The sequence below is a fragment of the Streptomyces sp. SID13031 genome (genome assembly GCF_010548305.1).
Taxonomy (GTDB): domain Bacteria; phylum Actinomycetota; class Actinomycetes; order Propionibacteriales; family Kribbellaceae; genus Kribbella.
The window spans coordinates 56,512-114,182 of sequence record NZ_JAAGLV010000009.1 but is presented as its reverse complement, the minus strand read 5'-3'; the positions used below and the strand labels follow the sequence as shown (position 1 = coordinate 114,182).

Sequence of the window (57,671 nt, the reverse complement as noted above, 5' to 3'; positions counted from 1 at the left end):
TGTACTCCGGTGCGCCTGCGGTCGAGGCCGTCGCGTCGGTCGTCCGCGCCATCGCTGCAGCGGCTCCCGATTCCAGGCTCAACATCTTGCTCACGGATGGCGAGCAAATCGTCGCGACCACCTGGACTCACTCGCTCTGGTTCCGCCGAACCACCGACTCCGTGACCGTCAGCTCCGAGCCGTGGACCACCGAAGGCTGGGAAGAGGTCGCTGACCATTCCTTGCTGTTAGCAACGAAAAGCACGCTGGCCGTCACCCCCATGCTGGAAGGACGATAGTGACTTCGATCGACATCCACCTGACCCCGGACTACGCCGCCCGTGCCCTGCGGGAGGATGCCCGGGACGGCCTGACGGCCGAGTCGAAGTGGCTCGCGCCGAAATGGTTCTATGACGCCCGCGGCAGCGAGCTGTTCGAGGAGATCACCCGGCTGCCGGAGTACTACCCGACCCGCGCGGAGCGGGAGATCCTCGACGCGCGATCCGGCGAGATCGCGAAGCTGACCGGCGCGCACACGCTGGTCGAGCTCGGCTCGGGCTCCTCCGAGAAGACCCGGTTGCTGCTCGACGGGTTGCGCGACCACGGCACGCTGACCACCTTCGTACCGCTGGACGTCTCGGAGTCGGCGCTGCGCGAGGCGGCGGCCGCTATCAATGCCGACTACCCGGCGCTCACCGTGCACGGGGTCGTCGGCGACTTCACCGAGCACCTCGACAAGCTTCCCGGCGAGGCTCCGCGGGTGGTCGCCTTCCTCGGCGGGACGATCGGCAACCTGCTCCCCGAGGAGCGGGCCGACTTCTACCAGTCCGTCCGCGAGGTGCTGGAGCCAGGCGAATGGCTACTGCTCGGCACGGATCTGGTGAAGGACCCGGCCACTCTTGTCGCGGCGTACGACGACAGCGCGGGCGTGACGGCCGAGTTCAACCGGAACGTCCTGCGGGTGCTGAACCGCCAGCTCGGCGCGGACTTCGACGTCGAGGGGTTCAGCCACCGCGCGATCTGGGATCCCGAGAACGAGTGGATCGAGATGCACCTGCGCGCAGACCGCGCGATGCGCGTCCTGATCCCGGAGATCGGCCTCGAGGTCGACTTCGCCGAGGGTGAGGAGCTCAGCACCGAGATCTCGGCCAAGTTCCACCGCCACGGCGTAGAAGCAGAACTGGACAAGGCCGGCTTCACCTCCGGCGCCTGGTGGACAGACTCCGAGGACCGCTTCGCCCTCTCGCTCTGGCAGGCAGTCTGATCCTGAGCGAACGAAGGGCCCGCCGGAGGAAGCTCCCTTTCCTCCGGCGGGCCCGACCTTTCAAGAACTGCAACTGCAAGACAGCAACTGTCAGCCCTGCGACTTGATCAGCTCGTTGATCTTGCCGACGTAGGCCTGCAGATCGGAGACGGGCTTCTTGCCGGTGAGGATCGGCTGGTACATCGCCGTCGTGAGGTCACCGACCTGCGATGCCCACTGCGTCGTGAACCGCACGCCGACAGTCTTCTCGGCCGACAGATCCGCCTTGACCGTGTCGACGACGGTGTTTTGTCCCGCCTTGGTCAAAGCGCTGAAGTAACTCTCCTGCGCGGGCGTGTAGGCCGGCGGCGCAACGGGCGAGGCCGGCAGGACGGCGTCCCACACCTTCGTGTTGATGTACTCGAGCACCTTGTACGTCGCGTCCTCGTTCGCCGTGTACTGCGGGGTGCAGATCCCGACCGAGTCGTAGAGCGTCGCCGGCGTGCTGACCTGCGGGAACGGCGCGAACCCGTACTTGATCTTCGGCTTGTCGGTCTGGAACCCGGCAGCCAGCCACTGGCCGCCGAACATCATCGGCACCTTGCCGCCGGAGAACAGCGCCGGCACGTTCGACGCGTCGTACCCGGGCGGCGCCACCGCACCCGACTTGATCGCCGCCGCGAGCTTCTCCACGCCTTCGGTGAACTTGGCGTCGACCTCGGCCTTGGTCGGGTGGTTCACGTCGTCGGTGAACGGTGCGCCACCAGCTGACACCGAGTACATCGACATCGTGAACGGCGAGTCCAGCGAGGTGAGCTGATCCGCGACCAGCCCGTACTTCGCCCCGCCCTTGTTCGCGAGCCGGCCGGCGGCGGCGTACATCTCGTCCCAGCTCCAGCCGGCCTTCGGTTCCGGCAGGCCGGCTGCCTTGAAGGCATCCGCGTTGTACCAGACGCCGTAGGTGTTCATCAGCGACGGCAGACCACCCATCTGCCCGTCGCCCGTCTTCCAGTTCTTCATCGCCGAGCCGACGAACTTGTCCGCCTTGAAGTCGCCCTCGCCGCCGTCGATCCTCTTCGACCAGTCGACCAGCAGGCCCTGTGATGTGTACTGCTGCTCGGTGTCGTTCCCGCACCAGAACAGGTCGGGCAGCTTCTTCGCCTGGGTCAGCGACGCGAGCTTGTCGCCGTACCCGCCGCTCGGGGTGTCGACCAGTTGCACTTTGATGTTGTCGTCCTTGAACCCTTCGAGCGCCTTCTTGATGGCGGTGTTCGTCTCGGGCGTCTCCCACGTCATCACGGTCACGGTGACCGGGCCGCCGGACTCGCCGCCGGAGTCCGATCCGCCGCAGGCAGCCGTTGCCGTCAGCAACCCGGCGCAGGCCAGGGTGGTACCGATGATCCTTTTCACTGTTGTGCTCCTCAGGGGTGAGTCACTTCTGCGTCGTGCTGCCCAGCGAGCCGAGGCCCTGGATGAAGTAGCGCTGCGCGGCGAAGAAGAGGATCAGCGGCGGCAGCATGTAGAGCAGGTTGGTGGCCATGTAGTAGCTCCAGTTCGGCGTCTGCCCGGCGAACGGGGAGACGAACTGCGCCATCCCGACCGACAACGGCCATTTGCCGGCGGAGTACAGGTAGACCAGTGGGTTGAGGAAGTCGTTCCAGGACGCCTGGAAGGCGAGGATCGCCATCGTGATCCAGGCCGGCCGGGTCAGCGGCAGCATCACGCTGACGAAGATCCGCAGGTGCCCGGCGCCGTCGATCTTGGCCGCCTCGTCGATCGAGTACGGGATGGCCAGGAAGTACTGCCGGGCCAGGAAGATGAACAGCGGGTTGCCGCCGAAGAAGGCCGGCACGATCAGCGGCAGCCAGGTGTCGTACCAGCCGATGCTCTTGTACAGCTGGAACAACGGGATCAGCCCGACCACGCCGGGCAGCAGCATGCTGCCGACGAACAGGTAGAACCACAGCTTCCGGCCCGGGAACCGCAACCGGGCCAGCGCGTAGCCCGCCATCATCGCGGTCATCACGCCGCCGAGCACGCTCAGCACGGTGATGATGGTGGAGTTGAGCAGCAACCGCGGGAAGTGGATCGCCTGCGGGCCGTCGATGAAGTTGCGCCAGTTGAACTCGTGCGGCAGCAACCGCGGCGGCACCTCGAAGACGGCGTTGCGGCTCTTCAGGCCGATCGTGATCATCCACAACAGCGGGACGACCATCACCGCGCAGATGAACAACGCGGTCGCGTACCACGTGGTCGTACGCACCGGGCGTTTGCCCGTATTACGCCGTGGCCGGTCGACGGTGCGCGTCAGCGCGGGGGCGACGGTCTCGGCGGGGTCAGTCGGGAGTGTTGTCACTGAAGGTCCAGAGCGAGGAGAACTTCGCGGTCAGGGCGATCACGGCGATGATGACGACGAACAGCACCCAGACCTGCGCGGAGGCGTAGCCGAGCTGCGGAATCCTGCCCAGGTTGGAGAATCCGTTGTTGTAGATCGACAGCATCAACACGTTGGTGCTGAAGCCGGGGCCGCCGCCGGTCAGGATCTTGGGTTGGTTGAAGGTCTGAAGCGCGGCCGTGGTCTGCAGGATCACCTGGAGCAACATGATCGGGCTGATCATCGGCAGCGTGATCCGGAAGAACACCGCGTACGGCCCGGCGCCGTCGACGCGGGCGGCTTCGTAGAGCTCGGTCGGTACCGCCTGCAGCGCGGCGAGGAAGATGATCATCGTGCCGCCGACGCCCCACAGCATCACGATCACGATCGACGGCATCGACATCGCCGGACTCTGCAGCCAGGAACTGGTCGGCAGGTGCAGCTTGTCCAGGATCGTGTTCGCCAGCCCCACCTGGGGATTGAGGATGAACTTCCACAGCGTGATGGTGGCGACGGCGGGCAGTACCACCGGCAGATACGCCAGTGTCCGGACTATCCGCACGCCGGCGAAGCGCTGGTTGCAGAACACCGCGAGGGCGAGCCCGAGAGCCAGTGACAGCGGCACGTAGAGGACCACCAGGTACCCCGTTGCCCGCAGCGACGGCCAGAACGCCGGATCGACGGTGAACAGCCGGCGGAAGTTCGCCAGACCCACGAAGACCGGATCGGTCAGGCCGTTGTATTTCGTCAAGGCTAGATAAAAGGAACGGATCAACGGATAAACCACGAAGACGGTGAAGCCGATGATGGCCGGCGCGATGAACAGATAGGCGGCTCCGATATCCGATCCGGCGTTGCGGCTGAGGCCGCCGCCGGGTCGCCGGCCGGGCCGACCCGGTCCGTCACGATTCATCCTGCCTCCTGGATGGGAACGTTTCCAACGTCTACTGTGAGGTGACGATGCCGTGCCCTGAGAGGGAAGTCAACCCTGTGTCCGAAACGTTTCCAAGGCAGTCCGAGTCCGCTCGGCCGACGATGATCGACGTGGCCAAGCGGGCCGGCGTGGGGTTGGGCACGGTGTCGCGAGTGGTGAACGGCGGGGCCGGGGTGCGGGACGAGACCGCGAGCCGGGTCCGCGTCGCGATCGACGAGCTGGGCTTCCAGCGCAACGAGGTGGCCCGCGCGCTGCGGCCGGGCAAGAAGTCGTCGAGCCTCGCGCTGGTACTGGGTGACCTGACCAACCCGTTCTACGCGACGATCGCCAAGGCGTCGCTCGAGGTCGCCGGGCAGGACGGGTTCGCTGTCGTACTGGGCTCGGTCGACGAGGATCCGGAGGGGGAGCGGCGGGCGATCCAGGAGTTGGTCGGGCGCCAGGTCGCGGGGTTGATGATCGTGCCCGACCAGGGTGACCACTCGTTCCTGGCCAGCGCCGGCGTACCGGTGGTGTTCGTGGACCGGCCGGCGCACGGGATCGAGGCCGACATCGTGATGGTCGACAACGAGGGTGGTGGCAAGCTCGCCACGGATCACCTTCTGCGGCAGGGACATGAGCGGATCGCGATCCTGCTCGCGCCGTCGTACTACACGACCGGGCGGCGCCTGCGCGGGTACCGGCGATCCTGCCGGGCGGCCGGGGTCGAGGTCGACGAGAGCCTCGTCATCCAGCTGCCGGAGGGCACGGCCGAGGCCGCGGAGAAGGCGACCCGCGAGCTGATGCACCGCCCTGATCCGCCCACGGCGTTGTTTGCCTCCACCAACTTCCTCACCGAAGGCGTACTACGTGCGCTCCGCGAGGTCGACGCTGAGCCCGCAGTCGTGGGCTTCGACGATTTCCGGCTGGCCGACATGCTGCCGACCCCGGTCACGGTCGTTGCCTCCGACATCGCCGAGCTCGGCCGGATCGCCGCCCGTCTGCTCCTCGACCGCGCGTCGAAAACCGACACCCGGCCACCGCAGCGCATCGTCCTGCCGTGCCAGCTGATCCAGCGCGGCTCCGGCGAACGTTCTGCCACCGGCGATCAATAGGTCCGGCGTCACGGTTGCTCGATCGGCCGCCTCCCGAGCGACGCCTGAAACCGAAGGAGATACCCGTCCGGGTCGGTGACGAGGAACTGCTCGACGCCGGCCTCGCCGATGTCAGTCCGGTACCACTTCGTTTCCGGTGGCATGAACAGCGGCCAGCCCGCCTCGCGCAGCGATGAGCAGAGGGGCCCGATCGCCGGAACGGTGATCTGGAAGTTGATACCGCGCCCGAGCGGCCGGTCGAGGGGCCCGGTCAGCCAGTTCCGTCCGGCACCGATCTGCTCGAGCATCAGGTGCGCGCTGCCCTGGGCGATGTACGCGAACCCCTCCTCCGGCCGGTCGTACAGCAGCTCGAACTGGCACAACCGGCACCAGAAGTCGAGGCTGCCGGCAACCGATTCCACCAACAGTTCCGGAACGAGCGCAGGATTCACTCCTCCATGATCCCAGCGGTTCTGCCGGGAAGAGAAGTAGCGCGGTCCGCCCCACCGGCCGGCACGGATGGAGAAGCACCCAGGCGCTTGAGGGGCGGGCGCGCCTGGGTGCTTCGGCCGATCAGTCCCCGTGCCTAGGGCTGATCGGGGATCAGAAGTTGGGCCAGGCCCAGCCGAGGTAGCTGCTGAAGTACGGCAGCTTGGCGAGGCCGATCTTGCCGTTGACGCTGGTGGCCCAGAAGTAGCCGTCGCCGCGGGCGACGCCGACGTGGCCGTAGGGGGCGGCGAGATCCCAGAAGATCAGCGCTCCCTTGGGTGGGTTGAGGTCACCGCGGTGGGCGACACCGCGTGCCACCGCGTCGTTCCAGTCGGCCTTGGCCGAGGCCCAGATACCGGTCTTGCCATAGGAGTTCTCGGCCGCCATCTCGCAGTACCCCTGGAACGCGGTGGAGCCGTTGCGGGAGGAGTACCAGGCGATCGCCTTGTCGGCGCGCGGGTTGCTCGTGCACAGCGGGGCGACCAGGCCGCCGCTGCCGGTGTTGACGTAGGAGTCGGAGATGAAGCCCTTGCCGGGGACGTGGTCCCAGACCAGGCTGCGGCCGAACTTGCCGGTCACCGGCTCGCCGTAGAGCTGGCAGTCGATCTCGACCGCTCCGTTCGGCTGGGTGCCGACCGACCCGAAACTGGTGGCGTTGCCGGAACGGATCGTCACCCCGGATCCGGAGTCGGTCACGACGGTACCGGTGGCGGCGTGCGCGGGAAGGGTTGCGCCGCCGATCACGGCGACTCCGCCGAGCAGTGCGGTGGCGGTGATCCTGGAGACAGTACGGAGGAGGGCGGTCCGCATGAGGTGTTCCCTTCTGGAAGAAGTGCAACACTGGCAGGGAATCAAAACGTGATCGGGTTGTCGCAGTGGGCAACGGACCGCCCGGCCCGGGTGGCGCCGGGCGGTCACCGGACTCAGAAGTTCGGTTGCGCCCAGCCCAGGTAGCTGGAGAAGTACGGCAGCCGTGCCTTGCCGATCCGGCCGTTCACGCTGGTGGCCCAGAAGTTGCCGTCCCCGGTGGCCAGGCCGACGTGCCCGTACGGCGCGCCGATGTCCCAGAAGACGAGGGCGCCCTTCGGCGGGTTCAGGTCGCCGCGGTGTGCGGCGCCGCGGCGGACCGCGTCGTTCCAGTTGGCCTTGGCCGAGGCGTAGATCCCGGTCCGGCCATAGGAGTTCTCGACGGCCTTCTCGCAGTAACCCTGGTAGGCGGTCGAACCGTTGCGGGACGAGAACCACGCGATCGCGGTGTCGGCCCTGGCCTGTGGCGCGGTGGTGATGGTGCCGACCGGCGCGGGTGCGGCGGTGGCGGGCAGGCCGGTACCGACGAGAGCGGCACCGCCCAGCAGTGCGGTGATGGTGACGCGGGCGAGGAAAGATCTCATGATGGTTGCCTTTCGCTGCGGCGGGAGGGGCATATCGCTTGGCGAATTCGCTGTCACCCGCAGACAATCAGAGGGTGATCGGGTTGTCGCAGCAGGCAACCGGAAAATGAATAACCATCACTTGATAATATGCGTAGATTACTAACCGTGAGGGCGGGAGTGCCCCGTGCGACCAGCTCAGGCTCGCTTCGTGATCGGCTGCCGAATGCGGGAACTGCGGGAGGCATCAGGTGTGCCGTTGACCAAGGCGGCCACCCTGTCCGGCTGGGACAAGGGGCACCTGTCCCGGGTCGAGCGCGGCCACACCAAACCGAGTCGCGAGCTGATCGAGTGGTACGACGACTCCTTCGGCGCCGGTAGCGCGCTGGTGAACCAGTCGATGGAGCTCGACGCCGCCGTCCGGGCCGGCAAGGACATGTCGATGCGGGACGTGCGCCGCCGCGACTCGCTGCCGCACCCGACGCTGCTGGGCGGTTCGGTGCCGGCCGACCATCATCCGGAGGACCGCGCCGAGCTGGTGGGGGAGACCGTGCCGGACGGCACCCGGGTGTGCCGCGACGAGGAGTTCGAGAAGACCTGGCAGATCCGCAACAGCGGGGAGAGCAGCTGGCGCGACCGCTGGCTGACCAGACAAGGAGCAGCCGGTACGCCGGGGTGGCTGCGGTCGCCGTTGCGCGCCCGCCTGCCGGACGGCGTACCGGGTGAGGTCGTCACGGTCCGGATGAAGCTGCAGGCGCCGTCTCAGGCGGGAGCGTCCACGGCTTATTTCAAGGTGACCGACGAAGCCGGGCGGCTCTACTATCCGGGGCTGGAGTCCCCGCCGGTCTACTGCACGATCTTCACCGTTTACGAGTTGTAGGCGACTGTTTGCCCTTGACGTGGAGCGATGTTGGGCGAATGGGTGTCGCTGAGGGTCGGCGGCCGTTTACGTTGCGGGTTCCTGTCCGCCTGAACACAGGGAGAGCTCAGCGTGCCAAGCCCCCGCAAGATCGCCGCGGCCGTCGCCGTGGCACTGGTAGTCCCGTTGCTGACTGCCGCGACGACCGCCACTACGGCCTCCGCCGCCGGCCCGAAGGACCCGCCGGTGCCTTCCATCCCGCAGCGCTACCTCGACCAGCCGATCACCTGGTCGGTCTGCTCGTTCGACGCCGCGGTCAAGCGCCTCTACCCGCAGGCGCCGACCACGAACTGCGCCAAGGTCAACGTGCCGATGGACTGGGCCAACCCGGACGCGCACCCCGACATCCAGGTCGCCATCGCGTACAGCAAGGCCACCGGTACGTCGAAGGGCCTGATGAGCACCAACCCGGGTGGCCCGGGTGGTGCCGGTCTGTCGCTGTCGGCCTCGCTGGCCACCAAGAAGACCCAGCTCTTCAGTGACTTCGACCTGGTCGGGTTCGACCCGCGCGGGTTCGGCGCGAGCACTCCGCTGCAGTGCATCACCACCGCCGAGGCGCTGAACGCGCTGCCGGTGACGCCGGACTACAAGGAGCGCACCAAGCTCACCCACAAGGTCGAGGCGGCCGAGGCGAAGCTGCAGGCCGATGCCTGCGCGGCGACCGAGTTCGGTCAGTTCGTCAGCAGCCAGCAGACCGTGTACGACATGGACTTCATTCGCGCCTTGTTCAAAGCCCGGCAGCTGAACTTCATCGGCTACAGCTACGGCACCTGGCTCGGTGGCTGGTACGCCGACACCTACCCGTCGAAGGTCGGCCGGTTCGTGCTCGACTCGAACATGGACTGGACCCACACCCAGTGGGACAACGTGAACTTCGACCCGTTCTCGGGCCAGCGCCGCCGCGACAGCCAGTTGTTCCCGTGGATCGCCCGGCACGCCGACCAGATCACCGGACTCGGCGCGACGCCGGCCCAGGTGACCGCGAAGTACAACGGGATCCGCGCCTCGCTGACCACGCTGGTCAAGGCCGGTGAGAGCTCGGTCCGCGGTGACGACCTGGACGGCAAGATCTACAGCGCGATCTACGGCAACACCCGGTTCATCCGGGCGACGCTGGACATCCTGGTCGCCGACGAGTTCGCCAAGGCGCCGTCCGCGTCGGGTGCGGTCGATGTCGGTCAGGTCGACCGCGCGTGGGCCCGGCTCGCTCCGAACCTGCAGGCCTTCGACACGCTCGCCGCGCTCCGCGCCCGGTACGGCGTGACCGCGGCCGCGTCGGCGGATCTGGAGGCCTCGACCCAGGTCACCACGCTGAAGGACGTCATCGCGGACGCCCGGGCCGAGGCGGCCGAGGCGACCTCGGCTGACCAGCCGGTGAACCTCGGTGCGATCGGCACCACCGTGCGCTGCAACGACACGGCGTGGAACAAGGACCCGAACTTCTACACCAAGGAAGCCGACAAGATGGCGAAGAAGTACGACTTCTTCGGCTACATGAATGGCGTCCCGATGTGCGCGTTCTGGAAGTACGCCCCGCAGGATCGCAAGCTCGACCTCAAGGGCTCGCCGCGGCTGCTGATCGTGCAGGGCGAGCTGGACCCGGCGACGGCGTACGAGGGTTCGCTGCGGACCCACGACGACACGAAGGCCGTCACGCGTTTCGTGGCGATCGACGACGAGGGTCAGCACGGTCAGTACATCGGCTCGGCGTCGTCGTGCGCGGAGGCGATCGGTGACAAGTTCGTGTTCACCGGCGAGCTGCCCGGCAAGGACCAGGTCTGCGGTACGACGCCGCTGCCCGCGGAACTGTCGGTCTACCCGGTCAAGGGCCCGGTGGACGGCAAGGCGGTGCACCTGCCGAAGTCGAAGGCTGCGGACACCAAGGTGAACCCGCTGCTCCAGCAGGTGCTGGACACGGTCGCATCTAGCGCATTGCGCTGACTCAGGCTGGGGGTGGCCGGCGCGTGGCCGGCCACCCTTGCGGTATCTCGGTCAAAGGCCGAGATCGAGGGCCTGCTCCGTCAGACGCGAACGCGAACACTGAACGAAGTCGCGAATCAACAGCTCGTCTTACGCGCTGAGGCGTTGCACAGCGATCTCGTGGTGCCCTCCGGGGTGCGGCGGGTGACGATCCGGGCGATCGGGCGGCGGGTGCGGCTGATCGGGGAGCCGACCGTCACCGCCCGCATGTGATTAAGCGGGACGGGGACACCCTCGCGATCAACAGCGAGGCAACATCGGGCAGGCCCGCTGCGTGAGCCGCGAATACGCGATGACCTGTCCGTGCAGGCCACAAGTTTGTCAGGCTGCGTTGGCGGTGGCGAGGCCTTGGACGATGAGTTCGTTGCGGGCGTTCTGTCCGAAGGGGACCGTGGTGTGGACGCCTTCGGACAGACACTGGGGCAGTAGGGATGGTTTGGCCGCCAGGTACTCGGCCCAGCCGACGATGCGCAGGTTCGGATACTTCTTCTGGGCGTCGTAGAGCTGGAGGTTGACCCAGCCGCTGTTGCGCTGGTCCGCGACCTGGACCGGGACGGGCTGGCCGGTCCGTGCGACCTGTGTGTTGACCCAGACCACGGTACGGGTCGGGCCGGCGATCCGCATGGTGCGATCCACCTGGGCGGCGAGGACCGGCGGGTTAAAGATGTCGTTGGTTCCGGTGGCCATCAGGATCCGTCGTGGCAAGCGGTACTTGAGCGCCCAGTTCTCGAGCGCGTCGACGGCAAAGAGCGTGGGGCGCCCCGACCAGTTGTGCATCGCCAGCGGGGAGCCCGTTCGCGCCTTCAGCCGGATCGTCAGCTCTCTGCCGTCCTGGACCGCGATGCTGTCACCGAACATGTACACACCGTCGTTGTCGCGCGCGTAGGCGATCGTGGCTGCGCTGGAGATCTCCCGGCTGAGAGTGGTCCAGTCTGTCAGTTGACCGGATCCGTAGAGATCGGCAGCGGAGGACTTTTCGGCGACTACGACGCCCCCGACCGCCGCCACCGCCCCCGCTAACAAGATCTGCCGTCGATTTGGTTTGAAATTGCTCAAGCTGATCCCCACGGAGGGAAACTGTGCGGCATCGCAACCACTTTGCACAAGTCAATCGTCTTGCAGCATTGAGGATTGCAGCTTGTTGCAACAGGCAGCATGCGAGATCAGCTGACAGCCAGGATCTTGTTCGCGGTGAACGCCTGCGCGTGTTCCGCGCCGGCTGGGAACCAGACGCGGTAAGCGATCGTGCCACGCAGGCTGGGCTTGATTCCGAGCGCGTACGCCCCCGAGCTGCTCAGCTTCACGGAGGCGATCGACTTCCAGGCCTTGTTCGAGTACTGCTGCAGGTACACCAGCTGGCCGTAATAAGCCGGTGCGACGTAGCCGCTGAGCCTCGTCACTTGACCCAGCCGGATCGTCGGTGGTGACAAGGCCGCCGAGATGGTGGGGGCCACCTGCACGGTGAGATCAGCGCTCCGTGTTCCCATCAGGTCACCGTTGCCGGGGAACGTCATCATGAACACCGACGACACGGCCGGCTTGTATGCGTAGCTGACGGCGCCGGTCGACGTCGTTTTCAAAGCCGCCAGCAGCTTGAATGTCGACGAGTTCTTCGGCCGGACGTACAGGTTGACCGGCAACCCGGCGTACGCCTTGTTATCGATCCGCAGCGTGCTCCCGCGCAGTGTGATCGTCCCGCCGTAGTTGATCAGCGTCGAGGTACTGCCGATGGTGGTCTTCATCCCGAGCAACTGGGTGACAGCCGTCGGACTGATGTTGCCAGTTCGGTCCTTGACCCAGGCGCCGTAGGTGTAGGTGGCTCCTTGCGCAAGGCCGGTGTTCTTGACCGCGGATGCAGTACCCGTGTACACCACCGTGCCAGTGGTCAATGTCGGTACGTGACTGCCGGCGTTGCGTCTGACGATCACCTGGTCGAAGTCGGGCAGGGCCGGGAGCTGCCAGGTCAAGTTCGCAGCGAGGTAGGCGCCGGTGGCGTCGAATGTCAGCTTCTGGGGTGCCAGATCGAGCGTCGAGAACACACTGGTGAACGGAGCAAGCGCCGTGCCGTCTGCCTCTTGGACGCCACTGACCACGATCCTGTACGGAGTGTTGTCCAGCAGCGGCGTGGTCGGGGTGATGACGGCCTGCTTGTTGCCGGGGTCGTACGCGATGGTGCTGTCCGTTGTCGTACCGGTCTTGCCGTGCACCAACCGGACCGTGCCGGCGGTAACGCTGTCCGCAACGACCTCCCGCGCAAATGTCACCGTCGGGAGGCTGCCAAGCGGCTGGCCGCTCCCCAGGTCGGGCGGCGACACGTCGCGCACGGGATAGCTGGTGGCTGGGCTGGAACCACCCGTGCCGTCCTCCTCGATGGTCAGGGTGTAGGGCCGGGTGTCTCGTGAGCCGTTGTTGTTGCGGACGGCAATGTAGGTGCTGCCTGCGGCCACGCTGACGTCGGTCGCGGCCGTCAATGGTCCCCACTTCGGGCCACCGGCCACTGGGTCCAGTTCCGTTGGGAACGGGGTGACGGCGTGTGCCAGTGACCTCAGATCGGCGTTGTAGATGTCGATCCGAGGACCGAAGTTCGCCGAGTAGTTGTCACCGTTGAACTCCGGTCCGGTCAGCGACACCCTGAGGTTGCGGGCGCCGGCCGACGAGACTTCGTACCAGTCGATCTCGCCTTCGGTGCTGATCGTTGTGCTGATCGAACTGGACAGCGGGATGGCCCGCTCCGGCTGGTCGTTGAGGTCGATCGAATGGGCCGGGAGATCTGCGGCCCACCGTCCTCCAAGGGCCGCATACGCGTCCAGAATTCCGGCTCCGTAGTATGGGTCGGTTCCCCGGGGACCCGCATCACGGGCAAGGGTCTTGAGCCGGGTCTCGACCTGCGCGGGCGTCAACGTCGGCCACTTGTTCTTCACCAAGGCAACGACACCGGCGACGATCGATGCCGAACACGAAGTACCGGTGCAGAACCAGTACGGGACACCCTGGCGCATATTCCGAACCCCGGTGCTGAGGACGTCCCACCCCGGAGCGGCGATGTCGACCCACTCACCGTAGGAGCTGAAGTCGGTCAGAACTCCGCCGGCGTTCGTTGCTCCGACGGCGATCACTTCGGGGTAGGCGGCGGGGTACTGCAGCACCGAACTGCCGTCGTTCCCGGCGGCTGCCACTACGACGACACCTTTGGCGACGGCACGCTTGATCGCGTCGTGTACGACCGGATTGTCGCCCGGATTGCCGAACGGCATGTTGATGACCTTGGCGCCGTGAGCGACCGCCCACTCGAGGCCCTCGACGATGTCGAGATCGTTGGCGACACCGTTGGCGCCGGCGACCTTGACGGGCATGGCCTTGGCGTTCCAGCCGACACCGGCCACGCCAATGCTGTTGTTGGCGGTGGCGGCGATGATGCCCAGTGTCATCGTGCCGTGGCCGTTGTCGTCGATCGGGTTCGGCCGTGTGCTCGAGACCGCGTTGTAGCCGGTGACCAGTCGACCTACCAGGTCCGGGTGACCGGCGTCCACGCCTGTGTCGAGGACTGCGACGATCTGGCTTCCGGTCGACTTTGAGACGTCCCAAGCCTGCGGAACCCGGACAGTGTTCAGGTATGCGGCCTGACCAGTATTGCCGACCACCGGATAGAACTCATCGTTCGGCACAGACGAGACCTGGCGCCGGTAGTTGAGGGAGGCCAACTCGACAGCCGGGTCAGCCTTCACCTTCTTGAGTAGCTCGGTAGCCGACATGTCACTCTTCAGCTTCACCACCCGCGAGGTCGCGGCATCCTCAGCGATGGCGCTGACTTTCGACATCGCGGACTTGCGGGCCGAAGTCGTTGCTCTGCTCTTGAACTTCACCATCACCGCGTTCGGTTCGAAGTCCGGCTTCGCGGCATTGTGACGCGCCGCAAAAGCAGGCCGGTGAGGGCCGGGCTCGGCCGCCGAACTCGGCGAAGAACCGGTCAGAACGACCAACGAGCCCGCAACCAGGGCTGCAGGCAGGCCAAAGCCCAACAGTCGGACAGGACGGACGGGCACAGGGCCCTCCAAGCTCTCAAAGTGACAGTCGCCGGGAGTATGTCAGAGGTCCGTTCCGGATCCCTCGTCAGAAGATGGCAATAGCTGCATGGCTCACACCGAACTCATCACCGAGACACGACGATGCGCCCTGACGTTGTCAGGCTGTCTTGGCGGCGGCAAGGGCTTGGACGGTGAGTTCGTTGCGGGAGTCTTGGCCGGCCGGGACGCTGGTGTAGAGGCCTCCGCGGAGGTACAAGCGCACCCGGTCCGGTTTGGCGGCCAGATATTCGGCCCAGCGGACGATGCGCAGGTTGGGATGGCGCTTCTGGGCGTCGGCGAGTTGGAGGTTGACCCAGACACTGTTGCGTTGATCGGCGAGTTGGGTGGCGGCGGGTTTGCCATCGCTGGTGGTGCGGGCGATGTGGACGTTGACCCAGATCACGACCCGGTCGGGACCCGCGATGCTCATGGTGCGGTCGACCTGGGCGGCGAAAATGGGTGGGTTGAAGATGTCGTACGTGCCGGTGGCCATCAGGATCCGGCGCGGCAGACCGTAGATCTCCGCCCACTTCTGGAGTGCGTCGACAGCGGGCACGGTGGGGCGCCCGGACCAATTGTGGACAGCGAGCGCGTCGCCGGTCCGCCCGGCTAGGCGGATGGCGAGGGATTTGCCGTCTTGGACGGCGATGCTGTCGCCGAACATGAACACGCCGTCTTTGGCTAGGACGTTGCGGATGATCGCTTCGCCCGACTCGGCTTTGGTGAGGGTCTGCCAGCTACCCAGGTCGCCGGAGCCGTAGGGGCCAGTGCCCGCGGCGGCGGCCTCGGCGGCAGCGACGGTTGACACGGCGGCGACCGTTCCGGCCAGGAAGATCTGGCGGCGGCTGGGCCTCAAACCACTCAAGCGTTTCCTCACGAGCAGGCACTGTGAGGGCCTCCGGGCGTGGAAAGCAAGTTGATGTCTCAATTTCTGCAGCTTGTTGCAACTTGCTGCAATCGGCGTAACGCCGGATGTTCCGCGAGCGATGAAGCGGTTGCCTCACCCACCGGTGACTGTCCGTAGTCGCCGGTGCCGTCCCGGTGAGGCAAGGGGAGTGAACTGTGTTTGTCCTGGATCGTTCGCAGCGCGCCCGCGTGCAGAAGTTTCCGCGGGGGGTGGCGGCAGCGGTGTCACTCGCGCTGCTGGTCAGTGCGCTGAACGCAAATATGACCGCCGAGGCGGCGCCGTCGATGGAATCGGAATCTCCGCCAGCGGTGGTCAAGGTGCAGTCGCAGCCGGATGTTGTTTCGGCGGTGGTGTCGGCGCGCTCGCAGGGCTCCAAGGTCGAGGTGGAGTCGATGCGCACCGACAGGGCCACGACCTGGGCGAATCCTGACGGGACGATGACCACGGAAGCCCACGCCGCGCCAATTCGGTTCAAGACAGCAAAAGGTGCCTGGCAGGCGATCAATCTGACGCTGCAGAAGGGCAAAGACGGGTCTATCGCTCCGCGCGGTCACAAGCTTGGTCTGCGGCTGGGGAAGCGAAACGCTGCGTCTGGGCAAGTGTTCGCCGAGGCCTCGGCAGGCACGGGCCAGCAGGTTGAGTGGGTCGCGCCTTGGAAGCTTCCGGAGCCTTCGCTGGATGGCACGAAGGCGACGTACGCCGAGGTGCAGCCTGGCGTGGATATGACGATGGACGCGCGTCGCTCGGGGTTCGAGGCCGACTTTGTCGTCAAGCAGCGCCCGGTTGTCGCGCCGGTATGGCGGATCCCGCTTCGCACGAAAGGCCTGACCCCGAAGGCGCTGCCGGACGGATCGATCGAATTCGTCGATGCGAAGAACACGGTTCGTTCGACGATCCCGGTCAGCTACATGTGGGATTCGGTCACTGACCCGGCCACAGGAGTATCGGCGAACAAGACGATCGTAAGAGTCACCGTTGAGCAGGTTTCGGCGGGCAAGGCGACGCTGGTGATCGCCCCGGACGCGAGGTGGTTTCTCGATCCCGCCCGGGTCTTCCCAGTCACGGTCGACCCGACGTATGCGAACACGCCCTTTTATTCGACTTTCGACACGTTCGTGCAGAGCGGTTGGCCGTCTGACCTGTCGACGACAGTGGACCTTCGGGTAGGCAAGAACGGGACCACGACGGAGCGGTCGTTCCTGAACTTCGCCGGCTCGACGTTCCAGGGCAAGGACATCACGGCGGCGAATCTGTTCATCTACCAGTACGGCGGCACGACTTGCACGGCGACACAAATGAACCTGCACGCCGCGCTGCCGGCGTCAACGTCGACCCGGTGGACATCCCAGCCGGTGACCAGTCAGCAAGTCTGGGGTTCAGTGTCCGCAGCGAAGGGGTTCTCCGCGGCGTGTCCAGGTGGGCGGATCGCCGTGCCGATGACCGCGCTGGCGCAGCACTGGTCGGGCACTACCGACACGACCGTAGGGGTGATGCTGAAAGCAGCCAACGAGGCGGACGCGAACGCATGGAAACGGATAGTGTCCAGCGAGGGTGACGCCGACCCCTACGTCTCGCTGACCTGGAACCGGGCTCCAGGCAAACCGGACGCCCCGATCTACACCGAGGCGGTCGCCTACGCAGCGCCTGGGGCAACGGCTTCCTCGCTGTACTCGCCGACCCTGAAGCCGTACGTCAAATCCAAGGCCAGCGATCCTGACCTCAACACGGTCAAGTACATCTACGAGTTCCACACCACCCCCATCGGCCCCGACAGCCTCAAGGGCACTTGCGGAAGTCTTACGTTGGCCTCCGGCTCGACTGCCGGATGCCGCCCGAGCGACCTGCCCGATAACACCCCGCTGTATGTCCGGGTGAAAGCCAACGATGGCCGCATCGATGGTGTCTGGTCGAACTTCGTTCGCGTTATCACCGGTACGCAGACTCCGGCAGCGCCGGTCGTGTCGTGCCCAGCGCCTTATGCCGATGGTGCGTGGCAAGACACGGCGCCGACCGCCGATGTCACGTGCACGATTACTGCGGTTGGCACCAGCTATTCTGCCCCTGGCTACCTCCGCATCACAGTCCCGAGCACCGCGTACAAGGCAACCAGTGCTGGTACGACGACGACGGGAAGCCCGACCACGACGACGAGGGTCAAGATCACACCGTCAAGCGATCCCTCCATCGCCAAGGCGACGCTGACCTTCGATAAGGATATGCTTGGTCTTCACCAAATCACCGTGCAGGCTGAAACGCCGGCGGGCAAGCTGTCCGTGAGTAGCGCTTACAGCTTCGGCTGGGGTGGTACCTCGATGACGACACCCACAGCGGAATCCCGCACTGTCACAACGGGAACGGTCAAGATCGCCGCGGCTGGCCCACCCAAGGGGCAATCAGCAACGCCAACGGCGAAGGTGCGCTGGCGGGTCTCGGGCTACGGCAGTGCGGAGGAAACGGTCGGCTGGAACGAGGACACTACTGCGGCGTTGACCGTTACCGATAAGGGCGCCGGTGGCATAACAGTGGAGGGTTCTTGGGACAGCAAGGAAGCGAAGATCGACGCCTTCCTCGACGCTGACCCGGCCACTGCCGGTATTCAGCCAACGACCTTGAGCCCGCAGGCTCCTGTGTTGCTCGATGTCCAGGTCTGCTTCACCTACGGCAGCGCGACCCAGTGCACCTGGTCGCAGGCACCTAACACGACGATCCAGCGCATCCCGCACGCCTTCGACGATAAATTCCCTGTCGAAGACGCCGGCCCCGGGCAGGTAGCCCTTTGGACCGGCGAGTTCAACATGGAAGCAACTGACGTTTCGGTCCCCGGCTATACAGGCGACCTGTCGATCTCGCGGTCGCACTCGACCTATACCGACGAGACCGATGCCGTCAACGAGGTCTTCGGTCCGGGTTGGATCGCACAGTTCGACGGTGCAGACGTCGGCGGTGGCGGACTGCGGGTCATCGATTCGACCCGCCTCGATGGCACCTTGGCACTGGTCAGCGGTGACGGCACGAGGCTGGTCTGGAAGTCACCCACAGGTACCCGGCGCAACTCAGCCAACTTCGCTTCCGGACCGTGGGTGCCGGCAAACGACGAAACCGAGGCCAGTGGTGCCTCATTGGTGATGTCCGGCAGCGGCGCCCTTACGACCCTTGCGTATACCGACGACGACGGAGTCGTGACGACATATCAGCCTGCTTCTGCGCCTTTGCAGACGGTCGTGGCCCGGTTCAGGCCGGTCGGGATCGCGGAACCTGGTGTGGTGACGAAGACCACTTACTCCTATGACGGATCCGGACGCGTTGCCCGGATCCTGGCGCCTACACCTCCTGGTGTGACATGCGCCGCCACAGGCACACTCAATCCGGGCTGCCGAGCTCTACGCTTCGACTACGGCACCACAGGATCCGCGGCGGGTCGCCTCGTCGGCGCATGGCTCGACATCTACAACCCCGCTAAGAGCGGTGGGGCAGGGATGGACTCGATCAAGGTTGCCGTCTATACCTACGACGGGAGCGGTCGCCTCGCCTCAGAATCCGATCCTCGCTCGAACCTGACGACCGAGTACTCCTACAACGGATTGAACCAGATCACCTCAGTCAAGCCAGCAGGCCAGTTGCCGTACGTGCTGAACTACATCACCGCTGAGGGGCGGACCAAGCTCGACAGCGTGACCAGGTCCCGCCCGGTCGGCGACCCCGCAGGCGGCATTGCAACGCTGGCCAAGTTCGTCTACGGGGTGCCATTGTCTGGGACCGGGCTGCCTGACCTGACTGGAACATCTGTTGCTCTGTGGAGCCAGAAATCGGCTCCGGCAATGGGCTATGCCGTCTTCGGTGCAGATCATCCCCTGAGCGGCACGCCGTCGGAAGACGATTGGCAGCACGCGACCTTGCAGTACGCCGATGCCAGCGGGAGCGTCGTCAATACTGCCGATTACGGCGCCGGCGCATGGCAAATGACCGCCTCCGACTACAACGACCAAGGCAACATCGCACGCGAGCTCGACGAGCGAGCGCTCCGGCTGCTCTCGGATCACGACATGCCGACCGGCGCGGCAGACCAGTTGGCCACAGTCACGACATATAACAGCGACATCACCAACGCTGCAGGAAACGAAGTAGTGACTTCTGCCGGCACATTGGTGACGGACGTATACAGCCCGGCGCATTGGGCGGTGTTGAAGGACGGCACCAAACAGTGGGTGCGCAAGCACGTGCACACCTCCTACGACCAAAACGCTCCGGATCAGGGCATCGACCCCGACACCACGACCCCGTACCGGTTGCCCACGACTGAAACTACGTCGACGGCTGACGCGGGAACTGGTCTTGATGTCGAGACGATCTCCCAGAACCTCAACGACTACGGTCCCTCGACAGATAACACACTTTGGAAGCTCGGCCAGCCTGGTCGAACCATTACCGATGTGAACTTGAACGGCACCGCCGACAGCGGCACTGACATCATTACGGTGACTCGCTACGATGCAGAGGGGCGAATCGTCGAGGTCAGGCAGCCGGCGTCGAACGGTGCGGATGCGGGGACGTTCAAGACGACCTATTACGTCGCGGGTGTCGCGACCCCGGCGGCTTGCGGAGGGAAACCGCAGTGGGCGGGACTCGTCTGTCAGACGGCCCCGGCCGCCGCTCCAACGTCCGGCTCGACATTGCCGACCACAACGACCACCGCCTACGACTACCTGCTGTCTCCCACCGTCATCGTGGAGTCGTCCGGGACGGTCACCCGGACCAAGACCCTCGCTTATCAGCCAGATGGCAGGGCCAAGAGCACCAACACTCTCGTATCCGGCTTGACCGGATCTACTCCCAACACCGACAAAGAGATGTTCTACGACCCGGCGTTGGGTCTACAAACCAAGACGACTGCTAAACGTGCTGACGGAACAACCAGCAGCATCACCACTGGCTATGACGGCTGGGGACGCAAGACCACTTACCAGCCTGACGGCCAAGCCGCCACAACAACCACGTACAACGCCGCAGGCGACGTCGCCACCGTGACCGATGACAACGGATCGACGCAGTACTCCTACGACGGTACGGACGCTTTGGGCCGCATCGAACGGAGAGGTCTCGTCACAAAGGTCGACGTGACCGTCGCCGGGGTCACCTTCACATCCACCGGCGCGTACGACCCCGCCGACGACTTGACGATCCAAAAGCTGCCCGGGGGCATCACCCAAACCACCGAACGAGACAACGTCGGCGAACTGACTGGTCTGCAGTACAGCGGCAAAGTCACCACCACAAACAGCGACGGCAGCACTGCCATTGATCCCAACGGTGGATGGCTGTCGTGGTCTGCCGACCACGACACCGTCGGCCGCGTCAGCGAGGAGTGGACACCTGACGGAGCGCAGTACGCGACTGGTGCGACGCCTTACGACCGCGCTTACTCCTACGACAACGCTGACCGTCTGGTCCAGACTCTCGACCGCACCGCACCAGCCGGCACCGACCCCACTGCTCTCGAGGCGGCTCCTTGCCAGACCAGGACCTACCAATACGACGCAAACAGCAACCGGCAAAAGAAAACCACCGCTGACGTAGCAAACGGTTCCTGTGCGACCAGCGGAGGCGCCGACCAAACCCGTGCTTTCGATACCGCCGATCGACCGAGCGCTCACACCTACGACCAACTTGGACGTACGACCACCATCACAGCTGGCGATTCGCCCAAGCCCGCCAATGGCGCAACGGCCTTGGCGTACTACGACAACGACGCCCTCCGCAGAGTCGCCCAAGGTCCGATCGCGACCACCTACGACCTCGATGCTGCAGACCGTCGCGCTAAAGAGACAACGACCATCAGCGGCGGGCCGACCACCGAAACCACTAGCTATTACAACGACGAGTCCGACAACCCCAGTTGGGTCGTCCAGGCAGGAAAGCCCCGCCGCTACGCTGAACTCGTTGGCACAGATCTTGGCCTGACCATTGACAGCGACAGTGTCGACCTCACCATCACCAACCCACACGGCGACATCGTCAGCACCGTCGCCGTTCCTCCAACATCTATCCCTGCAGAACAACTCGGTGGATGGAACAACTTCGACGAGTACGGCAACGCAGCTCTTACAAACACCGCTTCGACCGGTCCCGCCAACTACGGATGGCTTGGAGCTGACCAGCGAGCTAGCACCCCCACCGGCCTTCAACTCATGGGTGCCCGCGTCTATAATCCCACCACCGGAACCTTCAGCTCCACCGACCCGATCCGCGGCGGAAACGCCAACTCCTACACGTATCCGGGCGATCCGATCAATCGCTTTGATATTTCAGGGAAGAAGGCTAAGTCTGAACGTGGAGCAAAACGACTCACTAATAGGCAGATCAAGAGATACAAGCGACTGATCCGCAAGTACGGCAAAACATATCGATCGTTCCGGCAGAAGGTGAAAAAAGCCAAACGCGCCGGCCGCAAAATCCCCTGGGGCTGCAAATGGGCGATCCTAGCCGCGGGCGGTTTGCTTTTCGGTGCAGCCTTGGCGGGGTTTGCGTGGGCGCTGATTCCGATCGTCGCGGCGCTCGGGTTTGCGATCTACGAAGTGTTACAGCATTGTGGCAGACTGCCCAAGCCGAATACTGGCGGTAAAGACTAGAGGAGTTTCGTTGGTCATCATGGGCCTAGTATTTCGTGTTATGCCGATCGTCTTTGGCGCAGTGGCGGTTGCTGCTGGGCTCGTGGCCAGAGAATGGGTCGGAGTTGCAGTGGGAATCGGCCTAATAGGATTGGGGATTCTCCTGTGGACTCGAAAAGGTGACTCCGCCGCGCGATCGAAGCCAAGTTTCTTGGTGGTAATTGCTATATGTTTCGTAGTTACCGCTTCTGTGATCGGTTGGGCCGCCCTTGCTGCATCGGATTCGCTTACCAGGATCGTCGCCCTAGTAGTGCTTGCGACTATTTTCGCTGGTGGGATCTATTTCACTCTTTCTGTGAGATCGTCGAAGAAGCCTGTCCTGCCAAGCTCGTAGTAGGCGTCGGCTAGAGGGACGAAGCAGCCCCATTGTCTAAAGCTTGCAGCCGTTCAGCGGGCCCAGTGCAGTCAAAACAGCCTGGGCTCGTTGAGCGGTCTCGGCCAACTGGATCGATTGATATCGTCGATCAGCTGAGCCGTTGTACGACCAATTTGGCCGTACAGCGAGCATCGCAGCGGGCGATTCGCCCAAATCCACCGATGGCGCAACGGCCTTTGCCTATCAGGACAACGACGCCGTCCGCAGCACTACTCAAGGTCCGATTGCCAGCCTAAACAGCCGGGCCTGATCGAGTACAAGTGTGCCGGTAGCCGGATCAGGTTGTGAGTCCCATTCGTCTGGCGAGTTGTCGTACCGGGGGTGCTGATCGCTGGCCCCGGTGGAGGAGGTCCATTACTAGTTGGCAGGCCATGGGGCGGTTGTGGACGTGGGCTGAGGCGAGGCGTTCGGCGGTGAGGAGCAGGCGGGAACAAGGCCGGCAGCGGAGCGTTGTTGCTCCAACTGACACACAGCGGTGATCTCAACGCGCTCGTCACCCTCGTCGACCGCCACGATGGGGTGGGCGACTCGTTCGGTGCCGAGGAGCTGCTTAAGGCGCAATCTGCGCGGGGTCCGAGAGGCAACCCGAATGCTGTTCTGGCGGCTGGAGAATTCTGGGCGACGTCAGGAGGCGCATGAACTCGGGCGAGCAGCTGCGGCCGGGGGCTACATCGAACTGCTGTTCCAGTTGATGCTTCGCCACGAGGAAGCCGGGAATGCGGCTGCGGTAGACCGGTTGATTCGCGAGATTACGGACTACGGGTTTGCCCGCACTCTTCTGGACCATGCGCAGTCTCCGGCAGGAGACAAGGCCGGGGGGCCACAGATCGAAACGATCCTGAGAGCACTTGCCGACGAGTAGCAGTCTCTGATCGCCGAACAGTTTCTGCTCCGTGACTGCTCCGTGAGACGTTGGCAAATGGTGGTGATGGACGCGTGGCGGTGAGCGTTCCGGTCTTGTTTGACAGGCGGACCCGGTTGCGGTGGCCGACAAGATGGCGAAGAAGTACGACTTCTTCGGCTACATGAACGGCGTCCCGATGTGCGCGTTCTGGAAGTACGCCCCGCAGGATCGCAAGCTCGACCTCAAGGGCTCGCCGCGGCTGCTGATTGTGCAGGGCGAGCTGGACCCGGCGACGGCGTACGAGGGTTCGTTGCGGACTCACGACGACACCAAGGCCGTCACGCGTTTCGTGGCGATCGACGACGAGGGGCAGCACGGTCAGTACATCGGCTCGGCGTCGTCGTGCGCCGAGGCGATCGGTGACAAGTTCGTCTTCACCGGCGAACTGCCTGGCAAGGATCAGGTCTGCGGTACGACGCCGCTGCCGGCGGAACTGTCGGTCTACCCGGTCAAGGGGCCGGTGGACGGCAAGGCGGTGCACCTGCCGAAGTCGAAGGCTGCGGACACCAAGGTGAACCCGCTGCTCCAGCAGGTGCTGGACACGGTCGCAGCCACCTCGCTGCGCTGACGCTCGCGGGTGGCCGGCCCTCCACCGGCCACCCGCAGTACGCCGTACCGGCTGTCGGCCACCCGCGGTGCGCCGTACCGGCTGTCGGCCACCCGCGGTGCGCCGTACCGGCTGCGGGGCACCCGCAGTGCGCCGTACCGGCTGCCGGGCCGCTGGCGGTGCTTAGTACAAGGCTTGGATCTAGTTGTTGTCTTCGGCTTCGAGCTTGGCGTCGATCTCGGCCTTGCGCTTCACCCAGCGCTCGCTCAGGCCGTCGACCTCTTCCTGGATGAACTCGACGAAACCGATCGTCGCCCGGATCCGGCGGTTCGCCGCGGTCGCCGTCCCGGTGGCGGGCAGCATCTGCCGGAGGATGTCCTCCCAGCGGCTGAGCCCCCGGTCCTGGCTCATCATCGACTGGTGCCAGAAGTCCTCCTGGACCACGTACACGTCGCGCCGGCTGCCGGGCTCCCGCTCCCGGCTGGCCAGCCGGAGCTGCAGCAGATAGTTCACTGCGCCGGAGATCGCGGCGGGGCTCGCCTTGAGCCGCTCCGAGAGCTCGGCAGCGGTCAGCCGGCCCTCCTCGCTCGCGAGGATGGCGGCGAACGCTCGGGCGGACATCCGCGGCCAGCCCTGCTCGGCCAGCGTGTTGCCGAACTGTTCGGCGTACCGCTGGACCGCCTCTTCGTCTCGTCGCATGGCCGCACTCACCGATCGTCCGATAGCAAGATTCACAAACTTCTGAATGAAGTGTACGTTATGAATCATGACATCAGCCATCGTGGTCTCCGGACTGCACAAGTCGTACGGGAGTACGCACGCCCTCGACGGTCTCGACCTGGACGTCGCGACCGGTGAGGTGCACGGCTTCCTCGGCCCGAACGGATCCGGGAAGTCCACCGCCATCAGAGTTCTGCTCGGCCTGCTGAAGGCTGACGAGGGAGACGTGTCGCTGCTCGGCGGCGACCCGTGGCATGACGCGGCGAAGCTGCACCGGCGGCTCGCGTACGTCCCTGGTGACGTGAACCTGTGGCCGAATCTGACCGGTGGCGAGGTCATCGACCTGCTCGGCCGGCTGCGCGGCGGGCTCGACCCGAAGAAGCGTGCCGACTTACTTCGCCGCTTTGATCTAGACCCGACGAAAAAGGGCCGTAGCTACTCCAAGGGCAACCGGCAGAAGGTCGCGCTGGTCGCCGCGCTCGCCTCCGACGTCGAGCTGCTGATCCTGGACGAGCCCACCTCCGGCCTCGACCCGCTGATGGAAGAGGTCTTCCGGCAGTGCATCGAGGAGGAGCGCCAGCGCGATCGCACCGTGCTGCTGTCGAGCCACATCCTGTCCGAGGTCGAGGCGCTCTGCGACCGGATCAGCATCATCCGCCGCGGCAAGGTCGTCGAGACCGGCACGCTGGGCGACCTGCGGCACCTCACCCGTACGTCGATCCAGGCGGAGCTGGCTTCCTCGCCCAATGGGCTCGCCCAGCTCCCCGGCGTACACGGCTTGGATATCGAGGGAAATCGGGTGCGCTGCGAAGTCGACACCGCCCAGCTCGACGGCCTGATGAAGCAGCTCGCGGCGAGCGGCATCAAGAGTCTGGTCGCCCAGCCGCCGACGCTGGAGGAGCTCTTCCTGCGGCACTACGAGGACGACGCTGTACCGGCCACGGTGGCGGCGTCGCGATGAACGACTTCGCTGGTACCGCGACCTTGGTACGGCTCGCATTGCGGCGGGACCGGGTGATCCTGCCGGTGTGGATCGTGGTCTTCGTCGCGATGGCCGCGGGCTCCGCCAAGGCCTCGATCGACCTCTACCCAGACGTGGCGTCGCGAGTGTCGGCCGCCAACACGTCGAACTCGTCGCCGGCCCTGGTCTCCTTGTACGGAAGGATCTTCGACCCCACCTCGCTGGGCGAGGTATCGCTCTTCAAGCTGACCGCCTTCGGTTCGCTGCTGGTCGGACTGCTCGCTGCGATGCTGGTGGTCCGGCACACGCGCGCCGAGGAGGAGAGCGGCCGGCTCGAGCTGCTCAGCGCCGGAGTGCTCGGCCGGTACGCCGCCCTCACGGCCGCCCTGATCGTGTCGGTAAGCACGGTGATCGTGCTCGGCCTGCTGACCGCCGTGAGCCTGATCGGTGTGGGCCTGGCCACCGCCGGCTCCTTCGCCTTCGGCCTGACCTGGATCGCTGCCGGCCTCGCCTTCGCCGGCGTGGGCGCGTTGGCAGCCCAGTTGTCCGAAGGTGCCCGGGCGGCCAACGGCATCACCGCGATCGTGCTGGGCGTCAGCTACATCCTCCGCGCGGTGGGCGACTCGGCCACCGACGGTGGAACGCGATGGGTCTCCTGGCTGTCGCCGATCGGCTGGGCGCAACAGATCCGCGCCTACGCCGGTGACCGCTGGCTGGTCGCACTGGCCCCGCTCGCCCTGCTGTGCCTGCTGGTCGCGGCCGCGCTCGCGCTACTCCGCAGGCGGGACGTCGGTGCGGGGCTGGTCCGGCCGCGGCCAGGTCCCGCGACGGCCGCCGCGTCGCTGCGCTCGCCCCTCGCGCTCGCGTGGCGGCTGCATCGCGGTTCGCTGATCGCCTGGGGATCGGCATTCCTGCTACTCGGGTTCGTCGTCGGTAACATCGCCTCGAACGTGGACGGTTTCGTCGCCAGCGACGGCGCCAGGGACCTGGTGGAGAAGCTCGGCGGCGTCAGCGGCATCACCGACGCCTTCCTCTCGACCGAGATGGGTGTCCTCGGCCTGCTCGCCTCCGCCTTCGGGATCCAGGCAGCACTCCGGCTCCGCTCCGAAGAGACCGCTCTGCGCGCGGAGCCCTTACTGGCAACGGGGGTCACCCGCTACCAGTGGCTGGCGAGCCATGTGCTGATGGCGCTGCTCGGCACCACGGCACTGCTCTTCGTCGGCGGCCTCGGCTCGGGCATCTCGAGCGGCGCATCGCTGGGCAACATGGGCCGTCAGATCCCGCGCATGCTGGCCGCGGCCGCCGTCCAGCTGCCGGCGATCTGGGTGGTGACCGCCTTGGTCGTGATCCTCTTCGGCCTGGCCCCGAAGCTGATCACCGGAGCCTGGGTCCTGTTCGGCGCCTTCCTCCTGATCGGCCAGTTCGGCCGCCTCTTCAACCTCCCCCAAGGCCTGATGGACATCTCCCCGTACGCCCACACCCCCCACCTCCCCGGCGGCGATTTCTCCGTCACCCCGGTGATAGTCCTCACCGCCGTCGCGGCCGCCCTCCTACTAGCCGGCGCAACCACCTTCCGCCGCCGAGACATCGGCTGACCCACCACCCCTCTGCAACAAGCTGCAGTTCGGTCCTGCCCAGCCCCCGAGCGCCGCTACGCTCCCCGCGCTCGGAAGGTGGGCAAGAGGGGCTGGCGGTGTCTGCCGGGACGTGGTCCGCCGGCCTGTACGCGTACCAGTGGTACTCCGGAGGCGTTGCTGTTGCCGGTGGCACCAAGACGAGCCTGCTGCTCACTGCTGAGATGGGGAAGAAGACTGTGTTCGCCGCGGAGAGCTGTGCGCGGACCGGGCACGCCACTGGGCGGGCAGTGACCAAGACCTACACGGTCCCTGAGTGGGGGCGTCTACGATCGCGGGGTGGAACTGCGCCTGAGTGAACGGTCCGGGTCGTTCGTGGACTTCTGGACCGAGCGGCATCTGTGTGTACTGAGCACGGTGCGCCCGGACGGGACCGTGCACGCCACGCCTGTCGGAGTGACGGTGGATCTGAAGACGGGGATCGCGCGGGTGATCTGCTCGGGTACGTCGCACAAGGCACGGCAGATCCGCGCGGCCGGGGCGGAAGGTGCCGCGGTCGCGGTGACCCAGGTGGACGGGCGGCGCTGGTCGACACTGGAGGGCCGGGCGGTGGTGAGCGACGACGCCGAGCGAATCGCCGACGCCGTCCGCCGGTACGCCGAGCGCTACCGCCAGCCGCGGGTCAACCCAGAACGCGTAGTCGTGGAAATCACCGTCACCAAGGTCCTCGGCAATGCCTGACCCCCTCACCGTCGTCGGCATCGGCGCCGACGGCTGGCCCGGCCTCTCGCTAGCCGCCCGGCAAACCATCACCACCGCCGAAGTCCTCCTCGGCAGCACCCGCCAACTAGCCCTGATTCCCGCCGACCCCACCGAGTGCCCCGACCCGCACTCTCTCCCCGCGAAGGGCGTCGATGGAGTTGCGAGTGGTGAGCAGGTACGGGTTGCTTGGAGTTCGCCGTTGTCTGAGTCCTTGCCGGGGTTGCTGGCGACTCATCGGGGGCGGCGGATCTGTGTGCTGGCCAGTGGGGATCCGACGTTCCATGGGATCGGGACCACGTTGACCAGGTTGCTGGGAGCAGAGGCGGTACGGGTGATTCCGCATCCGTCGAGTGTTTCGCTGGCTTGTGCCCGGTTGGGGTGGCCGCAGGATCAGGTGCAGGTGGTGAGCCTGGTCGGGCATCCGCTCGAACTCGTCCAGCCGCATATCCAGCCGGGCCGGCGGCTCGTCATCCTGAGTTGGGGCGCCCAGACGCCGGCCGAGGTCGCGGAGTTGCTGGTCTCGCGCGGGTACGGCGGAAGCGCATTCGCTGTGCTCGAGCAACTGGGGTCGGCGGCTGAGCGGGTTCGCAGTACGAGGGCTGACAAGTGGGATCACGAGGTCGACGCGCTCAACGTGATCGGCGTGGAGTGCAGGGCGGACCTCGGCGTCGAGTTGTTGTCGACGACGCCGGGGCTGCCCGATTCGGCGTACGAGAGTGATGGGCAGCTGACCAAGCGCGAGGTCCGCGCGGTGACGATGTCGCGGCTGGCGCCGGTACCGGGGCAGTTGCTGTGGGATGTCGGCGGCGGCGCGGGCAGCATCGCGATCGAATGGCTCCGGCACCATCCGAGCTGCCGCGCGGTCGCGATCGAGCAGGATCCGGATCGCATCAAGCGACTCGAGCGCAACGCCGTGACGCTCGGAGTCGCCGTCCGCACGGTCGTCGGCTCCGCACCCGCCGCGCTCGAAGGCCTGGAGAGGCCCGACGCCGTATTCGTCGGCGGCGGCGCGACGGTCCCCGGCGTGATCGAGACCTGCTGGGACGCGCTGCGACCCGGCGGCCGACTCGTCGTCAACGGCGTGACGCTGGAGACCGAGGCCGTGATCGCCCGCTGGTACGCCGAACTGGGCGGCGACCTCGTCCGCCTGGCAGTCCAACGAGCATCCGCAGTCGGCACCATGACCGGCTGGCGCCCAGCCATGCCCGTAACCATCTGGAGCCTGACCAAGTGACCGTGCATTTCATCGGCGCCGGGCCCGGTGCGGCCGACCTGATCACCGTCCGCGGCCGGGACCTGATCGCCGCCTCGCCTGTCTGCCTGTACGCCGGTGCGCTGGTCCCGCTCGAACTCCTCGACAACTGCCCGGCCGGCGCCCGCAAGATCGACACCGCCGCATTGAACCTCGACCAGATCCTGGCAGAGCTGATCGCCGCCCACGAGTCCGGCATCGACGTGGCTCGCCTCCACTCCGGCGACCCCTCCGTCTTCAGCGCCATGGCCGAGCAGATGCGCCGGCTCGACGCTTTGGAGATCCCGTACGACGTGACGCCTGGCGTACCGGCGTACGCAGCCGCCGCCGCCTCCCTCAAGCGCGAACTGACCGTCCCCGAGGTCGGCCAGACGGTCATCCTGACCCGTCTCGGCGGTCGCGCCACCGCGATGCCGCCCGGCGAGGATCTCGCGACGCTCGGCACCAGCCAGGCCACCCTGGTCCTGCACCTCGCCGTCCAGCTGATCGACCGGGTGGTGGAGGAGCTGATCCCCAACTACGGCGCCGACTGCGCGGTCGCCGTGGTCGCCCGCGCCTCCCGTGACGATGAGCTGATCCTCCGCGGCACCCTCACCGATATCGCCGACCAGGTCCGCGCCGCCGGCATCCGCCGCACCGCGGTCATCATCGTCGGCAAGATCCTCGCCGCCGAGACCTTCCCCGACAGCCACCTCTACTCAACCGCCCGCCCCCGTGGCTGACCGCTCCCCGAGCCGACCCCAACGCGCCGGATCGCTGTCGTCTCGTTGCCCAGGTGACCTAAGTGGTAACTAACTTGCACCCAGCGACAAAAAGTTTCCACTCAGTTGCCAACGGCCCCGCGCCGGCCCTGACAGTCTGGGCTCCCGGCGAGTTGGTGGCTGCGTGAAGATCCTGCTGCTCGGTGGTACGGGTGAAGCGCGGCGGCTGGCGGGGGAGTTGTCTCCCGAGTACGACGTGGTGTCGTCGCTGGCTGGGCGAACCGATGACGCGCGACTGCCGGTGGGCGAGGTGCGGCAGGGTGGCTTTGGTGGAGTGGAGGGGCTCACCGCTTGGCTTGTCGAGCAGGCGATCGAGGCGGTGGTCGATGCGACGCACCCCTTCGCCGCCACGATGACTGCGCACGCAGTAGCCGCCTGCGCCGCTCTGGACCTCCCCTTGCTCGTACTACGCCGTCCCGGTTGGCAGGAGCAACCCGGTGATGACTGGCACTGGGCCGCTGACCCTGCGGCCGCGGCGGCTCTCCTGCCTCGGCTGGGGCGCCGCGTCTTCCTCACCATCGGCAGGCAAGGGCTGGGCGCCTTCGCGGAGACCGGACTGTGGACCCTGGCGCGCTGTGTGGATCCGCCCTCTCCATTGCCGTCCTGGTGCGAGCTGTTGCTGGATCGCGGGCCGTACGAGCTGGCGGCGGAGCGGGAGTTGCTGCGGACGCGGCGGATCGACGTACTGGTCACCAAGAACAGTGGTGGCGAGATGACCGCGGCCAAGCTGACGGCGGCTCGCGAGCTGGGTATCCCGGTCGTCCTGGTCGAGCGACCGCCGCTGCCGAGCGGGGTGACAGCAGTACAGTCGGCTGGCGACGTACTGGCCTGGCTTCAGGGTCACTCAACCGGCTGATCCGGCGACGCTAGAATCCCAGTTCTTATGGGAATTCAGATCGCACCGAGCATCCTGTCCGCTGACTTCGCCAAGCTGGCCGAGGAGGCGGCGGCGGTGTCGAACGCCGACTGGTTGCACGTCGACGTGATGGACAACCACTTCGTCCCGAACCTCACCCTCGGCCTGCCCATCGTCGAGTCGCTGGCCAAGGCCGCCGCCCAGCCGCTCGACTGCCACCTGATGATCGAGGACCCGGACCGCTGGGCCCCCGGCTACGTCGAGGCGGGCGCGTCGAGCGTGACCTTCCACGTCGAGGCCTGCCGCGCCCCGATCCGCACCGCCCGCGAGATCCGCGCCAAGGGCGGCCGGGCGGCGATGGCGCTCAAGCCCGCGACCCCGATCGAGCCCTACGAGGACATCCTGTCGGAGTTCGACATGATCCTGATCATGACGGTCGAGCCGGGCTTCGGCGGCCAGAAGTTCCTCGACGTCTGCGTCCCCAAGATCCGCCGCACCCGCGATCTGATCAGCAAGCACGGCCTCGACCTGTGGATCGAGATCGACGGCGGCATCTCCACCGAGACCATCGAACAATGCGCCGAGGCGGGCGCCGACGTCTTCGTCGCCGGCTCAGCCGTCTACAACGCCGACGACCCCAACACCATGGTCGAAAAACTCCGCAGCCTCGCCACCGACGTCACCACCCACTGAGAGCGCCTCGTCTACGATGCGGAAGTAGTTGGCTGCGTCTAGCTGAGGAGTGCCTTGATGAGTGAGCACAAGCCGGTGGAGAGCTGGCTGACCGATATGGACGGCGTGCTCGTGCACGAGGAGCGGGCGATTCCGGGGGCTAGCGAGTTCATCGGTTCGTTGCAGGCCTCGGGCAAGAAGTTCCTGGTGCTGACGAACAACTCGATCTTCACGCCGCGGGATCTGCGCGCCCGGTTGCTTGCCGGTGGCATCGATGTGCCGGAGCAGGCGATCTGGACGTCGGCGCTGGCGACCGCACAGTTCCTGGATGATCAGCGCCCGGGCGGTACGGCGTACGTGATCGGCGAGGCCGGTCTGACGACGGCGCTGCACGAGGTCGGGTACGTGCTGACCGAGCGGGCGCCCGACTACGTGGTGCTGGGGGAGACGCGGACGTACTCCTTCGAGGCGATCACGCGGGCGATCCGGCTGATCGCCGACGGCGCGCGATTCATCGCCACCAACCCCGATCCGACCGGGCCGTCCACCGAGGGCCCGTTGCCGGCCACCGGGTCGGTCGCCGCGCTGATCACCCGCGCGACCGGCGTCGCCCCGTACTTCGTCGGCAAGCCGAATCCGCTGATGATGCGCAGCGCGCTGAACCGGATCGAGGCCCACTCCGAGACGTCGGTGATGATCGGCGACCGGATGGACACCGACATCGTCAGCGGCCTCGAAGCGGGCCTGCGCAGCATCCTGGTGCTGTCCGGCTCCACCGGCGAGCACGAGGTCGAGCGGTTCCCCTACCGCCCGACCCGCATCGTCGAGTCCATCGCCGACGTCGTACCACTCATCGAAGCGATGTCCTAGAGCACCTGCGAGAGGAACTGCTGCAGCCGTGGTGACTCCGCCGCGGTGAAGAGTTTCTCCGGTACGCCGGACTCGACCACGACACCACGATCCATGAAGGCGACCTGGTCGGCGACCTGGCGGGCGAAGCCCATCTCGTGGGTGACGACGATCATCGTCATCCCGGCGCCGGCGAGGTCGGCCATCAACGCGAGAACTCCCTTGACCAACTCGGGGTCCAGCGCCGAGGTGGCCTCGTCGAAGAGCATCACCTCGGGCTTCATCGCCAGCGCCCGGGCGATCGCGACTCGTTGCTGCTGGCCACCGGAAAGGTTGCCCGGTCGCGCCGACTCCTTCTCCTTCAGGCCGACCAGGTCGAGCTGAACCCGGGCCGCCTCGACCGCGCCCTCGGTGGTCAGCTTCTTGATCTTGCGCAGCGGCAGGGTGATGTTCTCCAGCACGGTCTTGTGCGGGAACAGGTTGAAGTGCTGGAACACCATCCCGATCCGCCGCCGCAGCTCGTCCGGGTTGCTCCGCAGGACCGACTCGCCGCCGAGCTTGATGTCGCCCGCGGCCGGTTCGAGCAACCGGTTGGTGGCCCGCAGCAACGTCGACTTGCCGGACCCGGACGGCCCGATCACGCACGCGGTCTTGCCCGCCGGTACGGCGAGGTCGACGCCACGCAGCACCTTGTTCTTGCCGAAGGCAAGCTCGATCCCGGTGAGCTCCAGGCTCGCCGCGGCCTCAACGAATGTCGGCATTGCTGAGCTCCTCGACCTCGGGTTCGGCGGGACGGCCCTCGCGCAGCCGCTTGTCGAAGTAGTTGACCAGGTGCGTCAACGGCACGGTGATGATCAGGTAGAAGATGCCCGCGAGCAGCAGCGGCGACAGGTTGCCGTTCGTCGCCGCGGCGTCCTGCCCGATCCGGAACAGCTCCCGCTGACTGGCCAGCAAACCGAGGAAGTAGACCAGGCTCGACTCCTTGATCAGGGCGATGAACTGGTTCACCAGCGCGGGCAGCACCCGGCGGACGCCCTGCGGGATGACGACCAGCCACATGCCGGAGCTGTGGCTGAAGCCGAGCGCCCGCGCCGCCTCGAGCTGGCCCTTCTCGACGCTCTGGATGCCGGAGCGGAAGATCTCCCCGATGTACGCCGCCGCGATCAGCGACAACGCCAGAATCCCCAGCGGGTAAGGGTTCGGGCCCCACCACTGCCGGGTGATCGGCGACAGCCCCTGGCCGATCAGCAGGATCGTCAGGATCGCCGGAAGGCCGCGGAAGATATCCGTGTAGATCTTCGCCGGCCACCGCAGCCACCACCTGCGGGACAGCCCCATCACCGCCACGATCATGCCGAGCACAGTGCCCAGCGCGACCGAGGCGGCGGCGAAGATGAGGGTGTTGACCAGCCCGACCTTCAGCATCTCGGGCAGGACTGCCTTCATCGACTCCCAGTCGAGGAAGGTGTCGTTCAGGGTGGACCAGACGTCCATCAGCCGGCTACGGGGGTGCCGCTGGCCTTGGGCGCCACGAACTTCACGGAGCCGCTACCCGGCTTGAAGGTCGCCGGTACCGGGCGGCCCGGGTAGTACTGCTCGACGAGCTTGGTCCAGGTGCCGTCGGCAATGACCTCGTCGAGTGCCTTGTTGACGGCCTCGCGCAGCTTGTCGTTGCTCTTGGCCACGGCGAACGCCGTCGGTGCGGAGCTGAGCTCCTTGGCGGCCAGGATGACCACGCCGCCGCCCTGCTCCTTGGCCATCTTCTCGCCGATCTCGGCGGGGGAGATCCAGGCGTCCGCAGTACCGGCCTTGAGCTGGCCGAGGGCGGCGTTGTAGTTCGGGACGCGGACCGGGTTGAGGTTCTTCTGGGTCGCGTAGTCGTCCTGCACGGTGCCCTGGACGACCACGACGCGCTTGCCGTCGAGCTGGTCGAACTTCGCGATGCCGGAGTTCTTGGTGGTGTTCAGGCCGAGGTAGCCGAAGTCGTAGCCATTGCTGAAGGCAACCGTCTTCTTGCGCGCCTCGGTGATCGTGATGGACGAGCTGCCGAGGTCGTACTGGCCGCCGTTGACCTGGGAGAGCAGGGCGGAGAAGTCGGTGCCGACGAACTCGGGCTTCAGGTTCAGCTTCGCTGCGACCGCGGTGATCAGGTCGTTGTCGAAGCCGGTGAACTTGCCGTCCTTGAGGTACACGTTCGGCGGCGCGTCAGTGAGCGTGCCGATCCGCAGGGTGCCCGACTGGATCAGGCCGAGATCGGGGCCCGAGGCATCGGATTTGTCGTCACTGCCGCAGGCCGCGAGCGCGACGGCCAGGGTGACGGCGGTACCGAGGGCAGCGAGGCGGCGGAAGGCGCTGATGGCGCGCACAGGTGTCTCCTTAAACAGGCGATTCGGGGAACGGGTGGGGTTGGCCCACCGTTGGACGCTAACGCCACTGGCGACCGGCGAATTCCGCCAGGACACCGGATGAGACGGGTCCGGAATGTCTAGCTGAGTCATGGTATATGTGTCACTCAGCTCAGGCGGTGACGGCTCCCTTGCGGTAGGCAACTACCGTCGCGGCAGTGCGCGAAATCACACCTGGCTTGGCGACGAGCGAAGCGTTCGCATCTTGGAGCGGGCGCCGCAGCTGTTCATCGAGCACCATCGGCGCCGGTGGCCGCGGCTGGTGTCGACGAAGAGCAGGGTGCAGGCGGGATCCTCGCACTCGCGGATCGATGACGCATCCGGCCCGGTCAGCAGGTCGACGCCATCGCGCGCGACAGCAGCTAGTACTGCCGAAGCGGTCGGCCCGGGATCGGCTCGCTCCAGTCCACCCGAGCGGATCACGAGCGCCGGCGCGGGGGTTTTTCGGGCAGCCCAGGCGTTGACCAACTCCACGTCTGCGGACGCCGCTGAGCCCACGTCTGTGGACCTGATCGACCCGGCATCGGCGGGCCGCGCCACGCCTCTCCCGAGAACCGTCATCGTCAACCGGTACAAGGCTTCCCGTAGTACTCGGGCGTCTTCCAGATCCGCCGCATCGGCCGCGATCGACCCCAGGCCCGCCAGTTCCGCCCAGTGGGTGAGGTCTTCGGGCGTACGGATCCGTTCCAGCTTCTCCGTACTGCGTTTGCCGAGCGTGCCGGCGAGGTTGAGTGCTGTGCGTCCGCCGATGAAGGGGAACGCGAGGAGGTCGACGGCCATCAGCCGAGCCGGCTGCGCACGCTCGCCAGTTCGTACAGCATCGTGTTGAGCGGCGTCGGCGTACCGGTCTCCAGTCCGAGCCTGACAACGGCCCCGCTCCACGCCTCCAGCTCGGACGGCTTCCCGTCGTTGATGTCGCGTTGCAGCGAGGTCGTCCCCTCGGCCGGCAGGCTGTCGAGGAACGCGAGCGTCTTGTCCATCGCGTCGGCGGGCAACTCGACGCCGGTCGCCTTCGCGACCTGCCTGATCTCGTTCATGCTGTCGACGATGAGTTGCCGGGTGCCCGGGCGGCTGCGCAGTACGCCGTACGGGGCGTTGGCCAGCGTCGAGATCGCGCCGAACGACCCGAGCGCGAGGAACTTGCTCCAGAGCGCGACCCAGACATCGGCCGGTACCACCGCTGTCAGCTTCGATCCGTCGAGCGCGTCTCGCAGCCGGTCGACGCGCTCGCTCGCCCGGTTGTCCCACTCGCCGAACGTGAGCTTCCCGAGCCCGCCGAGATGCCGCACCCGCCCCGGCCCGTCGAGAAACGCGATCACCTCGACGGCGCCCGGCAGCACCGCGTCCTGCCCGACGGCTGCCGCCACCTGCTGAGGTGCCTCCACGCCGTTCTGCGTAGTCACGACCGCAGTGCCTTCACCAACCAGCGGCCCGAGCGACGCGATCGCAGCCTCCAGCTGCCAGGTCTTCACCCCCAGCAACACGTAGTCGACCTCGCCGACCTCCGCAGGATCATCAGTCGCCACCACCGAATCAAGCACGAAATCCCCGGCAACGCTCTCGACGGTCAGCCCGCCCCGCCGCAACGCAGCCAGGTGCTCACCACGCGCGACAAACCGAACATCATGCCCAGCCGAAGCGAGCCGCCCCCCGAAGTACCCGCCAACCCCACCCGCACCCAGCACCGCGATCTTGATCGTCATACCGGAGATGTTACCTGTCAAACCGGTAACCGGCGCATACCATCACCCGTACTCGCGGCCCGGGCCGGCGCGTGGTGCCCACCCGAACCGCAGTTGTTGTGGCCGAGATGCGTACTGGACTCAGCTTAGGTACTTGGCGGCAACCGCACTCCCAGCCGACATGGATGCCTAAAACAGGCGCCTAATCCACCGCTGCCGGGACAGGCTGTAACCAGCTCCCGGCGCTACCAGCCGGCGAGTAGCACGCTGTGTCAGTACTACCTGGACTTGACCTGCGAAACACGCGGTCGCCCAGGAGCCTCTACGTCTAATGCAACTTCCGTGCTTCGACTGGAACTGGTACCGCCGGATGTTGGAGTAACGGGAGTTGCCACCGCTGCGGGCCTGCCCGTGATGTCCGAGGGGCGGCTCTTTCGGTGGAGTCGTAGCCTCGTTCCTCATGACGGAGCCAACTCAGGTAGTCCGCATTCGAGATGCAGCGCCTGGCGATGCGCTTGCCGAGCTGCATGCCCGGTCGCGGGCTGTGTGCTACGGCGCAGGCGGCCATGACATGGCAGCGGTTCCTGACGAGGAGTACCGGGAGACGTGGCGCAAAGATGGTGGTGGATTCTCGACTCGCCGTCCTGGTAGCTGTCTTGGGCGATGACATCGTCGGTGTGATCACGTTGGATGCCAACGGAGTGTTTCCGACCGATGCGCCTCACGAGACGCGGGTCCGGCTCGTCGGGATCTTCGTCGAGCCAGGCCGGTGGTCGAGCGGCGTTGGTAGCGCCCTGATGGGACGCTTCGTCTCCATCGCACGCCAGGCTGATGCTGTAGGCGAGGTGGATGTCTGGGAGCGGAACTCTCGTGCCATCCGGTTCTACGAGCGACACGGCTGGACCCGGGACAGAACTTCGCTTCCGGGGCCAACTGGGGTGGACTACGTCGGCTTCGTACACCTGCCATGACCCGTGACGCCAGGGTCCATCGATGACCTAGGTGCTCGCTCCCCTGCCACGCGAACAATTAGATTCAGAGCGTGTCCCCCACCGGCACCTTCCGTCGGAGTTCGTCGTTGAGGACCTGTCCATCCGGAATGTTCAGGCGCGGATACTCCCAGCGCAGTACCGCGGCGTCGGTGACACCGAGCGTGACCCGCTGAACGTGCGCCGGGCCGTGACCGGCGATCGCTTGGCGCATCCAGGACAGCCTCGCGAACGGTACGTCGTGGACGAGCGCTTTCGGCGCGAAACGAAAGGCGTTCTGCTGAAAGATCAGCAGGCGGTGCGACGTCAACGCGATGATGGCGTGCTGCGGCATCCGCAGTTCCGTGCCATAGATCTCTCCGACATCGCCCTGGCCGGCGAACAGCAAGCGGCCGAGGAGGCTGGGCCGAGAGTTGCTGTGGGCGCCGCCCACGGCGTAGACGGGGACGGCGTGGGTGACCTGCTCCCCCGGCAACCGGTTCTCGCCGAGGAAGGTGTCTACTTTCGCCGGTAGCGTCTCGTGCATAGATTGATTGTCGCAGTGGATCCGGGAGCAGGGTGGAGGTTGGACGGTTCCTGCCAACCGCTGCCCCGCGTTCGGAGTACTGATATCAGTCGAGGGCTTCGGTGATCAGAAGCGCTGATTCCACCGACAGATATGGAACTCTCGATAGTTAACTGGTGCCGGCGGGCGTTGGAGTGACGGGAGCAGGTTCCAGGCATTGGGTTCCCAGTCGCCACTCATCATGTCGAGCGGGAACCCGGAGTCTCGAGGCCAGATGGGGGCGAGAAGCTCTTCGACAGCCGTGATGGAGGGGACGGCTGATCCCTTGGCCACGTTCCACATCACCACGAGGGCCCCGCCCGGTCGCAGGACTCGTGCGATCTCCGTCAACGCGGGTTCGTTGTCGAACCAGTGGAAGGCCTGGGCCACGAAGACCGCGTCGACCGCGTCGTCCGCGAGCGGAATCTGTTCCGCAGTGCCGTCGATCGCCTCGACGCCTGGACAACCCGCAACGAGCAGGCGGCGCATGCCAGGGTCCGGCTCGACGGCCACCACGTGCGCGATCCTCGAGACCAGCTGACGGGTGAACTTGCCCGTCCCTGCAGCAAGTTCCAGCGCCGTCGCCGACGGCGCGAGCTCGGCGAGATCAACGACCTGCTCCGGGTAGCCGGGCCGGCCACGCTCGTAATCCTCGTACCAGTGCCTGGGCATGTCGTCTGTCGCCATGGATCCATGCTGGCTGGATGACGTCGATATCCACAGCGAATATCGCGCGGCCGAAGCGAACGCACGTTCCTCGCAACGTTTAACGCCGATAACCTGCCCTAAGTCCGTTGACGCCTCAGCAACGGACATACTCACTTAGCTCGGACATAGCCGATCGCCTCAGACAGATCAGCACCGGTGAGGTTGACCCCAGAGAGGTCGACGCCGGAAAGGTTGGCCTTCTTCAATCTCGCCTTCGACATGTTGGTCCAGGGCCTGTTCGGATCGTCATGCTTCGTTCTGGCGTTCGTTAGATCAGCGGACTCTAGGAACGCAGACGTCAGCGAAGCCCCGGCGAGATCTGCGTCCCGCAGGTTCGCACTATCGAAGCTCGCGAACTCGAAGTCGCTGCCGGCCAGGACGGCCTTGGATAGGTTGGCCTTTGAGAAGGCGGCTCTCTTCATGACGCCTCCGCCGAGAACTGCCGCTGTCAGGTTTGCCCGTTCGAAGAGCGCCCCGCGTCCGTCCGTGCCATGGAGGTTCGCACCAGAGAGATTGGCACCCTCCATGCGAACCCACTTAAGGTTTGAGTAGCTCAAGTCAGCACCGGACAGATTCGCGTTCCTCAAGTGGGTGAAGCTGAGGTCAGCGTGGACCATCGACACTCCCCGGAGGTCGAGGCCCGGCATCACGGCACCCTTAAGGTTGGCGCCCGAAAGCTTGGCGCCCAAAAGGTTGGCGCCGGTGAGATTAGCGTAGGAGAGGTCGGTATTCTCCAGGTTGGCTAGCCTCAGGTCAGCGCTAGCCAAGTTAGCTCTGGCAAGGCACAACCCGTCGAGCTTGAGGCGTGGAAGGTCCGGTGTGGGAAGTCTCCGGCCGATGACCGCTACTGCCTCCTCGATGTCCGGCTGGACGGACTTCGGATCGGAGGCCTTGTTAATGCCACCGATCAGTTCACACTTGGGGGTCTTCGCGCCATGTATACGCACGAAAGTGGCGAGCACTTGCATGATGGATGTTCTGTCCTGGGCGGAGTCCCGCGCGAGGCGCTCCAGGGAGTGGATGCCACCCAGTCGCACGTCCAGGCTGGCTGAACCGAGCTGGTCGATCGCCCGCCCGAACCGTTCGGTGAACTGGCCCTGTTCAGTCAACCGGTACTGAACGTCGAACTGACGCTCGGTGCTCCGCAGGGACTGTCCCGTGTACCACAAGGCACCAATCGCCGCGACCGTGACGGTGATGGAGGCAACCCTCGTCCAGCCGACCCATTGCACGACGGTCCTCAGCCGCGTCTGAGGACCGGCCGTGTCCGCGAGATCCTCACCTGCTTCCGCCTGAGCGTCACGCCGCTTGGACGCATTACGTCGAAACCTGCCGGCCGCGGTCGCCATGGCTGCCTCCCCCTCGGAATCGTCTCAGCTTCGACGCCAGTTGGCATCCTTTGGTGCCGGCGCTGTCTGGAGAACCTCGGCTTATGCCTGGGATGCGTCAACCTCCGCGCAGAGACGGTGGAGTGCTGCCCGCGGCCATACAGAGACTGGTAGCGCCGGTTGTTGGAGTACCGGGAGTTGCCGCTGTGAGAGCTCCCGGCGGCCCGGGTAGTAGGCGTCGATGACTGGTTTTACCGGGATCTGCGGGTGGAAGTGCAGTGGTACTTGGAGGCGCGCGGCGGTTGCGTAGAGGTCGTCGTGCTCCGGTGCGTCGGCCGGCTTGCAGTCGCGTCACCGTCTCAGCCGGAGACATGGTGTGGAACGTCGTTGCGGCGCACGGTCGCGTGCTAGCGTCCCTCGCCGTGGGTGGGTGGCGCGGATGGCAATTCGGTGCGTGTCGCCGGCGTTCGTGGTGTGCGGGGATGCCCGGTTGAGCACGCGAGAGGAGCGGTGGGTGGTTGACGCGCCCGTTCACATCCGACAGCTCGTCTCCGATCGCGGGTTCACCCGGTTGCGGCCCGCCGGCGGCGGGGTGGAGTTTCAGGTGTTCGCGGCCGAAGCCTCGGATGGCGCTGCGGTCGTGCTACGCACTCCGGTCCAGGGCCGGTTCCAGTTCGACCCCAACGACGGACACGTCGACACCAGGTCGCTGCTGCGCTGGGAGTACGTGGTCACTCGGCACCTGGGCCGGCTCGGCTTCCCGGTGGCCACACCGCACGAACTGTGCCTCGGCGAGGCCGACGTGCTCGTGTCCGAGTTTCTCCCGGACGACGGCCGCGGCGCCGATCAGGTCGCGCTCGGCGTGCATCACGCACCGCTGCCACCGATGGCTCCGGTCGCCGCGCATGGCCTACCACCCGCCCAATTGCTGGCCCAGCGGATGGCAGAGCGCTTCGCCGCCTTGGCCCGCTACGGCGTGAACGTGCCGCCCGGGCCACCGGTCGAGCAGGTGATCGAGGTCCTTGCGGCGCGGCCGGGCGGGCGGCTGCTGCACCTGGATGTGCGCGCGTCGAACCTGCGGTCCGCCGACGGGCATGTCCTCGGCGTACTCGACTGGTCGAATGCGCTGGTCGGCGATCCCGCAATGGAACTGGGCCGACTGGCCGAGTACGCCCTCGTGCCCGACAACGGAGTCGACTACGAGCAAGTGCTGGCCGGCTATGGGGAAGGGCTCGACCTCGACTCGCCCGCGTTCTGGATCTACCGGCTCGACACCGCGGTCATGCTCGCCTTGCTGTTCAGCTCGAACGCAGCTCATACCGGCCTCGGGCCGCCGGCGGTCGACCGGCTGCTGGCGGTCCACGAACGCGTGCGCCGAGCGTTGGCAGACTGAACTGGGCGCGTCCGCGTGACCGCCACAGACGACGTGTGCGTCAGCGGGCGTGCGCCTCGGCGCGCACAAGCAACCGCACCGCGTGCTCGACGCCGATCGGGCCGCGGTCGGAGCCGGGACGCTCCGCGGACCGTTCCTACGCGATAGACGTATGAGCTACGCCAACAACCCGGGCCTGACCTGCACAGATTCCGAAATCACGCAGAGGTGGGAGTTTCTGCATTAGATGCAACTCCCGTGAGGGCATTGCCGATAACAGATCTTATGTCAGGTGCTAAGTAGAGGAATGCACCTGACGTGGACAGGTCGCTTGTCCGTTCTCAGTGAAGCTGTCACTTTCTCAGTGAAGGTGGCATTGTCCCGTCTCAGTTGAGTCGTCGCAGTCTCACTGAACCCGACGCATTCGAGGATCGTCACCGACGGCTACTACCCCACCGGCGGCCAAGATCCCCTTCGGCACCACCTCAACACCAGAGTCCCCGCCCTACGGGTGCTACCCCGCCCGGTCCAACTCCTCGATGAGAGCGCGAGAATCTGACTCAGGCTGCGAGGTGCTCCGCATGAGGATCGACAATCGACGAGGGGGGCTCCGTAGCGACTGCCCACGTCTGCCCGACAATCGGTACGACCGCGCTCTGAGCGCGGCATGGTCTGGAGCATCAGAGCGTCAACATCGCGTGCCAGCTACGGCGTCGCGGTAGTCGTGTCGCTGGAGTGGGTGCGCAGGCCGCTGCGCGGGCGACTGCTGGCGAGTGCGATCGCGGTGACCCAGACGCCGAATGCCAGGCTGGTGGTTTCCGGCCCGAACCTGTCGAGCAGCACTCCGGCGGTGGCGGCGCCGAGGGGGAAGCTGCTCCAGGCGATGAGCTTGAACGCGGAGCCGACGCGGCTCTGCAGGTCGTCGGGGGTGATGGACAGCTGGTAGCTCAAGGCGTTGATTCCGAAGATCGCGGCGGTGGCCACAAACACGGCCAGTAGGAACGCGGTCATGACGATGACGTGGGAGAACAGCCCGATCAGGACCCACAGAGCGGCTTGGGCCCACATGACGCCGATGATGGTTCGGCCGAAGCCGAACCTGGCTTTGAGCCGCGACGCGGCGACGGACCCGGCAACGCCGCCGACGCCGATCCCGGAGAGCACGAGACCGATCACCCCTGCGGATGCGTGTGCTTGTTGGGCGGCGACGATGACGACCAACTGGGCGCCGGCCATGGCGAGCTGGAGACCGGCCGCCGCGGTGGCGATGGTGCGGATGACCGGGTGATACCAGAGCCAGCGCAGCCCGGCTGCGATGTCTGATCGCAGCGTGGTTGCAGGTCGCTCCTGCGGTTGCTGGAATTCGATTCGAACCGCGGATAGGGCGATCGCCGATGCCAGGTAGGAGACCGCGTCGGCGAGGAACGGCAGGCCACGGAACAGCTGGAAGAGGGTCCCTCCCAGCGGCGGGGCGAGCATGGCGGTCGCGGAGCTGCTTACTTGAAGCGCTGCCACGGCGGTGGTGATCTGGTCTTTCTCGACGACGTTCGGTACGGCGCCGGCATCTGCGGCGCTGAACAGCACGTAGAGCACACCGCCGACGAATGCGGTCACGTACAGGTGTGTCGGGGTGACGTGCCACAGCCACATGGTCAGCGGGATCGACGCCATGTTGATTGCCCGGAAGGTGTCGCAGATGACCATCACGCGCTTCCGGTTCCAGCGGTCGGCGAGCGCGCCCGCGATGAGACCGAGCAAGAGGTACGGGAGCGAGGACACCGCCGAGACCGCACCGGCCTGGACCGGCGACTGGGTCAGAGCCAGCATCAGGAGTGGGTAGGCCAGTGTGGTGATGCCCGTGCCCAGGTCGGACAGCGTCTGCGCCCCCCAGAGGAGTCGGAAGGCACCGTTGCGCCAGATCGAGGTCCGAGGTCGCGCCCGGGTGGTTTCGGTGCCGGCGGTGTCGTCAGGTTCGCTGGTGTTCGCCACGATCCGCACCCGTGAACTAGTACGATCTCGGCTGTTTCGACCGATCGAGACGCTCTTGTAGGTACTCGATGCTCACCCCGGCTGCGGCCGCGATCAGTGTCCAGTCGCTGCCTTGTTCGCGCAGGCGTCTCACGGCGTTGACGATCTGGTCCTCGACGAGGTCCGCACGCCGGACGAGCCCACCGAGGCGCGCCATGGCGACCTCGATCGTGGGGTCGAAGTACGCCGCGCGGCTCTGTGCGGACTCTTCCGGGCCGGACTGGGCGATGAGCTTCGCAGACGACTCGACGCACTCGTCGCAGATGAACACCCCGCCCGGTCCGGCCACGAGTCGTTGCGCAGCGGGCTCGGACTTGGCGCAGAACGAGCACTGCACGACCGTCTCGGGGGTCGGGCTGTGAACAGATGACACGCGGTCCTCCAGCTGAGATCGGATTCTCCGCAGAGCCGTCGCGTAGGGCTGACCGGTCGAGGCCGCCAGAGACCTGGCTCGCCGCTTGAGGTGCTTGTTTGTGGTCATGACCGTTCCATACTCCGACCTGCGCCCCAGCGCGCGTGCGGAATCAGAAGCGGACATCGACCGAGGACACCTATCCCCTTTGCCCCAGATGCCGGCCTGCTGGGAACACCGACGGGGGAGGCGCGGAACTCGCCTGAGCTTGATGTTGCCCGCCCGATCGGCCGTAGTCAACCAAACTCGCTGTGAGCCACCACCAAAGACCTGGTGGAGCGCCCGACACTCGGCAGGTGAGGGCGGATCGTCTACGCCCATGGGCGGTGATTCGACCCGCTCCGCATACGACCCGACGGCCACCGGCTTAGTCGGCGCCTAACGGCGCGACACGTCCCACAAGGCGAACCTCATGCGGACTCCCTGCCGGTCGCAACGTCAGTGGTCGACTCGCGTTCCGCATGACCCGTCCGGGTCCAATCACTGCAGCGGGCCCTATGCGGCGACATCGACCGCGTAGCCGCGCGATCGCGGCGTCGCGCTGGCCACGTCTGGTCCACTTGGTTGAAGAGTTGCGACAGGTTCAGTGAGCCGACCTTGGGTTCGCCGTCGCACCGGGAACTGACGCAACGCTCCTGAAGGCGTCCGTCTGCGTCAGATCGGATGAGACAGGACAGGCATGTCGGCGTTGATGATCGACCGATGGCCTGCTGGGATGTAGTGCTGTGGTTGCCGGACTTCGGGCCGTGCCGGGTGCACGGGTGCTGACCGGGGATCCGCCTGGCATCGGTTTTGTTGATGCAGAAGGCGTTGAGCGGCAGGAGTTGCTGGCCGACGTCGCTGGCCTCCGGTTCGAGACCGGCTTGCCGGTGCGGTCGTTTCCGTCGTACCGCGGACAGCGGAACTGGCCGGGCTGGTGGTGGTCGGCCACCACGGGCGCCCTGGTCGGCTACGAGTCGTGGCTTGAGCGAGATCACGCGATGGCGCTGGACTTCGACGAGGACGTGGTGGCGTTCGCGTCGCAGCCGTTCTGGCTGTTGATGCAGGTCGACGGCAAGCAGCGTTCGCACGCCCCGGACTACTTCGCGCGGCATCGCGACGGGTCGGCAATGGTGCTGGACTGCCGGCCGGACGACCGGATCGGGCCGCGGGATGCCGCGGTGTTCGGCCAGACCGCCCGGGTTTGCGAGCAGGTCGGTTGGTCGTATCGCCGGGTCGGTGCGCTGCCGGCTGTCGCGGCAGCCAACATCCGCTGGTTGTCTGGCTATCGCCATGGCCGGTTCGGCGATGCCGGGATGGCTGATCGGCTCCGGGACGTGTTCGTGAAGCCTTTGGAGCTCGCCGCGGGCGCGAGTCGCTGCGGATTGCCGTTGGCCGTTCTGCCGGTGTTGTTTCATCTGTTGTGGCGCCACGAGCTACACACCGACTTGTCGGTCGCCCTGTCCGAGGTCTCACTCGTGGAGGCCCGATGACTCCCAGGCCGTCGCCGGGGCAGGTTCTTCGGGTCGGTGACCGGGTTCAGTACGACGGCCGCGAGCTCGCGGTGATCGGGCTGAGCGCGACGATGGTCCGGCTGCGCGACGACGCCGGTCGCGAGGAAGTGATCGCAGCTTCGCAGTTGCAGTCAGGGCCGGGGTTCGCCGTGGTCGGCGCGCGACCGGTCGCGCGGCTTCAGGGGCTGGGTTTGCTGGCCCATGTCCCTGCGGAGCCATTGGCTGCTGCGAGGTGGTGGGAGCAGCACCTGGTCGAGGTCGAGACCGGGACACCACCCGCGGGGCCTGCGTCTGCTCCACAGCCTCAGTACGACCCGGACCGCACGAGTGTTCAGCAACGTGAGCAGGCCAAGCTCGAGGAACTGGCGGCCGCTGGGATGGTGGTGAGCCTGCGCACGTTGAAGCGCCGGCGCAGCGCCTACGCACGATCGGGCCTGCTGGGCCTGGTGGACCAGCGGGCGATCCGCGACACCACCCCTACAGGCCGGGCCGATCCTCGCTTGGTCAACGCGATCCGGGTCGCGTTGCGAGAGCAGACGGCGATCTCGTCGGGCACCAGATCACGGCTGCGCCGCCGGGTGGAGGCTCTGCTGGTCCAGGAGCACGGCGCCGGTGTGGTGCCGTTGCCTTCGCAGGCGACCTTCTACCGGCTGGTCGCGGTCCTGGACGACGGCGGTCACGCGTTTGGGTCCGCGGCAACGCGCCGCTCGCTGGCCAACCGCCCGGACGGACCGTTCGGATCCGTCACGGCGCTGCGGCCCGGCGAGCTGGTGCAGATCGACACCACTCCCTTGGACGTGATGGCGCTGCTGGACGAGGGGGTGCCGGCGCGGGTGGAGCTGACGCTCCTGGTCGACGTCGCGACGCGCTCGATCTGCTCGGGCCTGCTGCGTCCACACGGCACGAAAGCCGTCGACGCCGCGCTGCTGCTGGCCAGAGCGCTGGTCCCCGAGCAACTGCGCCCGGGCTGGCCAGAAGCCTTGCGGATGAAGGCCTCCCGGTTGCCACACGCGGATCTGGGAGCCGTCGACAACCGGCTGGCGGAGGCGGCAGCGAAACCGGTCATCACACCGGAGACGATCGTATGTGACCGGGGCGCGGTGTTCTTGTCGCAGACCTTCACCGCGGCCTGCGCACGACTCGGGATCTCGCTGCAACCTGCCCATCCGCGCACGCCGACCGACAAGGGCATCGTCGAGCGGACGTTCTCCTCGATCAACACGCTGTTTTGCCAGTTCGTCGCCGGCTACACCGGCCGCGACGTCACCCGCCGCGGCGCCGACGTCGACGCGGCCACGGTCTGGTCGCTGGCCGAATTGCAGGACCTGTTCGACCAGTGGGTGCTAGCCGGGTGGCAGCCCCGTCCACACGACGGCCTGCGGCACCCCGAACTCCCTCGTTCGGCGTTGTCGCCCAACGAGATGTATTCAGTGCTGGTCGCTTCGGCCGGTTACCTGCCGCTCGCGCTGACCGGCGACGACTACCTGGAACTGCTGCCGGTCTGCTGGCGCAAGATCACCGCAACCGGCCTGCGGATCGGTTCACTGACCTACGACAGCGCCGGCCTCAACCCGCTACGGGGGCAGCTGTCCGGGCACACCGCCCACCGTGGTCAGTGGCCGATCCACCACGACCCCTACGACCTGAGCCAGGTCTGGCTGCGAACACCCGATGCGAGCTGGATCGAGATCCCGTGGATCCACCGCGCCCGCGTTCTGGAGCCGTTCGCCGACTTCACGCTGCGCCAGGTCCGCAAGACCCTGTCCGAGCGCAACAGCGGCGAGCACGACGAGCTCGAGGTCAGCGCCGCGTTGACCGCGCTTCTCAGCCGTGCTGGTGACGGCCCGGGCGACACCAGCCCCGCGGGAAAGACCGGCCGCAGGGCCGCGGCGAAGACCCGTGCCGCCGCGGCAGAAACCGCGACCCAGCGGCGCCCAGGCAGCCAGCTGCGCACCGACGACCCGCCGGATGACGAGATCGTCGACGATTCGCCTGAACCGGCCGTGGTCGTCCCGTTCGGTCTGTTCGATGCCCACGCCGAAGCCCGGAGGATCTGGTGACCACTCAACTCGCGGCCCACGACGCTGCGACTGCGGATCTTCACGCGCCGCTAACCACCAAGGAAGGCTGGCGCCGGTTCGTCGAGCAGGGTGGCGCCACCATTCTCGACCCGGCCACGCCCGGATGCCCGGTCGGGATCGAGGACAGTCGGCTGGCCTATCACAGCCAGCTCGCGGTGGTCGCCACTCCGGCCGTTCAGCAGATCACCGCAGCTGGACGCCGCCTGGTCGTGCTGAACCGGCAACAGCTGTCGGCCCGGCGCGGGCTGATCGTGAACGGTGCCGCCGGCACCGGAAAGACCACTGCCATCACCCAGCTCGGCAAGGCCCACGAGCTCGCGCTGCGACTGCGCCACGGCGACCACGGGCCCCGCATGCCCGTCATCTACGTCACCGTCCCGCCGGCCGCCACACCACGGATGCTGGTCATCGAGTTCGCCCGGTTCCTGGCCCTGCCAGTCACGACGAGGTCGAACCTGACCGACGTCACCGAAGCGGTCTGCGCTGTGCTGATAGATCTGGGCTGCGAACTGGTGATCGTCGACGAGCTGCACAACCTCAATCTGGCCACCCGCGCCGGCGCTGAGGTCTCCGACCAGCTGAAGTACTTCGCCGAGCGGCTGCCCGCCACCTTCATCTATGCCGGCATCGACGTCGAACGGGTCGGACTGTTCAGCGGCACCCGCGGCCGCCAGATCGCCAGCCGGTTCGCGACGATCGCCACCAAGCCCTTCGGCTACTCGACCGCCCAGCAGCGCGACCAATGGTGCTCGCTGGTCGCCACGCTCGAACAGACCCTCCAGCTGCACCAGCACCGTCCCGGCACGCTGGTCAATCTCGCCGCGCACCTTCACGATCGCACCGGCGGCATGATCGGCAGCCTGTCGCATCTACTGCGCGCCGCCGCGATCGACGCCATCATCAGCGGCGACGAGAAGATCACCAAGACCAGCCTGGCAGCCGTCCAGCTCGACCACGCCGCCGAGGAACACCACGCGACAACCAGAACCGGCCGCATCCGCCGCCGCCCTCACGTCGCTCCTCAGACGGACAAAGCATCTGCCGGGTGATCGGTTCGAACGGCCACCGGCTGAGCGGCCGCTTGAACCCGACCCAGCTCAACGGCATCCCGCCGCGGCGGGCACTGCCGATCGCGATCCGGCTGGTCCACGGAGAAACCCACGTTTCGCTGGCCCGCCGCCTGGCCGAGGCCAACCACCTCACCGAGTGGGAACTGTTCGGCGCACTTCCCCGCCACCAGTCCCATGACCCGCAAAACCTGGAAGGCCTGGCTCAGCTGACCGGCCATCCACTCCGGCTTCTCCAACGAGTCGTGCCGCCACCTGGCAAGAACGCGTTCACGATGCCCGTCAGCGCCTGCTCCCACTGCCTTGCCCGGATCGGGATCACCACCGCCGTCGACATCACGGTCCGCGTCTGGGATCCGATCTGCCGGCAACACCACAGATGGCTGTCGCGCGGACACCACCGCGATGCCGAGTTCGACATCCTGCCCCTGCCCGAAGTGACCCACGCGTAACGCCGCCTGGCACAGACCTTCGCCATCCCGGGCGGCCCCCGGACGTTGCAGGCATGGGAAACAGCACAGCACGTTCTCCACCGCTGGACAGAACGCGGAGACTGGCCCGCCCATCGCCGGCGCCGACTCACCCACTACATCGACACCAACAACACACTTCTCAACCCTCAGCACCCGCTCGCCGAACTCGTGAACTTCCCCGAAACAGTCGCCCTGGCCCGCATCCTCAACAACCCCTACTGGATCACCCAGGCCACTCACAACCCCATCAGCCTTCAACACTTCCACGCCGAAGTGCGGCACCGGCTGGACATCGATTACGAGCCATACGACGAATGGGACCCACTCCGCATCTGGCGACAACGCGACGCACGACGGACACCACCCGCCCGGCCGCCTGTCCGCTGACTGTCGGTGGCCTCAGCGACGCTAAGCACAGCGCTGCTCAAGAAGTGCCAACTAGATTGAGAAACCGATGCCCGACAACTTCTCAGCGAACCTGTCAACCCGCAGGCCAGAAGGGCAGTCCAGATGCCAAGTTCACCGAGAACGGACATCGCTGTCCGCTTTCGGCGACAGGTTGCGCGGCCGCTGCCGCAGGCAAGGTCCCTGGCGGTGGTAGACACCAACGTCTTCCTCTCCCACCCGCGGATCGGGTCTCGGCGGCGCGCTCATGGACGCCGTCGTTCAACACCCGCGGCTGGCCGGCGTACGAAGTATCGAGCTGGTCTGCCGGCCAGACCTCGTCGCGTTCTACCGCCGCTGGGGCTTCACCGACAAGGTCGGCCGCTCCGGCCTGATGCGTCGAACCACAGACCCACGACTCACTTCGGAGTCCGGCTAGTACTCCAGCCGGAGCTCGGGATGCTTGGTTTGTGGGCCGGACCGCCGCCACTCATAAACCTTGGTTGACTGCGCCCAGCCAAGCGTGGGCAACCCTGGTCCCGGGTGGCGGCAGCAGCTTTATGAGTGGCGGCCGTCCGGTACTTCCACCCAAGTCGTCAGGTCGCCGAAGTACTGCGTCGACGTGGGCTCATTCGATGAGGTCTGGGTCGTACATGAATTTGCGGACGTCTTGTGCGCAGCGGCAGGCGACTGCGATCTTTGCGGCCCACTCGAGGGCGGCGTCTCGGGTGGGTACGTCGACGATCATCACGCCGCCGATAACCTCTTTGGTCTCCGGGTACGGGCCGTCGGTGACCACCCCGTCGGTCGCCACCACGGCGTGCTCCACGTCGTCGTTCTCGTAGGCCAGCCCGCCGCCGAAGAGGAACACGCCGGCGTCCTTGGCCTCCTGGACCACCGCGTGGGCGGCCTTGCCCACCTCGGGGAAGTCCTCCTCGGGGATGTGGTCCATCGCACCCTTCTCGAACGAGATCAGGTATCGCGCCATCTCATCACTCCTTGTCCCGGCAGCCAGCGTCCGGCCACCTCTCGCCCTTACTACGAACACCCCGCTTCAAATCCGACAGGCTGCGTAGAGAACTTCTCACGGGATCTCCGCTGGCAGCGGTACCGCTGTCCGAGCTGGACGATTTTGAGCGCGCGAAGAACAAATTCCCCCGGTGGACGCCTACATGGCGCCTCGGGGGTTAGCGATTTCAGTCATCTGGCGGGTCCTGGCTCAGAGCTGGCGACTTGGGCCATCTATGAAGCTCTGGTGGGCGCCGCGCGCTGGCCCGGGGCGCGAGTACGGGTGGGGGACGGCCGTTCCACGATGTGACCCAGGTAATGGTGGGTTTTCTGCGGCGTGGCACACTTCAAGTACGAGTGAACCCACTCGCGTGCTCCGGGGTCGGTGTAATTCCGAGCCGGCGGTTATAGTCCGCGACCCGGCCGTAGCAGTATCTCGGCCGGTTGACCTGGTGGAATTCCAGGACCGACGGTGAAAGTCCGGATGGGAGGCGCACGCGATCGGCGTGCGCTCCGACGTCCGGACGCGGCTGAAGCGAGCCGTTTTCGAGCGACGGGTCCGTACGTACGCCGGTTGTCATGGCCCCGGTGTGCGTCCGTGACAACGAGGGACCTGTCAGTGAAGAACGCTTCGCCGATCGACATCGCCTGGATGCGTCGTGCCGTCGAGCTCGCCGCGCATGGCGTCGGCAGTACCCACCCGAACCCGGTCGTCGGCTGTGTCATCACCGGTCGCGACGGACACCCGGTCGGCGAGGGCTGGCATGCGTACCCGGGTGGCCCGCACGCTGAGGTCGAGGCGCTCCGGATGGCCGGCGAGCGGGCCCGCGGCGGTACGGCGTACGTCACGCTGGAGCCGTGCAACCACACCGGCCGGACCGGGCCTTGCTCGGACGCCCTGATAGCGGCCGGCGTCGCGCGGGTCGTGTACGCGGTACCGGATCCGAACAAGCAGGCCGCCGGTGGTGCCGAGACACTTGCCGCCAAGGACATCCGCGTGGAACAAGGCGTGCTTCAAGACGAAGCCGAAGCCGTGAACCATGTCTGGTTGCACAGCGTCCGCCAGGGCCGCCCGTTCGTCACCTGGAAGTTCGCCACCACCCTCGACGGGCGATCGGCCGCGAAAGACCGGTCGAGCAAGTGGATCACCGGCCCGCTCGCCCGCGCCGACGTGCACAAGAAGCGCGCCGAGTGCGACGCGATCGCGGTCGGCACCCAGACCGTACTCACCGACGACCCTGAGCTGACAGTCCGCGACGAGCAAGACCGCCCAGCCGCGCGGCAGCCGCTGCGGGTCGTGGTCGGGGACCGTGAGATCCCGCTGACGGCCAAGGTCCGCAACGACCGCGCCAAGACGCTGCTGCTCCCGACACACGATCCGGCCGAGGTATTGCGTCAGCTGGACGACCACCAGATCCGGCACCTCTGGCTCGAAGGCGGCCCGACGCTTGCCGCCGCCTTCCTCCGCGCTGGATGGGTCGACCAGATCGTCGCGTACGTCGCGCCGGCGGTGCTCGGCTCCGGCTTCTCCGCCATCGGCGACCTGGGCGCGGAATCTATCGACCAGCTACGGCGCTTCAACCTTGCGGACGTCACCCGCCTAGGCGACGACGTCCGCCTAACCCTGACTCCTCTCGGAGGTAAGTAGATGTTCACCGGCATCATCGAAGAGCTCGGTACGGTCGAATCCCTGGACCTGCTGGACGGCGACGCCGCCCGGCTCACGATCCGCGGCCCGAAGGTGACCGAGGACGCCGGCCACGGCGACTCGATCTCGGTGAACGGCTGTTGCCTCACGGTGATCGAGCACGGCGACGGCACCTTCACCGCGGATGTCATGCGCGAGACTCTGCAGCGCACCAGCCTCGGCAGCGTCGAGAAAGGCTCGACGGTCAACCTCGAGCGTGCGGTCACCGCGCACGCCAGGCTCGGCGGCCACATCGTCCAGGGCCACGTCGACGGCGTCGGTACGATCGCCAGCCGCGAGCCCGCCGAGCACTGGGAGGTCGTCCGGATCGCGACGGCGCCCGAGATCCTCCGGTACGTCGCGGAGAAGGGCTCGATCGCCGTCGACGGCGTCTCGCTCACGGTCACCGATGTGGACGACGGCACCGGGACCTTCGGGATCAGCCTGATCCCCACCACGCTCGAGCTCACCGTGCTCGGCCGCAACGCGGTCGGCGACACGGTCAACCTCGAGGTCGATGTGATCGCCAAGTACGTCGAGCGCCTGCTCACCGCAGGCGGCTCATCGGCACCGCTCGCCGGAGGCGGCGCGTCCACACCGCTGGCAGGAGGCAAGGAATGAACTTCTTCGACTGGTTGCTGCACTCGCAGGTCACGATCGGCGGCTCGCCGGTGCTGGTCCGCGAGATCGTCGGCAACGTCTTCGGTCTGGGCAGTGCGCTGTTCGGCATGCGCCGGCTGGTCTCGGCCTGGCCGGTCGGCATCATCGGCAACGTTCTGCTGTTCACGGTCTTCGTCGGCGGGCTGTTCGACACCCCGCAGGACAAGGACCTCTGGGGTCAGGCCGGGCGTCAGGTCTTCTTCGCGCTCGTCAGCCTGTACGGCTGGTACCGGTGGTACCAGACCCGCCACGCGGGCGCCGCTACCGGCGTGCAGCCTCGTTGGGCAACGACGAGGCAGCGGCTCGAACTGCTGGGGGCCGCGGTTGTCCTCTACGCGATCGCCTACCCGGTGCTGAAGGCGCTGGGCTCGTGGGGACCGCAGTGGGACGCGTGGATCCTGACCGGCTCCATCCTGGCGACTTACGGGATGGCGCGCGGGTTCGTCGAGTTCTGGCTGATCTGGATCGCCGTGGACGTGGTCGGCGTACCGCTGCTCGTCCAGGCGAAGTTCTACCCGTCCGCGGCGATGTACGTCGTCTACGGGCTCTTCTGTGTCATCGGATTCGCCTCTTGGTGGCGGATCCAGAACCGCGAGTCGGCCGTTGCGGCCACTCCTGAGCCAGTGACGGTGGGCTGACCGATGGGCGAGGTACTGAAGCTCGACACGATCGAGCATGCGATCGACGAGATCCGGGCAGGGCGGCCGGTCATCGTGGTCGACGACGAGGACCGCGAGAACGAGGGCGACCTGGTGTTCGCGGCGTCGAAGGCGACGCCGGAACTGCTGGCCTTCCTGATCCGCTACAGCTCCGGCGTCGTCTGCGTCCCGATGGAGGCAGCCGAGCTCGATCGCCTCGGCATCCCGTTGATGACGCCGCACAACCGCGAGCGGCTCCGGACGGCGTACACGATCTCCGTCGACGCGCGGGACAACGTGACGACGGGCATCTCGGCGGCGGACCGGGCCCGGACGATCCGGGTGCTCGCGGATTCGGCGTCGGAGTCTTACGACCTGGTACAACCCGGGCACATCTTCCCGTTGCGGGCGCGCGAGGGCGGCGTACTGGTTCGGCCCGGGCACACAGAGGCGTCGCTCGATCTCGCCCGGATTGCCGGGATGCGTCCGGCCGCGGTGATCGCCGAGCTGGTCAACGATGACGGGACGATGAAGCGTGGGGGAGACCTGCGCACGTTCGCCGATGAACATGGCTTAGTTCTCGTCTCGATCGAAGACCTGATTCGGTATCGGCGACGGACCGAGAGCCAGATCCAGCGGGTGGCGACGACGACGCTGCCGACGCAGTACGGGGATTTCATTGCCCACGGCTACCGGAACACGATCGACGGGACCGAGCAGCTCGCGCTGGTCCGTGGCGAGATCGGCGACAAGCCGACGCTGGTCCGGCTGCACTCGGAATGCCTGACCGGCGATGTGTTCGGCTCGCAGCGGTGTGACTGTGGTCCGCAGCTCGACGAGGCGATGCGACTGGTCGCGGCCGAGGGTGGCGTTGTCGTGTACCTGCGTGGACACGAGGGGCGCGGGATCGGCCTGCTGCACAAGCTGCAGGCGTACGAGTTGCAGGATGCCGGCCGCGACACGGTGGACGCGAACCTGGACCTCGGCCTGCCGGCGGATGCCCGCGACTACGGCACCGGCGCGCAGATCCTGGCCGACCTGGGCGTGACGTCGGTGAAGCTGCTGACGAACAACCCGGACAAGCTGTCCGGCGTCCAGGGCTACGGCATCGACGTGGTCGAGCGCCGCGGCATCTCGATCGACCCGACCGAGCACAACCTGCGGTACCTGCGGACCAAGCGCGACCGGATGGGGCACCACCTGCCCACCGGCACTGACGAGAACGGAGCCGGCTGATGTCGGGCAGTGGAGCACCCACGATCGAAATCCCGCACGCTGAGGGAGTCAGGGTCGCCGTCATCGCGGCCCAGTGGCACCCGAAGGTCACCGACTCGCTGGTCGCGGGCGCTGAGCGGGCACTCGCCGACTCGGGAGTGACCGACTACAAGGTGATCCGGGTCCCCGGCTCCTTCGAGTTGCCGGTCGCGGCGCTGCATGCGGCCAAGGGCGGGTACGACGCGGTGGTCGCCCTCGGCGTCGTGATTCGTGGCGATACCCCGCACTTCGAGTACGTCTGCCAGGCGGCGACCGACGGCCTGATGCAGGTATCGGTCGACACCGGCGTACCGGTCGGGTTCGGCCTGCTCACCTGCGACAACGACCCGCAGGCCCTGGACCGCGCCGGCCTCCCCGACAGCCGCGAAGACAAGGGCTACGAGTCGGCCCAGGCAGCCCTCGCCACCCTGGTCGCCACCCGATCCCTATAGCCCAGCACCAGCAGTCGCGAGCCCACCACTGGTGGGCATGAACAGGAAACGGCGGCCGTGAACAAGGTCTACCCTGTTCACGGCCGCCGCCAGGTGTTCATGCCCACCAGTGGTGGGCTCGCCGCCGCCGGGGCTTGGTGGGCTGTGGGGTCAGGCGGTGCGGGTGTGGCGCATTTTCCAGTTGCTGTGCCAGGTGTTGCCGTTGTCGGTGGAGAAGAGTTGTTCCCAGGCAGCGTGATCCGTGCCGGGCGTCCAGACGAAGCGGACGTCGATGGGTTGGCCGTTCCACTCGTCGGGGCCTTCGAAGATGCCTTGGCCGGTTTCGGTGAAGGCGCCGATCACGGGGGTCTCGAGAGTGCCGCGCAGGCTGTTGATCCAATGGATGGACCAAGTCTTGGACTTAGGGTTGTAGAGCCGTAGCGTCGCGCCGCGGAAACCCTCGGTCGGGAACCAGCTCTCGTCGAAGCTGATCGCGCCGTCGAAGTACCCGAAGACCTTCATCTTCGACTCGACCTCGTACCAGGCGGCCGGCTCGCCCAGTGCGGGTCTGCGGCGTTCGTTGTGCATGTCCCACTCGCCCACCAGGAAGTCGAAATCGCTGGTGGGCTTGGGGATGCCGACCCGCGGCGGCTCCGCGTCGCGCCGGGTGAAGTCCATCACCCAGTTGACTTCCCACGTCTCGCCGCCGTCGTCGGAGTAGGACTGCTCCCAGTGCGCGGTCGTCTCGGTGACCTCCGACCAGGCGTAGCTGGACAGGATCGGTTTGCCGTCCAGTTCCTCCTCGCCGACCAGCCAGCAGGACTTCCCGTCCTCGGCCCAGCGACCCTTCACGGGTGGGTAGATCTCCATCGTCTTGCTGCTGATCCAGTAGATAGTCCATTCCTTGTTCTCAGGGTTGAACAAACGCACGGACATCCCGTACGACGCTTTGCCCGGGAACTGCATCTCGTCGATGCTGATCGCGCCGTCGAAGTGGGTCCGTGCGGTACACGTGCCCTCGAAGCTCTGCCAGTCGTCGCTGCCGACGAACACCTTGCCGAGGGTCCGGTGCCGCACATCGAAGTACCCGTTGAGGAAGTCGAAGTCGCCAGTCAGTTTGGGGAAAGTTGTCCGCGGCGTGAAGGTCATCGACCAATTGCTCTCCCAGGTCGCGCCGCCGTCGGTCGAGAAGAACTGCTCCCAGACCGGTACGTCGCCCTTCGTCCAGCGGAACCGGACGTCCACCGGTTGCCCGTCGTGCTCGTCCGGCCCTTCGAGGATCCCGACCTCGTCCGCGCCGAAGCCGCCGTACACGGGCGGCTCCAGGATGCCGCGTGAACTGTTGATCCAGTAGATCGCCCACGCGCCGGCCGCCACGTCGTACAGGCGGACCGTCATCCCGTCGAAGTCCTCGGTCGGGAAGAACGTCTCGTCGATGCAGACGGCGCCGTCGAAGAGGGTGTAGGTCTCCGCGGTGCCCCGAAACTCCCGCCAGTCGTCGTTGCCGGTCAGCGGCGCGAGGAGCCTGCGATGCTGCACGTTCCACTCGCCGACGAAGAAGTCGAAGTCGCCGGTGACCTTGGGGAGATCGAGCGCCGGCGGTTCGGTAGATCGCCGGGTGAGGTCCATTGTCCAGTTGGTCTGCCAGGTCTCGCCGCCGTCCTCGGAGTACGCCTGCTCCCAGTGCGCGGTCTCGTCGGTGACGTCCGACCAGCGCAGCCGGACGGGGATCATCCGATCGCCGAGATCGTCCTCGCCGTACAGCGTGCAGACGCCGTCCGACCAGCTCCCGCGGACCGCCGGCTGGAGCTTCCCGGTCCTGCTGTTGACCCAGTAGATGGTCCAGATCTTCTCGACCGGGTCGTAGAGGCGCAGCGACATCCCGTACGACGCCTTACTCGGGAACCGCGCCTCGTCGACGCTGACCGCTCCGGCGAAATGGGTTCGGCCGGTATGCGTACCGGCGTACTCCTCCCATTCACCACTTGAATTAAGGACGCGATTGACCACGTCGAAGTGGCCGCTGAGGAAGTCGAAGTCGCCGGTGACCTTGGTGATTGTGCTCATGAGCCAAGCCTCCCGCCAAAACCTGACAGCGAGTGGCAGTGTTTCCGGCTAGCCTCGGAACGTGCGCTCGAGCCGGCTCCTCCAGATCCTTCTGCTGCTGCAGACGCGCCGTCAGCTGACCGCGCGCGAGCTGGCCGAGGAGCTCGAGGTCTCACTCCGGACGATCTACCGGGACGTGGAGGCGCTCGCCGCGGCGGGAGTTCCCGTGTACGCCGACCAAGGTCGCGCCGGCGGCTATCGCCTGGTCGACGGTTATCGCACCAAGCTCACCGGGCTCACCGAGGGCGAGGCGGCCGCGCTGTTCCTGGTCGGCATGCCCGGGCCTGCCGCGGCACTCGGGTTGACCGAGCAGACGAGCGCGGCCGAGTTGAAACTGCTCGCTGCACTGGCACCCGGCCAGCGCGACAAGGCCGGGCGGCTGAAGAACCGCTTCCACCTCGACATGCCCGCGTGGTACCGGGACGCCGAGGAGTCGCCGTACCTGTCAGCGGTCGCCTCGGCGGTGATGGAGGATCGCCGGATCAAGGTGCTCTACCGCCGCTGGGAAGCGCCGCGCGAGGTCGAGCGGACCCTCGAACCGTACGGGCTGGTTCTCAAGAACGGCACCTGGTACGTCGTCGCCGCGGCGCCCGACCGCGAAGCGGGTCAGCGGATCAGCGGGGTGCGGACCTATCGCGTCTCCAACATCCTCCAGCTCGCGCCGACCGAGGAGACCTTCACCCGGCCGCCCGG

General features: G+C 66.4%; 52 protein-coding genes, 1 pseudogene and 1 riboswitch (2 of these 54 only partly in view). Of the genes and pseudogenes, 31 read left to right on the top strand and 22 right to left on the bottom strand.

Annotated features, from left to right (window positions below):
* Together egtC and egtD are read left to right on the top strand one after the other, a co-directional pair.
* On the top strand, positions 1-278 hold the final stretch of the coding sequence (egtC, locus tag G3I17_RS19200) for an ergothioneine biosynthesis protein EgtC (protein WP_164598133.1). Its footprint begins 502 nt before the window's first position; the window shows 278 of its 780 coding nt (coding positions 503-780); its start codon lies off the left edge, out of view; its stop codon occupies positions 276-278.
* Complete coding sequence (gene egtD / locus G3I17_RS19195; protein ID WP_164598131.1) at positions 278-1,243, top strand: L-histidine N(alpha)-methyltransferase; 966 nt, start codon at positions 278-280, stop codon at positions 1,241-1,243. The genes egtC and egtD overlap by 1 nt, the downstream gene beginning before the upstream one ends.
* Before the next feature lie 90 nt (positions 1,244-1,333).
* Here egtD and G3I17_RS19190 read toward each other — a convergent pair whose 3' ends face one another.
* From G3I17_RS19190 to G3I17_RS19180, 3 genes are read right to left on the bottom strand one after another with little or no spacing between them, the layout of a single operon-like run.
* On the bottom strand, positions 1,334-2,632 hold the full coding sequence (locus G3I17_RS19190) for an extracellular solute-binding protein (protein WP_164598129.1): 1,299 nt from the start codon (positions 2,630-2,632) through the stop codon (positions 1,334-1,336).
* A gap of 22 nt (positions 2,633-2,654) precedes the next feature.
* Positions 2,655-3,578: a carbohydrate ABC transporter permease gene (locus G3I17_RS19185; protein ID WP_343238351.1), complete on the bottom strand. Its 924-nt coding sequence runs from the start codon at positions 3,576-3,578 to the stop codon at positions 2,655-2,657.
* Positions 3,559-4,509 (bottom strand): sugar ABC transporter permease, encoded by a 951-nt coding sequence (locus G3I17_RS19180; protein ID WP_239062694.1) that lies wholly within the window; start codon positions 4,507-4,509, stop codon positions 3,559-3,561. The genes G3I17_RS19185 and G3I17_RS19180 overlap by 20 nt, the downstream gene beginning before the upstream one ends.
* Positions 4,510-4,631: 122 nt before the next feature.
* Between G3I17_RS19180 and G3I17_RS19175 the strand changes: the two genes are divergently transcribed.
* Positions 4,632-5,621, top strand: a complete 990-nt coding sequence (locus G3I17_RS19175) for a LacI family DNA-binding transcriptional regulator (RefSeq protein WP_164598127.1) — start codon at positions 4,632-4,634, stop codon at positions 5,619-5,621.
* Positions 5,622-5,629: 8 nt separating this feature from the next.
* Here the strand turns inward: G3I17_RS19175 and G3I17_RS19170 are convergent, their stop codons facing one another.
* From G3I17_RS19170 to G3I17_RS19160, 3 genes are all read right to left on the bottom strand, one after another.
* Complete coding sequence (locus tag G3I17_RS19170; RefSeq protein WP_203590451.1) at positions 5,630-6,022, bottom strand: VOC family protein; 393 nt, start codon at positions 6,020-6,022, stop codon at positions 5,630-5,632.
* 181 nt (positions 6,023-6,203) lie between these two features.
* On the bottom strand, positions 6,204-6,899 hold the full coding sequence (locus tag G3I17_RS19165; RefSeq protein WP_164598123.1) for a CHAP domain-containing protein: 696 nt from the start codon (positions 6,897-6,899) through the stop codon (positions 6,204-6,206).
* Between the two features lie 113 nt (positions 6,900-7,012).
* Complete coding sequence (locus tag G3I17_RS19160; RefSeq protein WP_164598121.1) at positions 7,013-7,480, bottom strand: CHAP domain-containing protein; 468 nt, start codon at positions 7,478-7,480, stop codon at positions 7,013-7,015.
* 166 nt (positions 7,481-7,646) lie between these two features.
* On the opposite strand from G3I17_RS19160, the gene G3I17_RS19155 reads away from it, so the two are divergent.
* Together G3I17_RS19155 and G3I17_RS19150 are read left to right on the top strand one after the other, a co-directional pair.
* Positions 7,647-8,339, top strand: a complete 693-nt coding sequence (locus tag G3I17_RS19155; protein WP_164598119.1) for an NBR1-Ig-like domain-containing protein — start codon at positions 7,647-7,649, stop codon at positions 8,337-8,339.
* A 111-nt stretch (positions 8,340-8,450) separates the two neighbouring features.
* The gene (locus tag G3I17_RS19150; protein ID WP_164598117.1) at positions 8,451-10,319 is read left to right on the top strand and encodes an alpha/beta hydrolase; all 1,869 of its coding nucleotides are present in this window, start codon (positions 8,451-8,453) and stop codon (positions 10,317-10,319) included.
* Between the two features lie 360 nt (positions 10,320-10,679).
* Here the strand turns inward: G3I17_RS19150 and G3I17_RS19145 are convergent, their stop codons facing one another.
* Together G3I17_RS19145 and G3I17_RS19140 are read right to left on the bottom strand one after the other, a co-directional pair.
* Positions 10,680-11,366: a hypothetical protein gene (locus G3I17_RS19145; RefSeq protein ID WP_203590450.1), complete on the bottom strand. Its 687-nt coding sequence runs from the start codon at positions 11,364-11,366 to the stop codon at positions 10,680-10,682.
* 155 nt (positions 11,367-11,521) lie between these two features.
* Entirely contained in the window at positions 11,522-14,110 is a 2,589-nt protein-coding gene (locus tag G3I17_RS19140) for a S8 family serine peptidase (protein ID WP_203590449.1), read from the bottom strand.
* Here G3I17_RS19140 and G3I17_RS39880 point away from each other — a divergent pair.
* Positions 14,109-14,264 (top strand): hypothetical protein, encoded by a 156-nt coding sequence (locus G3I17_RS39880; protein ID WP_203590448.1) that lies wholly within the window; start codon positions 14,109-14,111, stop codon positions 14,262-14,264. The two genes, G3I17_RS19140 and G3I17_RS39880, sit on opposite strands and share 2 nt — an antisense overlap.
* Before the next feature lie 276 nt (positions 14,265-14,540).
* Here the strand turns inward: G3I17_RS39880 and G3I17_RS19135 are convergent, their stop codons facing one another.
* Positions 14,541-15,287 (bottom strand): hypothetical protein, encoded by a 747-nt coding sequence (locus tag G3I17_RS19135; RefSeq protein ID WP_203590447.1) that lies wholly within the window; start codon positions 15,285-15,287, stop codon positions 14,541-14,543.
* Between the two features lie 197 nt (positions 15,288-15,484).
* Between G3I17_RS19135 and G3I17_RS19130 the strand changes: the two genes are divergently transcribed.
* The 3 genes from G3I17_RS19130 to G3I17_RS19120 all read left to right on the top strand — a co-directional run bounded on the left by G3I17_RS19130 (position 15,485) and on the right by G3I17_RS19120 (position 23,842).
* Positions 15,485-21,955, top strand: coding sequence for an RHS repeat-associated core domain-containing protein (locus tag G3I17_RS19130; RefSeq protein ID WP_203590446.1), 6,471 nt, complete (start codon positions 15,485-15,487; stop codon positions 21,953-21,955).
* Positions 21,956-22,959: 1,004 nt separating this feature from the next.
* On the top strand, positions 22,960-23,232 hold the full coding sequence (locus G3I17_RS19125) for a hypothetical protein (protein WP_164598115.1): 273 nt from the start codon (positions 22,960-22,962) through the stop codon (positions 23,230-23,232).
* A gap of 121 nt (positions 23,233-23,353) precedes the next feature.
* A complete protein-coding gene (locus tag G3I17_RS19120; RefSeq protein ID WP_203590445.1) occupies positions 23,354-23,842 on the top strand; it encodes an alpha/beta hydrolase in 489 nt (162 codons plus the stop codon).
* Between the two features lie 180 nt (positions 23,843-24,022).
* Here the strand turns inward: G3I17_RS19120 and G3I17_RS19115 are convergent, their stop codons facing one another.
* Positions 24,023-24,520, bottom strand: a complete 498-nt coding sequence (locus G3I17_RS19115; RefSeq protein WP_203590444.1) for a MarR family transcriptional regulator — start codon at positions 24,518-24,520, stop codon at positions 24,023-24,025.
* Between the two features lie 67 nt (positions 24,521-24,587).
* On the opposite strand from G3I17_RS19115, the gene G3I17_RS19110 reads away from it, so the two are divergent.
* The 9 genes from G3I17_RS19110 (at position 24,588) to G3I17_RS19070 (ending at position 32,249) form a co-directional block, all read left to right on the top strand.
* Positions 24,588-25,502, top strand: a complete 915-nt coding sequence (locus G3I17_RS19110; RefSeq protein WP_164598110.1) for an ABC transporter ATP-binding protein — start codon at positions 24,588-24,590, stop codon at positions 25,500-25,502.
* A complete protein-coding gene (locus G3I17_RS19105; RefSeq protein ID WP_164598108.1) occupies positions 25,499-27,097 on the top strand; it encodes an ABC transporter permease in 1,599 nt (532 codons plus the stop codon). Before G3I17_RS19110 ends, G3I17_RS19105 begins: the two co-directional genes overlap by 4 nt.
* Before the next feature lie 98 nt (positions 27,098-27,195).
* On the top strand, positions 27,196-27,435 hold the full coding sequence (locus tag G3I17_RS19100) for a hypothetical protein (protein WP_164598106.1): 240 nt from the start codon (positions 27,196-27,198) through the stop codon (positions 27,433-27,435).
* Complete coding sequence (locus G3I17_RS19095) at positions 27,416-27,817, top strand: TIGR03618 family F420-dependent PPOX class oxidoreductase (RefSeq protein ID WP_164598104.1); 402 nt, start codon at positions 27,416-27,418, stop codon at positions 27,815-27,817. Before G3I17_RS19100 ends, G3I17_RS19095 begins: the two co-directional genes overlap by 20 nt.
* Positions 27,810-29,072: a precorrin-6y C5,15-methyltransferase (decarboxylating) subunit CbiE gene (gene cbiE, locus G3I17_RS19090; protein WP_164598101.1), complete on the top strand. Its 1,263-nt coding sequence runs from the start codon at positions 27,810-27,812 to the stop codon at positions 29,070-29,072. Before G3I17_RS19095 ends, cbiE begins: the two co-directional genes overlap by 8 nt.
* On the top strand, positions 29,069-29,812 hold the full coding sequence (gene cobM, locus G3I17_RS19085) for a precorrin-4 C(11)-methyltransferase (protein WP_164598099.1): 744 nt from the start codon (positions 29,069-29,071) through the stop codon (positions 29,810-29,812). The genes cbiE and cobM overlap by 4 nt, the downstream gene beginning before the upstream one ends.
* 163 nt (positions 29,813-29,975) lie before the next feature.
* A complete protein-coding gene (locus G3I17_RS19080; RefSeq protein ID WP_164598098.1) occupies positions 29,976-30,707 on the top strand; it encodes a cobalt-precorrin-6A reductase in 732 nt (243 codons plus the stop codon).
* A 27-nt stretch (positions 30,708-30,734) separates the two neighbouring features.
* Positions 30,735-31,400, top strand: coding sequence for a ribulose-phosphate 3-epimerase (gene rpe, locus G3I17_RS19075; RefSeq protein WP_164598096.1), 666 nt, complete (start codon positions 30,735-30,737; stop codon positions 31,398-31,400).
* A gap of 57 nt (positions 31,401-31,457) precedes the next feature.
* Positions 31,458-32,249, top strand: a complete 792-nt coding sequence (locus G3I17_RS19070) for an HAD-IIA family hydrolase (protein ID WP_164598094.1) — start codon at positions 31,458-31,460, stop codon at positions 32,247-32,249.
* On the opposite strand, the gene G3I17_RS19065 is transcribed toward G3I17_RS19070, so the two are convergent.
* The 5 genes from G3I17_RS19065 to G3I17_RS19045 all read right to left on the bottom strand — a co-directional run bounded on the left by G3I17_RS19065 (position 32,246) and on the right by G3I17_RS19045 (position 36,336).
* Positions 32,246-32,989 carry an amino acid ABC transporter ATP-binding protein gene (locus G3I17_RS19065; protein WP_164598092.1) on the bottom strand — a complete coding sequence of 248 codons (744 nt, stop codon included), beginning with the start codon at positions 32,987-32,989 and terminating at the stop codon, positions 32,246-32,248. The genes G3I17_RS19070 and G3I17_RS19065 overlap by 4 nt on opposite strands.
* Positions 32,973-33,722 carry an amino acid ABC transporter permease gene (locus G3I17_RS19060; protein ID WP_164598090.1) on the bottom strand — a complete coding sequence of 250 codons (750 nt, stop codon included), beginning with the start codon at positions 33,720-33,722 and terminating at the stop codon, positions 32,973-32,975. The genes G3I17_RS19065 and G3I17_RS19060 overlap by 17 nt, the downstream gene beginning before the upstream one ends.
* Complete coding sequence (locus G3I17_RS19055) at positions 33,722-34,594, bottom strand: ABC transporter substrate-binding protein (RefSeq protein WP_164598088.1); 873 nt, start codon at positions 34,592-34,594, stop codon at positions 33,722-33,724. The genes G3I17_RS19060 and G3I17_RS19055 overlap by 1 nt, the downstream gene beginning before the upstream one ends.
* A 207-nt stretch (positions 34,595-34,801) precedes the next feature.
* On the bottom strand, positions 34,802-35,413 hold the full coding sequence (locus G3I17_RS19050) for an ABATE domain-containing protein (RefSeq protein ID WP_164598086.1): 612 nt from the start codon (positions 35,411-35,413) through the stop codon (positions 34,802-34,804).
* Complete coding sequence (locus tag G3I17_RS19045; RefSeq protein WP_203590443.1) at positions 35,413-36,336, bottom strand: 2-dehydropantoate 2-reductase; 924 nt, start codon at positions 36,334-36,336, stop codon at positions 35,413-35,415. The genes G3I17_RS19050 and G3I17_RS19045 overlap by 1 nt, the downstream gene beginning before the upstream one ends.
* A 545-nt stretch (positions 36,337-36,881) precedes the next feature.
* Here G3I17_RS19045 and G3I17_RS19040 point away from each other — a divergent pair.
* The gene (locus G3I17_RS19040) at positions 36,882-37,286 is read left to right on the top strand and encodes a GNAT family N-acetyltransferase (protein ID WP_164598084.1); all 405 of its coding nucleotides are present in this window, start codon (positions 36,882-36,884) and stop codon (positions 37,284-37,286) included.
* Positions 37,287-37,350: 64 nt separating this feature from the next.
* On the opposite strand, the gene G3I17_RS19035 is transcribed toward G3I17_RS19040, so the two are convergent.
* The 3 genes from G3I17_RS19035 to G3I17_RS19025 form a co-directional block, all read right to left on the bottom strand.
* On the bottom strand, positions 37,351-37,830 hold the full coding sequence (locus G3I17_RS19035) for a hypothetical protein (protein ID WP_164598082.1): 480 nt from the start codon (positions 37,828-37,830) through the stop codon (positions 37,351-37,353).
* A 105-nt stretch (positions 37,831-37,935) separates the two neighbouring features.
* Positions 37,936-38,535 carry a class I SAM-dependent methyltransferase gene (locus G3I17_RS19030; protein ID WP_164598079.1) on the bottom strand — a complete coding sequence of 200 codons (600 nt, stop codon included), beginning with the start codon at positions 38,533-38,535 and terminating at the stop codon, positions 37,936-37,938.
* A 131-nt stretch (positions 38,536-38,666) separates the two neighbouring features.
* Positions 38,667-39,905 carry a pentapeptide repeat-containing protein gene (locus tag G3I17_RS19025; RefSeq protein WP_164598515.1) on the bottom strand — a complete coding sequence of 413 codons (1,239 nt, stop codon included), beginning with the start codon at positions 39,903-39,905 and terminating at the stop codon, positions 38,667-38,669.
* A 493-nt stretch (positions 39,906-40,398) separates the two neighbouring features.
* Between G3I17_RS19025 and G3I17_RS42135 the strand changes: the two genes are divergently transcribed.
* Positions 40,399-41,277, top strand: coding sequence for a phosphotransferase (locus tag G3I17_RS42135; RefSeq protein WP_164598078.1), 879 nt, complete (start codon positions 40,399-40,401; stop codon positions 41,275-41,277).
* 684 nt (positions 41,278-41,961) lie between these two features.
* On the opposite strand, the gene G3I17_RS19015 is transcribed toward G3I17_RS42135, so the two are convergent.
* Positions 41,962-43,245 carry an MFS transporter gene (locus G3I17_RS19015; protein ID WP_164598076.1) on the bottom strand — a complete coding sequence of 428 codons (1,284 nt, stop codon included), beginning with the start codon at positions 43,243-43,245 and terminating at the stop codon, positions 41,962-41,964.
* A gap of 16 nt (positions 43,246-43,261) precedes the next feature.
* Positions 43,262-43,657, bottom strand: coding sequence for a ClpX C4-type zinc finger protein (locus G3I17_RS19010; RefSeq protein WP_164598074.1), 396 nt, complete (start codon positions 43,655-43,657; stop codon positions 43,262-43,264).
* 785 nt (positions 43,658-44,442) lie between these two features.
* Between G3I17_RS19010 and G3I17_RS19005 the strand changes: the two genes are divergently transcribed.
* The 5 genes and pseudogenes from G3I17_RS19005 to G3I17_RS18985 form a co-directional block, all read left to right on the top strand.
* Positions 44,443-45,168, top strand: coding sequence for a TnsA-like heteromeric transposase endonuclease subunit (locus G3I17_RS19005; protein WP_343238350.1), 726 nt, complete (start codon positions 44,443-44,445; stop codon positions 45,166-45,168).
* Positions 45,165-47,249 carry a DDE-type integrase/transposase/recombinase gene (locus G3I17_RS19000; protein ID WP_164598073.1) on the top strand — a complete coding sequence of 695 codons (2,085 nt, stop codon included), beginning with the start codon at positions 45,165-45,167 and terminating at the stop codon, positions 47,247-47,249. The genes G3I17_RS19005 and G3I17_RS19000 overlap by 4 nt, the downstream gene beginning before the upstream one ends.
* Positions 47,246-48,319: an ATP-binding protein gene (locus tag G3I17_RS18995; protein ID WP_343238349.1), complete on the top strand. Its 1,074-nt coding sequence runs from the start codon at positions 47,246-47,248 to the stop codon at positions 48,317-48,319. Before G3I17_RS19000 ends, G3I17_RS18995 begins: the two co-directional genes overlap by 4 nt.
* Positions 48,316-48,789: a hypothetical protein gene (locus G3I17_RS18990; RefSeq protein ID WP_164598072.1), complete on the top strand. Its 474-nt coding sequence runs from the start codon at positions 48,316-48,318 to the stop codon at positions 48,787-48,789. Before G3I17_RS18995 ends, G3I17_RS18990 begins: the two co-directional genes overlap by 4 nt.
* A gap of 655 nt (positions 48,790-49,444) precedes the next feature.
* A pseudogene (locus G3I17_RS18985) lies at positions 49,445-49,633 on the top strand (GNAT family N-acetyltransferase); the annotation flags it as partial.
* Positions 49,634-49,822: 189 nt separating this feature from the next.
* Here G3I17_RS18985 and G3I17_RS18980 read toward each other — a convergent pair.
* Positions 49,823-50,182, bottom strand: coding sequence for a YciI family protein (locus G3I17_RS18980; protein ID WP_164598070.1), 360 nt, complete (start codon positions 50,180-50,182; stop codon positions 49,823-49,825).
* A gap of 387 nt (positions 50,183-50,569) precedes the next feature.
* Positions 50,570-50,703, top strand: a riboswitch (FMN riboswitch).
* Positions 50,704-50,821: 118 nt separating this feature from the next.
* Here G3I17_RS18980 and ribD point away from each other — a divergent pair.
* From ribD to ribH, 5 genes are read left to right on the top strand one after another with little or no spacing between them, the layout of a single operon-like run.
* The gene (gene ribD, locus G3I17_RS18975; protein ID WP_164598069.1) at positions 50,822-51,850 is read left to right on the top strand and encodes a bifunctional diaminohydroxyphosphoribosylaminopyrimidine deaminase/5-amino-6-(5-phosphoribosylamino)uracil reductase RibD; all 1,029 of its coding nucleotides are present in this window, start codon (positions 50,822-50,824) and stop codon (positions 51,848-51,850) included.
* Positions 51,851-52,510 carry a riboflavin synthase gene (locus tag G3I17_RS18970; protein WP_164598068.1) on the top strand — a complete coding sequence of 220 codons (660 nt, stop codon included), beginning with the start codon at positions 51,851-51,853 and terminating at the stop codon, positions 52,508-52,510.
* A complete protein-coding gene (pnuC, locus tag G3I17_RS18965; RefSeq protein WP_164598067.1) occupies positions 52,507-53,187 on the top strand; it encodes a nicotinamide riboside transporter PnuC in 681 nt (226 codons plus the stop codon). The genes G3I17_RS18970 and pnuC overlap by 4 nt, the downstream gene beginning before the upstream one ends.
* Before the next feature lie 3 nt (positions 53,188-53,190).
* Positions 53,191-54,423: a bifunctional 3,4-dihydroxy-2-butanone-4-phosphate synthase/GTP cyclohydrolase II gene (locus G3I17_RS18960; RefSeq protein ID WP_164598064.1), complete on the top strand. Its 1,233-nt coding sequence runs from the start codon at positions 53,191-53,193 to the stop codon at positions 54,421-54,423.
* A complete protein-coding gene (ribH, locus tag G3I17_RS18955; protein ID WP_164598062.1) occupies positions 54,423-54,893 on the top strand; it encodes a 6,7-dimethyl-8-ribityllumazine synthase in 471 nt (156 codons plus the stop codon). The genes G3I17_RS18960 and ribH overlap by 1 nt, the downstream gene beginning before the upstream one ends.
* A gap of 150 nt (positions 54,894-55,043) precedes the next feature.
* On the opposite strand, the gene G3I17_RS39875 is transcribed toward ribH, so the two are convergent.
* Complete coding sequence (locus tag G3I17_RS39875; RefSeq protein WP_203590442.1) at positions 55,044-56,939, bottom strand: hypothetical protein; 1,896 nt, start codon at positions 56,937-56,939, stop codon at positions 55,044-55,046.
* Positions 56,940-57,000: 61 nt separating this feature from the next.
* Between G3I17_RS39875 and G3I17_RS42130 the strand changes: the two genes are divergently transcribed.
* Positions 57,001-57,671: the 5' portion of a WYL domain-containing protein gene (locus G3I17_RS42130; protein ID WP_164598060.1), read on the top strand. Its footprint extends 325 nt past the window's final position; the window shows 671 of its 996 coding nt (coding positions 1-671); the start codon lies at positions 57,001-57,003; its stop codon lies beyond the right edge, outside the window.

Excerpts from the sequence above, each read along its gene's own strand:
- G3I17_RS19025 (WP_164598515.1), bottom strand. The coding sequence starts at position 39,905 with ATGGCGACCGCGGCCGGCAGGTTTCGACGTAATGCGTCCAAGCGGCGT.
- G3I17_RS19165 (WP_164598123.1), bottom strand. The coding sequence starts at position 6,899 with ATGCGGACCGCCCTCCTCCGTACTGTCTCCAGGATCACCGCCACCGCA.
- G3I17_RS19035 (WP_164598082.1), bottom strand. The coding sequence starts at position 37,830 with ATGCACGAGACGCTACCGGCGAAAGTAGACACCTTCCTCGGCGAGAAC.
- G3I17_RS19040 (WP_164598084.1), top strand. The coding sequence starts at position 36,882 with ATGACATGGCAGCGGTTCCTGACGAGGAGTACCGGGAGACGTGGCGCA.
- G3I17_RS19160 (WP_164598121.1), bottom strand. The coding sequence starts at position 7,480 with ATGAGATCTTTCCTCGCCCGCGTCACCATCACCGCACTGCTGGGCGGT.
- G3I17_RS19000 (WP_164598073.1), top strand. The coding sequence starts at position 45,165 with ATGACTCCCAGGCCGTCGCCGGGGCAGGTTCTTCGGGTCGGTGACCGG.
- G3I17_RS19070 (WP_164598094.1), top strand. The coding sequence starts at position 31,458 with ATGAGTGAGCACAAGCCGGTGGAGAGCTGGCTGACCGATATGGACGGC.
- cbiE (WP_164598101.1), top strand. The coding sequence starts at position 27,810 with ATGCCTGACCCCCTCACCGTCGTCGGCATCGGCGCCGACGGCTGGCCC.
- G3I17_RS19175 (WP_164598127.1), top strand. The coding sequence starts at position 4,632 with ATGATCGACGTGGCCAAGCGGGCCGGCGTGGGGTTGGGCACGGTGTCG.
- ribH (WP_164598062.1), top strand. The coding sequence starts at position 54,423 with ATGTCGGGCAGTGGAGCACCCACGATCGAAATCCCGCACGCTGAGGGA.
- rpe (WP_164598096.1), top strand. The coding sequence starts at position 30,735 with ATGGGAATTCAGATCGCACCGAGCATCCTGTCCGCTGACTTCGCCAAG.
- G3I17_RS19105 (WP_164598108.1), top strand. The coding sequence starts at position 25,499 with ATGAACGACTTCGCTGGTACCGCGACCTTGGTACGGCTCGCATTGCGG.
- pnuC (WP_164598067.1), top strand. The coding sequence starts at position 52,507 with ATGAACTTCTTCGACTGGTTGCTGCACTCGCAGGTCACGATCGGCGGC.
- G3I17_RS39880 (WP_203590448.1), top strand. The coding sequence starts at position 14,109 with ATGTCACTCTTCAGCTTCACCACCCGCGAGGTCGCGGCATCCTCAGCG.
- G3I17_RS19065 (WP_164598092.1), bottom strand. The coding sequence starts at position 32,989 with ATGCCGACATTCGTTGAGGCCGCGGCGAGCCTGGAGCTCACCGGGATC.
- G3I17_RS19140 (WP_203590449.1), bottom strand. The coding sequence starts at position 14,110 with ATGTCGGCTACCGAGCTACTCAAGAAGGTGAAGGCTGACCCGGCTGTC.
- G3I17_RS19110 (WP_164598110.1), top strand. The coding sequence starts at position 24,588 with ATGACATCAGCCATCGTGGTCTCCGGACTGCACAAGTCGTACGGGAGT.
- G3I17_RS19045 (WP_203590443.1), bottom strand. The coding sequence starts at position 36,336 with ATGACGATCAAGATCGCGGTGCTGGGTGCGGGTGGGGTTGGCGGGTAC.
- G3I17_RS19115 (WP_203590444.1), bottom strand. The coding sequence starts at position 24,520 with ATGCGACGAGACGAAGAGGCGGTCCAGCGGTACGCCGAACAGTTCGGC.
- G3I17_RS18970 (WP_164598068.1), top strand. The coding sequence starts at position 51,851 with ATGTTCACCGGCATCATCGAAGAGCTCGGTACGGTCGAATCCCTGGAC.
- G3I17_RS18980 (WP_164598070.1), bottom strand. The coding sequence starts at position 50,182 with ATGGCGCGATACCTGATCTCGTTCGAGAAGGGTGCGATGGACCACATC.
- G3I17_RS19060 (WP_164598090.1), bottom strand. The coding sequence starts at position 33,722 with ATGGACGTCTGGTCCACCCTGAACGACACCTTCCTCGACTGGGAGTCG.
- G3I17_RS19125 (WP_164598115.1), top strand. The coding sequence starts at position 22,960 with ATGCTGTTCTGGCGGCTGGAGAATTCTGGGCGACGTCAGGAGGCGCAT.
- G3I17_RS39875 (WP_203590442.1), bottom strand. The coding sequence starts at position 56,939 with ATGAGCACAATCACCAAGGTCACCGGCGACTTCGACTTCCTCAGCGGC.
- G3I17_RS19180 (WP_239062694.1), bottom strand. The coding sequence starts at position 4,509 with ATGAATCGTGACGGACCGGGTCGGCCCGGCCGGCGACCCGGCGGCGGC.
- G3I17_RS18960 (WP_164598064.1), top strand. The coding sequence starts at position 53,191 with ATGGGCGAGGTACTGAAGCTCGACACGATCGAGCATGCGATCGACGAG.
- G3I17_RS19030 (WP_164598079.1), bottom strand. The coding sequence starts at position 38,535 with ATGGCGACAGACGACATGCCCAGGCACTGGTACGAGGATTACGAGCGT.
- G3I17_RS19050 (WP_164598086.1), bottom strand. The coding sequence starts at position 35,413 with ATGGCCGTCGACCTCCTCGCGTTCCCCTTCATCGGCGGACGCACAGCA.